Source organism: Macrococcus capreoli (assembly GCF_025628935.1).
Classification (GTDB): domain Bacteria; phylum Bacillota; class Bacilli; order Staphylococcales; family Staphylococcaceae; genus Macrococcoides; species Macrococcoides capreoli.
This window is the reverse complement of sequence record NZ_JAOTIS010000005.1, coordinates 1-57,671: the sequence shown is the minus strand read 5'-3', so window position 1 is coordinate 57,671 and position 57,671 is coordinate 1. Positions and strand designations below refer to the sequence as shown.

The 57,671-nt window shown below is 34.9% G+C and carries 58 protein-coding genes, 1 tRNA gene and 2 other annotated features (1 of these 61 running past the window's edge); of the genes, 3 read left to right on the top strand and 56 right to left on the bottom strand.

Features of this window, described 5'->3' with window-relative positions; genetic code table 11:
• The 14 genes from OCL94_RS05110 to OCL94_RS05045 all read right to left on the bottom strand — a co-directional run.
• Positions 1–1,834, bottom strand: the 5' portion of a protein-coding gene (locus tag OCL94_RS05110; RefSeq protein WP_262995391.1) for a valine--tRNA ligase. It extends 800 nt beyond the left edge of the window; only the first 1,834 of its 2,634 coding nucleotides appear in the window; the start codon lies at positions 1,832–1,834; its stop codon lies off the left edge, out of view.
• A gap of 57 nt (positions 1,835–1,891) precedes the next feature.
• Positions 1,892–2,097, bottom strand: a binding site (T-box leader).
• Positions 2,098–2,150: 53 nt separating this feature from the next.
• Complete coding sequence (locus tag OCL94_RS05105) at positions 2,151–3,200, bottom strand: AbrB family transcriptional regulator (protein WP_262995246.1); 1,050 nt, start codon at positions 3,198–3,200, stop codon at positions 2,151–2,153.
• Positions 3,201–3,445: 245 nt separating this feature from the next.
• A complete protein-coding gene (locus OCL94_RS05100; RefSeq protein WP_262995244.1) occupies positions 3,446–3,913 on the bottom strand; it encodes a hypothetical protein in 468 nt (155 codons plus the stop codon).
• A gap of 352 nt (positions 3,914–4,265) precedes the next feature.
• Positions 4,266–5,552 (bottom strand): glutamate-1-semialdehyde 2,1-aminomutase, encoded by a 1,287-nt coding sequence (hemL, locus tag OCL94_RS05095; RefSeq protein ID WP_262995242.1) that lies wholly within the window; start codon positions 5,550–5,552, stop codon positions 4,266–4,268.
• Position 5,553: 1 nt separating this feature from the next.
• Entirely contained in the window at positions 5,554–6,537 is a 984-nt protein-coding gene (gene hemB, locus OCL94_RS05090; RefSeq protein WP_262995240.1) for a porphobilinogen synthase, read from the bottom strand.
• On the bottom strand, positions 6,537–7,220 hold the full coding sequence (locus OCL94_RS05085; RefSeq protein ID WP_262995238.1) for a uroporphyrinogen-III synthase: 684 nt from the start codon (positions 7,218–7,220) through the stop codon (positions 6,537–6,539). The genes hemB and OCL94_RS05085 overlap by 1 nt, the downstream gene beginning before the upstream one ends.
• A 12-nt stretch (positions 7,221–7,232) precedes the next feature.
• Positions 7,233–8,165, bottom strand: coding sequence for a hydroxymethylbilane synthase (gene hemC / locus OCL94_RS05080; RefSeq protein WP_262995236.1), 933 nt, complete (start codon positions 8,163–8,165; stop codon positions 7,233–7,235).
• 15 nt (positions 8,166–8,180) lie between these two features.
• Positions 8,181–9,014, bottom strand: coding sequence for a cytochrome c biogenesis protein (locus OCL94_RS05075; RefSeq protein WP_262995234.1), 834 nt, complete (start codon positions 9,012–9,014; stop codon positions 8,181–8,183).
• Positions 9,015–9,022: 8 nt separating this feature from the next.
• A complete protein-coding gene (gene hemA, locus OCL94_RS05070) occupies positions 9,023–10,363 on the bottom strand; it encodes a glutamyl-tRNA reductase (protein ID WP_262995232.1) in 1,341 nt (446 codons plus the stop codon).
• 96 nt (positions 10,364–10,459) lie between these two features.
• Entirely contained in the window at positions 10,460–11,050 is a 591-nt protein-coding gene (gene yihA / locus OCL94_RS05065; protein ID WP_262995231.1) for a ribosome biogenesis GTP-binding protein YihA/YsxC, read from the bottom strand.
• A 106-nt stretch (positions 11,051–11,156) separates the two neighbouring features.
• Positions 11,157–12,413, bottom strand: a complete 1,257-nt coding sequence (gene clpX, locus OCL94_RS05060; protein ID WP_262995228.1) for an ATP-dependent Clp protease ATP-binding subunit ClpX — start codon at positions 12,411–12,413, stop codon at positions 11,157–11,159.
• Positions 12,414–12,634: 221 nt separating this feature from the next.
• The gene (gene tig / locus OCL94_RS05055; RefSeq protein ID WP_262995226.1) at positions 12,635–13,918 is read right to left on the bottom strand and encodes a trigger factor; all 1,284 of its coding nucleotides are present in this window, start codon (positions 13,916–13,918) and stop codon (positions 12,635–12,637) included.
• 132 nt (positions 13,919–14,050) lie between these two features.
• Complete coding sequence (locus tag OCL94_RS05050; RefSeq protein ID WP_262995224.1) at positions 14,051–15,013, bottom strand: hypothetical protein; 963 nt, start codon at positions 15,011–15,013, stop codon at positions 14,051–14,053.
• Position 15,014: 1 nt separating this feature from the next.
• The gene (locus tag OCL94_RS05045; RefSeq protein WP_262995222.1) at positions 15,015–15,635 is read right to left on the bottom strand and encodes an NUDIX domain-containing protein; all 621 of its coding nucleotides are present in this window, start codon (positions 15,633–15,635) and stop codon (positions 15,015–15,017) included.
• A gap of 283 nt (positions 15,636–15,918) precedes the next feature.
• Between OCL94_RS05045 and OCL94_RS05040 the strand changes: the two genes are divergently transcribed.
• A complete protein-coding gene (locus tag OCL94_RS05040; protein ID WP_262995220.1) occupies positions 15,919–16,656 on the top strand; it encodes an NAD-dependent protein deacylase in 738 nt (245 codons plus the stop codon).
• A 21-nt stretch (positions 16,657–16,677) separates the two neighbouring features.
• Here OCL94_RS05040 and OCL94_RS05035 read toward each other — a convergent pair.
• The 14 genes from OCL94_RS05035 to zapA all read right to left on the bottom strand — a co-directional run bounded on the left by OCL94_RS05035 (position 16,678) and on the right by zapA (position 30,468).
• Positions 16,678–16,751, bottom strand: a tRNA-Arg gene (locus OCL94_RS05035).
• Between the two features lie 280 nt (positions 16,752–17,031).
• A complete protein-coding gene (locus OCL94_RS05030; RefSeq protein WP_262995218.1) occupies positions 17,032–17,532 on the bottom strand; it encodes a metallophosphoesterase family protein in 501 nt (166 codons plus the stop codon).
• A 2-nt stretch (positions 17,533–17,534) separates the two neighbouring features.
• The gene (locus tag OCL94_RS05025; RefSeq protein WP_262995215.1) at positions 17,535–18,119 is read right to left on the bottom strand and encodes an XTP/dITP diphosphatase; all 585 of its coding nucleotides are present in this window, start codon (positions 18,117–18,119) and stop codon (positions 17,535–17,537) included.
• On the bottom strand, positions 18,116–18,922 hold the full coding sequence (gene racE / locus OCL94_RS05020) for a glutamate racemase (RefSeq protein WP_262995213.1): 807 nt from the start codon (positions 18,920–18,922) through the stop codon (positions 18,116–18,118). Before racE ends, OCL94_RS05025 begins: the two co-directional genes overlap by 4 nt.
• Positions 18,922–19,356 (bottom strand): MarR family winged helix-turn-helix transcriptional regulator, encoded by a 435-nt coding sequence (locus OCL94_RS05015; RefSeq protein WP_262995212.1) that lies wholly within the window; start codon positions 19,354–19,356, stop codon positions 18,922–18,924. Before OCL94_RS05015 ends, racE begins: the two co-directional genes overlap by 1 nt.
• A 363-nt stretch (positions 19,357–19,719) precedes the next feature.
• Entirely contained in the window at positions 19,720–20,484 is a 765-nt protein-coding gene (gene sdhB / locus OCL94_RS05010; protein ID WP_262995210.1) for a succinate dehydrogenase iron-sulfur subunit, read from the bottom strand.
• A gap of 2 nt (positions 20,485–20,486) precedes the next feature.
• A complete protein-coding gene (sdhA, locus tag OCL94_RS05005) occupies positions 20,487–22,253 on the bottom strand; it encodes a succinate dehydrogenase flavoprotein subunit (RefSeq protein WP_262995208.1) in 1,767 nt (588 codons plus the stop codon).
• Positions 22,254–22,282: 29 nt separating this feature from the next.
• Positions 22,283–22,894, bottom strand: coding sequence for a succinate dehydrogenase cytochrome b558 subunit (locus OCL94_RS05000; protein ID WP_262995206.1), 612 nt, complete (start codon positions 22,892–22,894; stop codon positions 22,283–22,285).
• A 220-nt stretch (positions 22,895–23,114) separates the two neighbouring features.
• The gene (uvrC, locus tag OCL94_RS04995) at positions 23,115–24,923 is read right to left on the bottom strand and encodes an excinuclease ABC subunit UvrC (RefSeq protein WP_262995204.1); all 1,809 of its coding nucleotides are present in this window, start codon (positions 24,921–24,923) and stop codon (positions 23,115–23,117) included.
• A gap of 103 nt (positions 24,924–25,026) precedes the next feature.
• Positions 25,027–25,341, bottom strand: a complete 315-nt coding sequence (trxA, locus tag OCL94_RS04990; protein WP_233680486.1) for a thioredoxin — start codon at positions 25,339–25,341, stop codon at positions 25,027–25,029.
• 213 nt (positions 25,342–25,554) lie between these two features.
• Positions 25,555–27,891 carry an endonuclease MutS2 gene (locus OCL94_RS04985; protein WP_262995201.1) on the bottom strand — a complete coding sequence of 779 codons (2,337 nt, stop codon included), beginning with the start codon at positions 27,889–27,891 and terminating at the stop codon, positions 25,555–25,557.
• A 4-nt stretch (positions 27,892–27,895) separates the two neighbouring features.
• Positions 27,896–29,602 (bottom strand): DNA polymerase/3'-5' exonuclease PolX, encoded by a 1,707-nt coding sequence (polX, locus tag OCL94_RS04980; RefSeq protein ID WP_262995199.1) that lies wholly within the window; start codon positions 29,600–29,602, stop codon positions 27,896–27,898.
• A gap of 46 nt (positions 29,603–29,648) precedes the next feature.
• Complete coding sequence (locus OCL94_RS04975; protein ID WP_262995197.1) at positions 29,649–30,200, bottom strand: CvpA family protein; 552 nt, start codon at positions 30,198–30,200, stop codon at positions 29,649–29,651.
• Positions 30,193–30,468 carry a cell division protein ZapA gene (zapA, locus tag OCL94_RS04970; RefSeq protein ID WP_262995195.1) on the bottom strand — a complete coding sequence of 92 codons (276 nt, stop codon included), beginning with the start codon at positions 30,466–30,468 and terminating at the stop codon, positions 30,193–30,195. Before zapA ends, OCL94_RS04975 begins: the two co-directional genes overlap by 8 nt.
• Positions 30,469–30,574: 106 nt before the next feature.
• On the opposite strand from zapA, the gene rnhC reads away from it, so the two are divergent.
• Positions 30,575–31,510 carry a ribonuclease HIII gene (rnhC, locus tag OCL94_RS04965; protein WP_262995193.1) on the top strand — a complete coding sequence of 312 codons (936 nt, stop codon included), beginning with the start codon at positions 30,575–30,577 and terminating at the stop codon, positions 31,508–31,510.
• A gap of 189 nt (positions 31,511–31,699) precedes the next feature.
• Here the strand turns inward: rnhC and OCL94_RS04960 are convergent, their stop codons facing one another.
• The 8 genes from OCL94_RS04960 to OCL94_RS04925 form a co-directional block, all read right to left on the bottom strand.
• Positions 31,700–32,077 carry a hypothetical protein gene (locus OCL94_RS04960; RefSeq protein ID WP_262995191.1) on the bottom strand — a complete coding sequence of 126 codons (378 nt, stop codon included), beginning with the start codon at positions 32,075–32,077 and terminating at the stop codon, positions 31,700–31,702.
• A 308-nt stretch (positions 32,078–32,385) separates the two neighbouring features.
• Positions 32,386–32,931, bottom strand: a complete 546-nt coding sequence (locus tag OCL94_RS04955) for a hypothetical protein (RefSeq protein WP_262995189.1) — start codon at positions 32,929–32,931, stop codon at positions 32,386–32,388.
• Positions 32,928–33,335 (bottom strand): nuclease-related domain-containing protein, encoded by a 408-nt coding sequence (locus tag OCL94_RS04950; RefSeq protein ID WP_262995187.1) that lies wholly within the window; start codon positions 33,333–33,335, stop codon positions 32,928–32,930. Before OCL94_RS04950 ends, OCL94_RS04955 begins: the two co-directional genes overlap by 4 nt.
• 107 nt (positions 33,336–33,442) lie before the next feature.
• Entirely contained in the window at positions 33,443–35,845 is a 2,403-nt protein-coding gene (pheT, locus tag OCL94_RS04945) for a phenylalanine--tRNA ligase subunit beta (protein WP_262995185.1), read from the bottom strand.
• Positions 35,832–36,902 carry a phenylalanine--tRNA ligase subunit alpha gene (gene pheS / locus OCL94_RS04940; RefSeq protein WP_262995389.1) on the bottom strand — a complete coding sequence of 357 codons (1,071 nt, stop codon included), beginning with the start codon at positions 36,900–36,902 and terminating at the stop codon, positions 35,832–35,834. The genes pheT and pheS overlap by 14 nt, the downstream gene beginning before the upstream one ends.
• A 52-nt stretch (positions 36,903–36,954) precedes the next feature.
• Positions 36,955–37,148: a binding site (T-box leader), on the bottom strand.
• Positions 37,149–37,204: 56 nt separating this feature from the next.
• A complete protein-coding gene (locus tag OCL94_RS04935; RefSeq protein WP_262995182.1) occupies positions 37,205–37,711 on the bottom strand; it encodes a hypothetical protein in 507 nt (168 codons plus the stop codon).
• Positions 37,712–37,813: 102 nt separating this feature from the next.
• Positions 37,814–38,554 (bottom strand): TrmH family RNA methyltransferase, encoded by a 741-nt coding sequence (locus OCL94_RS04930; RefSeq protein WP_262995181.1) that lies wholly within the window; start codon positions 38,552–38,554, stop codon positions 37,814–37,816.
• 30 nt (positions 38,555–38,584) lie between these two features.
• Positions 38,585–39,031, bottom strand: coding sequence for a MarR family winged helix-turn-helix transcriptional regulator (locus OCL94_RS04925; protein WP_411268479.1), 447 nt, complete (start codon positions 39,029–39,031; stop codon positions 38,585–38,587).
• A gap of 134 nt (positions 39,032–39,165) precedes the next feature.
• Here OCL94_RS04925 and OCL94_RS04920 point away from each other — a divergent pair, with 134 nt between their 5' ends.
• Entirely contained in the window at positions 39,166–40,812 is a 1,647-nt protein-coding gene (locus OCL94_RS04920) for an alpha-keto acid decarboxylase family protein (RefSeq protein ID WP_262995177.1), read from the top strand.
• Positions 40,813–41,039: 227 nt separating this feature from the next.
• Here OCL94_RS04920 and OCL94_RS04915 read toward each other — a convergent pair whose 3' ends face one another.
• The 20 genes from OCL94_RS04915 to OCL94_RS04820 all read right to left on the bottom strand — a co-directional run bounded on the left by OCL94_RS04915 (position 41,040) and on the right by OCL94_RS04820 (position 56,963).
• Positions 41,040–41,579 carry a histidine phosphatase family protein gene (locus tag OCL94_RS04915; RefSeq protein ID WP_262995175.1) on the bottom strand — a complete coding sequence of 180 codons (540 nt, stop codon included), beginning with the start codon at positions 41,577–41,579 and terminating at the stop codon, positions 41,040–41,042.
• Between the two features lie 4 nt (positions 41,580–41,583).
• The gene (locus OCL94_RS04910) at positions 41,584–42,027 is read right to left on the bottom strand and encodes a hypothetical protein (protein ID WP_262995173.1); all 444 of its coding nucleotides are present in this window, start codon (positions 42,025–42,027) and stop codon (positions 41,584–41,586) included.
• Between the two features lie 26 nt (positions 42,028–42,053).
• Positions 42,054–42,515, bottom strand: coding sequence for a hypothetical protein (locus OCL94_RS04905; protein WP_262995171.1), 462 nt, complete (start codon positions 42,513–42,515; stop codon positions 42,054–42,056).
• Entirely contained in the window at positions 42,515–43,288 is a 774-nt protein-coding gene (locus OCL94_RS04900; protein WP_262995169.1) for a hypothetical protein, read from the bottom strand. Before OCL94_RS04900 ends, OCL94_RS04905 begins: the two co-directional genes overlap by 1 nt.
• Positions 43,278–43,616 carry a PadR family transcriptional regulator gene (locus OCL94_RS04895; RefSeq protein ID WP_262995168.1) on the bottom strand — a complete coding sequence of 113 codons (339 nt, stop codon included), beginning with the start codon at positions 43,614–43,616 and terminating at the stop codon, positions 43,278–43,280. The genes OCL94_RS04900 and OCL94_RS04895 overlap by 11 nt, the downstream gene beginning before the upstream one ends.
• Before the next feature lie 108 nt (positions 43,617–43,724).
• Positions 43,725–44,279: a nucleotidyltransferase domain-containing protein gene (locus OCL94_RS04890; protein ID WP_262995167.1), complete on the bottom strand. Its 555-nt coding sequence runs from the start codon at positions 44,277–44,279 to the stop codon at positions 43,725–43,727.
• A 9-nt stretch (positions 44,280–44,288) separates the two neighbouring features.
• Entirely contained in the window at positions 44,289–44,693 is a 405-nt protein-coding gene (locus OCL94_RS04885) for a hypothetical protein (RefSeq protein WP_262995165.1), read from the bottom strand.
• 40 nt (positions 44,694–44,733) lie between these two features.
• Positions 44,734–44,937 carry a hypothetical protein gene (locus tag OCL94_RS04880; protein ID WP_262995163.1) on the bottom strand — a complete coding sequence of 68 codons (204 nt, stop codon included), beginning with the start codon at positions 44,935–44,937 and terminating at the stop codon, positions 44,734–44,736.
• Positions 44,938–44,995: 58 nt separating this feature from the next.
• A complete protein-coding gene (locus OCL94_RS04875; protein ID WP_262995161.1) occupies positions 44,996–46,063 on the bottom strand; it encodes a M42 family metallopeptidase in 1,068 nt (355 codons plus the stop codon).
• 40 nt (positions 46,064–46,103) lie between these two features.
• Entirely contained in the window at positions 46,104–47,309 is a 1,206-nt protein-coding gene (locus OCL94_RS04870; protein WP_262995159.1) for a DUF819 family protein, read from the bottom strand.
• 71 nt (positions 47,310–47,380) lie between these two features.
• Positions 47,381–48,016, bottom strand: a complete 636-nt coding sequence (locus OCL94_RS04865; RefSeq protein ID WP_262995157.1) for an MOSC domain-containing protein — start codon at positions 48,014–48,016, stop codon at positions 47,381–47,383.
• A 230-nt stretch (positions 48,017–48,246) separates the two neighbouring features.
• Positions 48,247–49,047: a hypothetical protein gene (locus tag OCL94_RS04860; protein ID WP_262995156.1), complete on the bottom strand. Its 801-nt coding sequence runs from the start codon at positions 49,045–49,047 to the stop codon at positions 48,247–48,249.
• Entirely contained in the window at positions 49,034–49,924 is an 891-nt protein-coding gene (locus tag OCL94_RS04855; protein WP_262995154.1) for an ABC transporter ATP-binding protein, read from the bottom strand. The genes OCL94_RS04860 and OCL94_RS04855 overlap by 14 nt, the downstream gene beginning before the upstream one ends.
• A gap of 3 nt (positions 49,925–49,927) precedes the next feature.
• Entirely contained in the window at positions 49,928–50,554 is a 627-nt protein-coding gene (locus tag OCL94_RS04850; RefSeq protein ID WP_262995152.1) for a TetR/AcrR family transcriptional regulator, read from the bottom strand.
• 119 nt (positions 50,555–50,673) lie between these two features.
• Positions 50,674–52,038, bottom strand: a complete 1,365-nt coding sequence (locus OCL94_RS04845) for a hypothetical protein (protein WP_262995150.1) — start codon at positions 52,036–52,038, stop codon at positions 50,674–50,676.
• A 30-nt stretch (positions 52,039–52,068) separates the two neighbouring features.
• Positions 52,069–53,091: a uroporphyrinogen-III C-methyltransferase gene (gene cobA / locus OCL94_RS04840; protein ID WP_262995148.1), complete on the bottom strand. Its 1,023-nt coding sequence runs from the start codon at positions 53,089–53,091 to the stop codon at positions 52,069–52,071.
• Positions 53,079–53,393, bottom strand: a complete 315-nt coding sequence (locus OCL94_RS04835; protein WP_262995147.1) for a nitrite reductase (NAD(P)H) small subunit — start codon at positions 53,391–53,393, stop codon at positions 53,079–53,081. The genes cobA and OCL94_RS04835 overlap by 13 nt, the downstream gene beginning before the upstream one ends.
• Before the next feature lie 2 nt (positions 53,394–53,395).
• Complete coding sequence (nirB, locus tag OCL94_RS04830; protein WP_262995145.1) at positions 53,396–55,792, bottom strand: nitrite reductase large subunit NirB; 2,397 nt, start codon at positions 55,790–55,792, stop codon at positions 53,396–53,398.
• A gap of 30 nt (positions 55,793–55,822) precedes the next feature.
• On the bottom strand, positions 55,823–56,248 hold the full coding sequence (locus OCL94_RS04825) for a precorrin-2 dehydrogenase/sirohydrochlorin ferrochelatase family protein (RefSeq protein WP_262995143.1): 426 nt from the start codon (positions 56,246–56,248) through the stop codon (positions 55,823–55,825).
• Positions 56,229–56,963 carry a sirohydrochlorin chelatase gene (locus OCL94_RS04820; protein WP_262995141.1) on the bottom strand — a complete coding sequence of 245 codons (735 nt, stop codon included), beginning with the start codon at positions 56,961–56,963 and terminating at the stop codon, positions 56,229–56,231. Before OCL94_RS04820 ends, OCL94_RS04825 begins: the two co-directional genes overlap by 20 nt.
• Between the last annotated feature and the right edge of the window lie 708 nt (positions 56,964–57,671).

Below are 57,671 nucleotides of genomic sequence, written 5' to 3'. Positions count from 1 at the left end.
TAAGTCGCGTTAAGATCCACTCATCTGCTAATGATTTGTTACCTTCTAAGTTAATATCACTAGCTGTAAAGTTTTCACCGATATTCATTAAACTGAAACGTGATGCGTTCCAAATCTTATTAATGAAATTCCAGGTTGCCTCGATCTTCTCTGTTGAATAACGTAAGTCCTGACCTGGGGTAGAGCCTGTCGCTAAGAAGTAACGTAAGCTATCTGCACCATATTGTTCGATAACATCCATTGGATCAACACCGTTACCTAATGATTTACTCATTTTACGACCATCTTCTGCACGCACTAATCCGTGGATCAATACTTCATTAAATGGTTTCATTCCAGTAAACTCAATCCCCTGGAAGATCATACGTGCAACCCAGAAGAAAATAATATCATAACCCGTTACAAGTACATTGGTTGGATAGAAGCGTTTAAAGTCTTCTGCATCAACATTTGGCCATCCTAACGTAGAGAAAGGCCATAACGCACTTGAGAACCATGTATCTAACACATCTTCGTCTTGTGTCCAGTTTTCGATATCTGCAGGTGCATCTTTACCAACATAAAGTTCACCTGTTTCATTATGATACCATGCAGGAATTTGATGTCCCCACCATAATTGACGTGAAATACACCAGTCATGAATGCCTTTCATCCAGCGATTGAACGTCCCTTCAAAACGTGGGGGTACGAATTCAATTTTATCATCTGTCTTCTGGAAATCTAATGCTTGTTCCGCAAGCGGTGCCATCTTCACAAACCATTGTTTAGAAAGATATGGTTCAACAATTGCGCCACTACGTTCACTGTGTCCAACCTGGTGCATATGTTTCTCAATCTTTATCATGAATCCTGCTGCTTCTAAATCAGCAACAAGTGCTTTACGACATTCAAAACGATCCAAACCAGCATATTTACCGGCTAAGTCATTCATCGTTCCATCTTCATTCATTACGTTAATACGTTCTAGGTTATGTCTGTTCCCAATCTCAAAGTCATTCGGATCATGAGCTGGTGTTACTTTCATTGCACCACTACCGAAGTCCATTTCAACGTAGTCATCACCTAAAATTGGTAACTCACGCTCAACAATCGGTAAGATAACTTTCTTTCCAATCACTGCTTTATAACGCTCATCTTCAGGATGTACAACGACAGCTGTATCACCTAATAAAGTTTCAGGTCGCGTTGTTGCGATTTCAATAAAGCCGTCTCCCTCTGCATAAGGATATTTAATATGATAGAACGCACCTTCAACTTCTTCATGAATTACTTCGATATCGCTCAGTGCCGTACGTGCTGCAGGATCCCAGTTAATGATACGTTCACCACGGTAAATTAATCCTTTTTCGTACATCTTAACAAATACTTCTTTTACCGCTTCACTTAACCCTTCATCTAATGTGAATCGTTCACGTGAGTAATCTAAACCTAATCCAAGTTTTGCCCACTGGCTACGAATGAAACCAGCATATTCTTCTTTCCATTCCATCGTATGTTCTAAAAATTTTGCACGACCAATATCATGACGAGAAATACCTTCCTCACGTAACTTCGCTTCAACTTTTGCCTGAGTTGCAATACCTGCATGATCCATACCAGGTAAATATAGCGTATTATAACCTTGCATACGTTTCATACGTGTAATGATATCTTGTAATGTTGTATCCCATGCATGACCGATATGTAATTTACCCGTCACGTTCGGTGGTGGAATTACAATTGTAAATGGCTTTTTATTATCATCTTCTGTCGCTTTAAATAAACCTTTATCTAACCATTCCTGGTAACGTCCTTGTTCTACTTGTTGCGGATTATATTTAGTATCCATTTCAATGCCTCCAAATTAAATAAATTTCCTTAATCATTCCTACAAAAAAATCCCGTCCTATAACAATAGGACGGGATGACCGTGGTACCACCTAAATTCAGCTGACGCTGCACTCATGTCGATTATCGCTCGAAACACGTGTATATCTACTTAAGTAAATGTTCAATATACATTTTAAGTCAGGCTACCTTCGTTTAATTTCAATGTGCATTCTCACCAACCATGCACTCTCTTATATATCCATTAAATTACTCTTCCTGTAAGAATATTGAGTTACCGTTATTGTATAAGAATTTAAATGGACTGTCAATGTACATTACTTTTATAATGTTTGATTACGCCACTTCAAATATAAAGACATCAACGGTGTGACTGCAAGTAAAATAAAGAAAATTCTAAAGATATGATAACTTGAAATCATTGCGACATTTGCACCGGTCTCTAAAGCGACAATTACGATTTGAGCCATACCTCCTGGTGCTGCACTTAAAAATACGTCATTAAATGGGTGATGCGTCATTACTGTAACAATAATCGACATCAAAATTGCACACATTATCAATAAAAAATTTTGTACAAAAATACCGATGAATAACTTTCTATTGATTTGACTGGATAAATCATACATTTGTAATCCAATTCTAATACCAAACAGTATTTGCGCAATATTGATTAAAGGCATCGGAACAGTAAAATTTTGTCCTGTTGATAAATTCCATATCACAATTACAAATATTGGCCCCAGCATATCAGGTACAGGTAAATGAATGATTTTAAAACAATAAATACTAACAGCAATAAATACAATGAGCATCATCATTTGATAGATATTTAATACATCATATATCGCCTTCGCCTGAGTAAGTTCAATAGGATGAATGTTGTGTGATGATAAACGTGAAATAAACGGTACAAACATAATCACAAATAATAAACGCGATGTTTGCGTTAAAGTAACGATTAATAAGCTTGCATTTTTATTTTCTTCAGCCATGACAATCATCTGGTTTAATGCACCAGGAATTGAAGAAAGGAGTGCAGTCTCTGTCGAACAACCGACAATTTTTTTAAATAATAATGAAATTACAATTGCACAAACTACAATCAAAACGCTTAATAATACAATGGATAAAAAATCATGCGCAATATCCCCTAATATTTCTTTCGTAAAAGAGACACCAATTTGTGCGCCTAAAATATATAATCCAATATCACTGATTCCTTTTGGCCAATAATACTGTACACGCGAATATTTTTTTAATGCGATTGCTGCACTGATCGGCCCAAAAAGCCACGGTAATATCATGCCGATAGACTGAAAGAACCATCCGAATATAAAACTCACGATAAACAAAATTAAATAAGGCATCATTTACACTTCCATTAATGTTGTTACTTTATACTATACAAAATATTGTACTGATGTTCCTGAGAAGCGCTCAAAAAATAGAATGAGACCTATTGCTTTGTCCTCTGACGATTTATAGCTTAAACGGCGGAACAGAATTTGCCACTGCGAAAAAAACCGAAAGAAAACTATAAATCAAAGAGCGATTTATGAGTTTCTTTCGGTTTTTTTACGAGCAGAACATTTCAGTCTCTGCCTCTTCGTACTATTTATGATGCTAAATCAAAATTTGTAATAACCGCTAAATCAAATGTTTTGATTGAAGCTTCTGTTGTTGCAGCTTCAGTCGTTGCTTTTTCTTCTGTAGTCGCTTTTTCAGTTGTTGCTTTTTCTTCTGTCGTTGCTTCTTCTGTTGTCGCTTTTTCGTTTGCATCATCTTTCTTATTGCAGAAACTTAAAGCAAGTACAGCTAATAAAGCAAGTAATAATAACGGTAATAACCATGCCCAAGGGCTTTTCTTTTTAGGTGTTCTTTCGATATGATCATGACCTACACGATCACGTTCTTCAACAACTACTTTTTCATGATGTTCACCTTCGCGTACTTTGCGACCATCTTTATATGTATCGCCATCCGCTTGATGTGTTACATGTGTGTTGTTACGATCTGTTTCAGAATTATAAATTACATCTCTGTCTTGATTATCTCTGATGTTATCATTTCTTTTGTTTGTCATAATAAATACCTCCCAAAATGAATTTGTGTAATCGAAAATTAATTACATAAATACGATAACCTCAAATGACCGATGATAAACATAATTTATGCAAATATATTTCTTAACGCTTTCAAAACGCTGTTATTACACTATTTTTTTATATAATTTTTTCTATATCTGTGTTAAAGACAGCCAACAATCGACCTAAAATTTCGCCAATATAACTATTTATTATGTTTTGAAAATAGATTGATGTAAATATAATTCAACACAATTTACAAGAAAAAAAACACCAAAAACTGTAATATCGTTTTTGGTGTTTGCATTATGTGTTTATACTTTTTTATTTTAAACTTTCCCTATTATTTTATTATTTTTTTAACTTTGCTAATGATAAATCAAAAGCATTTAACGTATTCGCAATATCCTCTTCAGTATGTTTCGTAGACATAAACATACCTTCAAATTGTGATGGTGGTAGGAAGACACCGTTATTCGCCATTTCTTTATACATCGCTGCAAATAATTTTAAATCTGATTTTGAAGCAATTTCAAAGTTAGTTACCTTTTCTTCGTTTAAGAAATATCCAATCATACTTCCTGCACGATTCACTGTAATCGGCACATTATGTTTACCAAATACATCATATAATCCTTTTTCTAACAAATCACCTAAATGATTAAAGTGATCATAACTTTCTTTCGTTAACTGGCTTAACGTGTAATATCCACCTGTCATTGCAAGTGGGTTACCGCTTAAAGTACCTGCTTGATAAATACTTCCTGCCGGTGCGATTTGCTCCATAATTTCTCGTTTACCACCGAATGCACCGACTGGTAAGCCTCCACCGATTACTTTTCCTAAACAAGTTAAGTCTGGTGTTACCCCGAAGTATCCTTGCGCACAGTTATAATCTACACGGAAACCTGTCATGACTTCATCAAAGATAAGTAACGCACCGTATTCAGTTGTAATGTCACGTAATCCTTGTAAGAAGCCTTCTACAGGTGGAACAACCCCCATATTTCCTGCTACAGGTTCAACAATGATACAAGCGATATCATCACCATATTTTTCAAACGCAAGTTGAACTGAATCTAAATCATTGTAGTGCACTGTAATTGTATTTTCAGCAGTGCCTTTCGGTACCCCAGGAGAATCCGGTAAACCTAAAGTTGCAACACCTGATCCTGCTTTAATTAATAATGAATCACTATGTCCATGGTAGCAACCGATAAATTTTAAGATTTTGTTTTTACCTGTATATCCTCGCGCTAAACGTAATGCAGCTAACGTTGCCTCAGTACCACTTGATACCATACGCACCATTTCCACAGAAGGTACACGGTCGATTACAAGCTTCGCCATTTCATTTTCTAACGTAGTTGGTGCACCGAAACTACTACCTTTTAAGATTGCTTTTTGAAGTTCGCCCGTCACTTTATCATCAGCATGACCTAAAATTAATGGTCCCCAGCTTAATACGTAATCAATATATTCATTGCCATCGATATCGTAAATTTTAGAACCTTTTCCGTGATCCATGAAGATTGGATCCATATCTACACTTTTAAATGCACGTACCGGACTATTAACGCCGCCAGGCATTAAATTAACTGCTTCGTTAAAAGCTGCTTGAGATTTAGAATAGTTCATTTTAATAGTCTCCTTTATCTAGGTAGTTACAAATATCTTTCGCGAAGTACGTAATAATCATATCTGCACCTGCACGTTTCATAGAAATCATCTGTTCCATCACAACACGTTCTTCGTCAATCCAGCCATTTGCAGCTGCCGCTTTCGTCATTGAGAACTCACCACTGACGTTATAAGCGACGATTGGTAAATTACTGTTGTTACGTACATCACGAATAATATCTAAGTAACTTAAAGCAGGTTTTACAATCATCATGTCGCAACCTTCTTTTTCGTCACTTTCAAGTTCACGTAACGCTTCTAAACGGTTCGCAGGATCCATTTGATACGTCTTACGGTCACCATGACTCGGTGCACTTTCAGCAGCATCACGGAAAGGTCCATAGAATGCTGAAGCATATTTAATACCATAACTCATAATCGGTACATTTAAGAAACCTGCTTCATCTAATCCTTTACGAATTTCAGCGACGAAACCATCCATCATATTACTTGGCGCTATAATATCTGCGCCTGCCTTCGCTTGTGATACCGCAGTCTTCACAAGTAATGGTAATGTTTCATCATTAATTACGTCATGCGTATGATCATCTAATACACCACAATGACCATGGTCAGTATATTCACAAAGACACGTGTCCGCTAAAATTAATAAATCTGGATATAATGATTTCGCTAAGCGTGTTGCTTTCTGAATGACACCATCATCATCAAATGCACCTGTACCACATGCATCTTTATGATTAGGAATACCGAAGAACATAATCGCACGAATGCCTAAATCATAAGCATTTTTAATTTCTTCTTCGACTATATTTAAACTCCATTGGTAAATACCTGGCATTGAAGGGATTTCTTTTTTTACGTCATCTTTTTCAACAACGAAGATCGGATAAATTAAATCTCGCTTCGCTACACTCGTTTCACGTACCATGTTTCTCATATTAATTGAAGAACGCAGTCTTCTATGACGATCAAAATTCATTAACATTCACCTTTTCTTTCATTTTCTATTTTAAGAATCGTATCAATCATGCTCTCTTTCGTTTCATACGCACTGACATAATGTGCAATACCGATACTTTCTAAAGCTTGACTCGTTACTGAACCAATGGCCATTACTGAAACAGCTTCAAACCACGCATGATTCTCGTATGCCAGTACGCTTGATGGTGACATAAACGTCACCCAATTCACTTTATTTTCTATGATTAAAGTTTCTGCTTTTAATAAATTGACTTTATTTTCTATCGGCATGTATAAATCAATTTTATCGACATTCGCACAACTTTTCAATGCATTGTACATTTTAGGCCTTGCTTTACTCGATACTGGTAAACACACATTTAATCCATCAAACCGATTATTCATTTCTTCAATAAAACATTCCTGATGAAATGCTGTTGGTACAAAGTCTACTGAATACCCATTTTGTTCGAGATAGGCTTTTGTTTTACTGCCAATTGCCGCAATTTTATCAAACTGTGTTGACTGATAGTTGTTAAAGAATATGTCTACTGCATTCTTACTCGTAAAAATAAGCCAATCATAATGAGGACGAATAGTCTGTATCGGTAAGGCCTGAATCCCAATCAACGGGAGATGTATTATCTCTACGCGTTCGTCCTTATACGGTTTACTATCTGTCATCAATACAATTGGCTTCATATTAACCATCCTCTAGTTTGATTGTGGTGTATTGTTTAAAGTTTCAATAATCTTTTGGGCGCCACTTTGTTGCATACTTTCAGCTACTTTCGCACCTAACTGAATCGGGTCAATACCGCGCTCAGTGATTTTATGTTTTTCTTTACCGTCTGGTGACATAATGAGTCCTGTGAACTCAATTTCATCTTCTTTCATATTCGCGTGACCGGCAATCGGTACTTGGCAACTCCCATCCATCAATCTTAAAAACTCACGTTCTGCTTGTGTACAAATTTCTGTTTCACTATTATGCACTGTAGCAAGCAATGATAACGTATCTAAATCGTCGATACGACATTCAATGCCTAATGCACCTTGTCCAATCGCTGGCAACATCGTTTCCGGGTCTAAATACTCAGTTACGACATCTGCACTCCAGCCCATACGATTTAATCCTGCTGCCGCTAAAATAATCGCATCAAAGTTTTCAGTTTCAAGCTTTTTTAGACGTGTATCGATATTACCACGAATCCATTCAATTTTTAGATGTGGATATTGATTTAACAGTTGTGCACCACGACGTAAAGAGCTTGTCCCAATGATCGCGCCTTCTTTTAAGTCTGCTAATTTGATATGTCCTTTTGAAATAAAAGCATCTCTTGGATCTTCACGATCTGGTATACATCCTAATGTTAAACCTTCCGGCAATTCACTCGGTACATCTTTTAAAGAATGTATCGCGAAATCTATTTCTTTATTGTAAAGTGCAGCTTCAATTTCTTTTACAAATAATCCTTTGCCGCCTACTTTTGAAAGTTGAACATCAACAATTTTGTCACCTTTCGTCACGATTTCTTTTATTTCTATTTCAACACCTGGATTTTTTGCTTTTAATAGATCGATAAATTGTTTACTTTGTGTCAATGCTAATTGACTGCGTCGTGAACCGACGATAAATTTTTTCATAATAGCCTCCAAAGTTTAATAGAATAGTTGATGAAATCCTGAAAAACGAGAAATAATTAAAAAGTTAATTAGCATAAACAAAAACAGCATTATATTAATATCCATTAGCCTATGCATCATTAATTTATGTTTCTGATGTAAATAAATATAACTACCATATCCGATAACGAGAAGAATTGAACTTAAAACTTTAGAATCAGTCCAGATTGAATTCCCTTCAAATGTAATCCCCCAGTAAATCCCTAATATCAATGAGATTAAGAGCATTACACAACCGATGATCGAGAACTTTTGTACCAATTGATTTAAACTTTCTAAGTCACTAATTCTAAAAAATTTATGGTTAAATTTCTTGCGTTTCAATTGATATACTTGAAATAAGTATAACACCGCATGTAATGCTGCTATTAAAAACATAACATATGATACGATGGCAAGTGTGACGTGAATCCATAATAATTCATTCATCATATGTGATACAGTAGTCCCAGTTGATAAATCAAGGGGTTGAAACGTATGGATCATCATAAAGATGAATCCAATTAAATTCATTAAAAAAATGAAAAATTCTGTTTGAATGACTTTTGACAATATTAATGATAACAGAATAATCAGCCACGTAAAAAAATAAAACCCTTCGTAAATTGTTTCAATGGGAATACGACCTACCATAACAATAAATAAAATAATCGCAATAGACTGCATTACAAACACACAACGTAATAATAAAAATCCATAGCGCTTTGAACGTGGTGATTTTTGAACAAAGTCAAAGAAATAACAAGCAATACTTATCATATAGAGAATAAGTATTGCTTCGTGTAAACGCATTAATAAAAGTTCATTCATATGATCACCTAATGTTTAGGACTTAAAGTGAAACTCTCTTCTGTACGATGAACCATCGGTACTTGTTTATTGATACTTTCTACTTCATTTGAAATATTAAAAATATCCTGGAAAAACTGCAGTTCTGCTTCTCGATTTTCAGACCCACTAATTTCTTTCGCCTGAGAAATCGGATCTTTTAACAACTGATTAATAATACTCTTCATATGCTTTGAAATGACTTTACGTTCACGCTCTGATAAATCAGGCATTTTACGGTCAATACTTTCCATCGTCGTTTCCTGAATACGTAATGCCTTCTCACGTAACGCTGTAATCACAGGGACAACACCGAGCATGTTAATCCAGTTGATAAACTCTTCGATTTGTATATCAATCATTGTTTCGATTGTTTGTGCTGCTTTTTGACGTTCTGCTAAATTTGCATCAACTAAACCTTTCAAATCATCGACATCATAATTGAAGATTAAATCTAAGTCGTTCACCGCCGGATCAATATCACGTGGCACTGCAATATCAATTAAGATAATCGAACGATTGTTGCGTAGTTTGATTAAATCCTGCATCATTGGTTTCGTAATAATAAAGTCTTGTGCACTTGTTGAAGAAATAACGATATCATTTTCAATTAATGCACATTGTAGTTCTTCCATTGATTTTTGACGACCACCATATTTATCAGCAAGTGACATCGCTTTTTCTGCAGTACGGTTAATTACAGTGATTTCAGCTGCACCAGAACCTACTAAATTCTCTAATGCGAGTTCTGCCATTTCACCTGCACCGATGATTAATATTTTTTTATTTTCAAGTGAGCCGAGCACTTTTTTAGATAATTCGACAGCTGCATATGATACAGATACAGCTTTTGAAGAAATATCTGTTTCAGCATGCGCACGTTTTGCAAGCGTGATTGCATCTTTAAATAATTTATTAAAAATAGTACCCGTTGTACCTTCCGATTGTGCCATTAAAAAGCTATCTCTAATTTGCCCTAATATTTGTGTTTCACCTAATACGATTGAATCCAATCCGGTAATCACTTTAAATAAATGATAAATTGCCGAATTTCCTACTTTTACGTCTGTAACAGATTTTACTGTATCAATATCTACATTAAACCATTCTGATAAGAAAGACTTAATATAATATCTTCCTGTATGTACCTGGTCAACTACAGCATAAATTTCAGTTCTATTACACGTAGATAGGATAACACCTTCCAGTACAGATTTTTGATTAATTAACGCACTATGTGCGCGTTCAATCATATCATCTGAGAATGTAAGCTTCTCCCTTAAACTCACATCCGCTGTTTTGTGATTTACACTCACAACAACAATATGCATGTATTCCGCCCCCAAAATTTTGCCATTACTTTTATATTAACATTTTATGAGATTATTATTTACAATAACTTAAAATACGTCACAAAATATTCATAATTAGTCGAGATATTTTGAAATTGCTTCTAATATAAGTCCGTTCTTTGCGTTGCTTAATGATGAATAACTGATTAATGTATCTTCAGCATCCATATCTAAATCTTGTTTAATGATTTTTAAATGCTTTTGAACTTTTCCTTTAGGAATTTTATCTTCTTTTGTCGCAATGACAATGACCGGGATTTCATAATGCTTTAAGAAATCATACATCAATCGATCATCCTGACTCGGATTATGTCGAATATCAACAAGTTGAATGACAACAGCTAACGATTCACGTGTCGTCAAATACGTTTCAATCATTTTTCCCCAGCGTTCACGTTCAGTTTTGGAAACTTTCGCATAACCATAACCTGGTACATCTACAAACACAAGTTGATCATCAATTTTAAAGAAATTGAGCGTTTGTGTTTTACCTGGTTTAGAAGAAATGCGTGCCATACTTTTTCGACCAATCATCGTATTGATAAATGAAGATTTCCCGACGTTTGAGCGTCCTGCTAAAGCGACCTCTGGTAAACCTGTATCCGGATACTGTTCTGGTTTCACAGCACTGATTAATATTTCTACATTGTTTGGATTAATATTCATGTCTTTCTCCTGTCCTTAATTTACATCTTACTATTATACACGATTTCAATAAAAAATAATGCCAATTGATTTGAAAAATAAAAAACCCGCCAAAAAGGCAGGTTGATTATGCAGATGTTACGACATCGTTGATTAAATTGTTATCAGCATCATACATTTCTGGTGCTGCATTATCTTTAATCGCTTTCGCTGTAATAACAACGCGTTTCACATTGTCAAGTGAAGGAATATCAAACATGATATCCAGCATTGATTCTTCGATGATTGAACGTAAACCACGCGCACCCGTTTTACGTTCGATGGCCAGCTCACTAATCGCTGTTAAAGCTTCTTCAGTAAATTCTAATTCAACTTCATCCAGCGCTAACATTTTTGTATATTGTTTAACTAAAGCATTTTTGGGTTGCGTTAAGATGCTTTTAAGCGCTTCAACATCCAGTTGTTCTAAGTTTGCTACTACTGGAATACGACCGATAAACTCAGGAATTAATCCATAACTTTGTAAATCTTCAGGTTTGATCTGAGATAATAAAGTCGCATCATCAAAATCCTTTTCTTTAATACCAGTAAAGCCAATGACCTTTTCACCTAGACGGCGTTTAATCACTTCATCGATGCCATCAAATGCACCACCTAAAATAAAGAGAATATTCGTAGTATCAATTTGTATGAATTCCTGGTTTGGATGCTTTCTTCCACCTTGTGGCGGAACACTTGCAACCGTACCTTCTAATATTTTAAGTAATGCTTGTTGCACACCTTCACCACTTACGTCACGTGTAATCGATGTATTTTCTGATTTACGGGCAATTTTATCGATTTCATCGACATAAATAATTCCTTTTTCAGCACGCTCAATATCAAAGTCAGCTGCCTGAATTAAACGCAGTAAAATATTCTCAACATCCTCACCAACATAACCCGCTTCTGTTAAGCTTGTTGCATCTGCAATCGCGAACGGCACATTTAAAGAGCGCGCTAACGTTTGCGCAAGTAACGTTTTCCCAGAACCTGTCGGACCAATTAATGCGATATTACTTTTTTGTAATTCAACATCTTCTTCCGCCATCGGTTTGAAAATACGTTTGTAATGATTATACACTGCAACAGACAACGCTTTTTTCGCTTTCGTCTGACCAATAACATATTCATCTAATAGTGCTAACATTTCGTGTGGTTTAGGGATTTCCGTAATTTCTTCATGTTCAACCGTTTTTAATTCTTCAGCAACGATTTCTGAACATAATTCAATACATTCATTACATATATATACGCCACTACCGGCAACAAGTTTCTTCACTTGATCTTGATCCTTACCACAGAATGAGCATTTCAAGTTTTCTTCTTCATTAAATTTAGACACACTTAACACCCCTATCTTTAAAAGAATATACTAAAGTTTACAACGGTTTGCAAACTTTTAAATCTTACGCGATGATTCGGCATATACACATTATCAATATAAAAAATCATACAAGCGCTATTAAAACAAAACCGAACAAACACGAGAAAATCAAAAGCGATTTTACGGTTTGTTCGGATTCTACTTATACTAAAAATTAAATTTTAGAACGTATCAATTAATTATTTAGTTTTAGATTCAGAAACTAAAACGTCAATTGCTTTTTGGATGCGTAAATCATCTTTTAAGATTGCGCCATTTCCTAATGCAGCTTTAATATCTTCAACTGACATTCCGAATTGTTCGCTCATTTTTGTTAACTCAGCATCAACATCAGCATCGCTCACTTCGATGTTTTCAGCGTTTGCAATCGCTGCTAAAGTTAAGTTTGTTTTTACGCGTTGTTCAGCATCAGCTTTCATGCTTTCTTTTAATTGTTCTTCAGTTTGACCTGAGAACTGGAAGTATAATTCTAAGTTTAAACCTTGTTGTGCAATACGTTGTTCGAATTCTTGCATCATGCGATCTAATTCAGTGTTGATCATCGCTTCAGGGATATCAACTTTAGCATTTTCAACAGCTTGCATTACTAAGCTTTCTTTCGTATCGTTTTCAGCTTGTAATTTCTTTTGCTCTTCTAAATCCGCTTTGTATTTCGCTTTATATGCATCAACTGAATCAACTGACTCATCTAATTCTTTAGCCATTTCGTCATCTAATTCAGGCACTTCTTTAGATTTGATTTCGTTAATTTTTACTTTGAATACTGCGTCTTTACCCGCTAATTCTTCAGCGTGGTACTCTTCAGGGAATTTAACGTTAACGTCTTTTTCTTCTCCGACTTTCGTACCCACTAATTGCTCTTCAAATCCTGGAATGAATTGACCAGAACCAATTTCTAAATCGTATCCTTCAGCTTTTCCGCCTTCGAATGCTTCTTCGTTCACATAGCCATCAAAGTCTAAGTTTACAACGTCGCCTTCAACAACTTCCCCATCTTCTTTAACTACTAATTCAGCTTTACGCGCTAAATCAGCATTGATTGCTTCGTTTAATTCTTCTTCAGTTACTTCAGTTTCGAATTTTTCAACTTCTAATCCTTTGTAGTCACCTAATTCAACTTCAGGTTCTACTGTAACTTTAGCAGTAAAGATTAATGCTTTACCTTTTTCCATTTGCTCTACATCGATTTCAGGACGGTCTACTGGATTGATCCCAGCTTCTTCAACAGCTTTAGCATATGCATCTGGTAAGATGAAATCTAATGCATCCTGGAATAATGATTCTACACCGAAACGTTGTTCAAACATTTGACGTGGCATTTTCCCTTTACGGAAACCTGGTACGTTTACTTGTTTAACTACTTTTGCAAATGCTTTATCTAATCCAGTTTTAACTTCCTCTTCAGGAACTGTTACTGTTAATAATCCTACGTTACCTTCTTGTTTTTCCCATTTTGCTGACATGTGTCATTCCTCCACGTTATTCTAAAATTTTTTCAACTCATTAATTATAGCATATAACACAATCGCTTCAACTAATTAAGCTGATATTCCAAACTATAATATCATATTTTGAATTAATCATTAAATATTTTTTTAATATTCATTCAAGATATTATATTTTTCTAATAATGCGATGATACGAATAGTATCAGATTGCGTATTATTACCCTTTTGGTCATGCACTTCATTCAAATGAAACAGCGCGTTAAAATATTGGATATAAGCTTCCTTTAACGACACGTTGGAACATTTAAACACTTCGGTCAACCGTATTGGATAAATAATCGTATTATGCTGACGTATCGTTTCAACAATTAATTGCACCATATCCGGACTATGATCTTCAAAATAATCTATTACAACAGGCATGATTTCCTGCATCAGTTCAGTTTGCACAAGCGATGATAATTCCGATACAAGGATTCTACAATCGTGAGAAAGTTTATTAAATTTCACTTCACCTTTATATCCTGACTGTAATAAGTATTCTAACATCATACTGCTGACCATAGGATGTAGCATATTGTGTTCTAACATCTGTACAAAGCTCATTTGAAACCTGTAATCTTCGGTCTGAATCAGTTCAAGAATTAATGATAGCTGTTTGTTCGCATCATTATCCTTGAAAGTGCGAATAAAGTTTATATGTGCTGCATTGCGTTTATTTAATTGATGATGTGCCTCATCGTAAAATGGCATGAGTGAGACAATAATTTTATGGTCAACATCCTCACTGCGTAAACTATCAATTAATTCAACAACTGTCTGATATTGCTTTAATTTAAGTAAACTTTCAATAAAGTACGGCACAATTTTGTCGTAAGCATAATGACCTTGATTGAGTAAAATACTGGATTCTTCACGTAATTCTAAAAAACTTTCCAGCTGATATAAACAATCTAGCTTTAATAAATGTTCATCTTCTGTTAATTCAAAATGTTTCTCATAATCATTGAATAAGTCATATGCTTGTTCATAATGATGCGCTGTCATTGCAGTATGAATCTGGTTCATTAAATTTCCTTTTAGTTTCGGAAAAATAATAATGTCAGACATATTAATGACCTACATTATAAATAGATTCAATAATAATACGAGACCATGATTCATATTCTGCATCTTTCATTAAAGTGTGTTCTGGCTTCCATTCAATCTTTAACGTATCCGTTTCGTTTACAAATACTTCATCCTGCTTCACGCGCAGTTTAAATACTAAACCGATATGAACGCGCCCCACTTCGTTATCATCGTCATTAATAAATCCGATTAAATTTAAACTTTGCGGGTTCACATCTTTAACGCCGACCTCTTCTTCAAGTTCACGTGCAGCGTTCTCCAGTAATACACCTTCAATTTGCGTGTCGTCTAACTGATTCATGTGACCACCAATACCGATTGAGCTTAATCCATGTAAACGTGATTCTCCACCGCCTGTTAGACGCTCATAAACTAAGATTTCATCATTTTCATTCTCTAAAATACAATAAGAAATTAACTGTTTATATGAAGGATCCTCTTCCATATCTCCACGACGTTTCACTTCATACTTAGACAATGTTTCATAAATTTCCAGTGCTTTTTGATCTTCTATTGAAATAAAACCGTTGAAATGATTCTTCTCATGGCTAAAAATCGTTTCTCGATTGACCACAATGATTTGTTCATCAAATTTGTTCATATATTACTCCTTAAATCTGTCTTAATTAAATTTTAACTAAATTTCATAAGTAACTCAAATATAATTACACACTACTTATTTCTGTATTACACAATTATGCAATTCCTCGTAAATATTGATTATAAATGAATTATATAGATGTTGCAAAAATAGTTGCAATCATTGATGGTGGTATTGCGCAATGTTAAACTAATGATAGCTAATGCATAGATCTGAACAATAAAAAAATAATATCAAAAAGAAAGAGATAATAACAAAAATATAGATAGAAAGGATTTTATACATGTCGATTCAACAATTCAAAGACGCACTGCAAAACAGTAAAAGTATCGTATTCTTTGGTGGTGCTGGTGTATCAACTGAAAGTGGGATACCAGATTTCCGTTCAGCAAACGGAATCTTTATGCAGGAAACAAATACTGAATTTACACCGGAACAAATCATTTCGCATTCATTTTTTAAACGCTATCCAGAACAATATTTCGATTTCCATTTTGAAAAATTAGTATATCCAGATGCCCAACCTAATCTTGCACATACATTTCTTAAAACATTAGAAGATGAAGGTAAAGCCGTTACTGTTGTAACGCAAAATATAGACGGATTACATCAAGCAGCTGGATCTACTAATGTGCTTGAATTACATGGTACAGTGATCAACAACTATTGTGTTGAATGCAATACAAATTATAATCTAGATGAACTCATGCTAGACCATAATGGCATACCAAGATGCCCAAAAGACAATAGCATCGTTCGACCCGATATAGTAATGTACGAAGAAGCATTAGATGGTGCTACAATTGAAGCCGCGATACAAGCCATTACAAACGCAGACATGCTCATTGTTGCAGGTACTTCACTATCAGTTTATCCCGCAGCAGGATTTGTCGATCTGTTTCAAGGCCAACACTTAGTTGTTATTAATAAAACACCGTTGAGAGCAGTAAGACATGATGCGATAGTGTTTGAGGATAGTATTAGTAATGTATTTAAAAAAGTGCAAAAAGAAAACCGCTAAACAAATTTAGCGGTTTTTTAGCGTCCTGGGAGGGATTCGAACCCCCGACCGACGGCTTAGAAGGCCGTTGCTCTATCCAGCTGAGCTACCAGGACATCATTTTTAAGACAAGATTAATTATAATCAACTTTAGCCGATAAAGTCAACAACATTTAGTAAAGAAATTAATTAATAAGCATAATAAATAAAGTATATTTACACATTTTTCGTATATATAATATAAATTATTTGATACTTCAACATAAAAAATACCTATATAATACTGAAGTGAATCATAAATTATTCACCACAGCAGTATATAGGTACAATTTAGATATGTTCTAAACAAAAGTAGTTAGTTGTACATACCTTTAAACTTATAACATGACATTATTGCTAAAAAATTAATATCTCTTTCCCAACTATTTCATGATGCTGATTATAGAATGTCACCATCTTATCACTTTCATCAAAAGTTAAAACAGCATAAGTCTCCTCTTCATCACTTCTCGATTGAGCAATTGAACCAGGATTAATACAAACCACACCATCAATCACTTCAACACGTTTCACATGCAAATGCCCATACAATGCCAATTGACAATTCACATCACTCGCTGCATGTGCAAGACGAGCACGCCCATGACCAACTTGATATAAATGCCCATGCGTTAAAAATGCATTGATATCATTTTGTTGTAACTCATACGTATCATGAAAGTCTTTACTATAATCACAGTTCCCTCTAATCTTAATATAATCCTTTAATTCAACATCTCGATAATCAAACTCTGAATCACCTAAATGAATATACACATCTGCATCATCATGAATAGACACGATATCCGTCAAAATATTTTTCATCGAATGATTATCACTAACTACAACCCATTTCATAATTAAGCCTCCTCGATGATGCCTGAATCCAGCATTTTTTGAATCGCATGACCTCTATGCGAAATTTGCGCTTTTTCTGCACCAGTCATTTCAGCAGTCGTCTTACCATGACTTGCTACATAGAAGATAGGATCATAACCAAATCCATTCTCACCTCTTGGTTCATGTAACAAAGTTCCTGCAACTTCACCACGAAATGTTTGTGTAGGTTTACCAGGTATACTAACAGCAATCACACATATAAATCGCGCGTTTCTATCTTCTTTACCTTTCATGTTTTCTAACACGAGTTGTAAATTCTTCTCGTCAGTTGCACCTTCACCTGAATAGCGCGCTGAATATACACCCGGTGCATTATTTAAAGCATCAACTTCTAATCCTGAATCATCACTAATAACAATTTTATTTAATAATTTCATACCGTATTCAGATTTAATCGCTGCATTCTCTTCAAACGTCGTGCCCGTTTCTGCTACATCAAAATCTGGAATTAAACTTTTAATACCTATAACATTATAGTCTTTAAAAATATGTTTAAAGTCATTAATCTTACCTTGGTTACCTGTTGCAATTACGATATCTTTCATATGTCCTCCAAGTGTATTGAATGTATTTGTAAGTCTTCATCGTTTAACCATTCTTTTGCGATTCGTGCAAACTTCTCTGTTTCACCATTAACATAAAATTCATGCTGTGGTTTCTCATTATAATTCGCATGTTCCTGACTAAACGTCAGTAAAGCACTCACTTCTCGTGCTGTTTCTAACCCAGATGAAATCACTTTCTTTTCACCTTCGAAATATTTCTCTATATAACCTTGTAAAAGCGGATAATGGGTACATCCCAGTATTACTGTGTCACTTTTATCATGGCGCCAATTACGTAATGTTTGGTGGATAATAATATTCGAGATGGTAGGATCTTTGTACCTAATTTGCTCAACAAGCGGAACAAACCCGGGACAGCTAACACCGTTAACTTCAATTTTAGGATTAATCGTTTTTATTTTCTTACGATACGCTTCCGATTTTATTGTACCTTCCGTCCCTAACACGAGTACATGATTGTTATTCGTTGTCATAATAGCTGTTCTGGCACCAGGTTCAATGACGCCGACAACAGGAATTGACAACATCTTTTGTAAAGGTTCTAACGCGACAGCTGTCGCTGTGTTACAAGCAATTACAAGCATTTTTATATTTTTCGTAAGTAAAAATTCAGCAAGTTGAATTGTATAATCTCTAACCTGCTCAGGTGGACGTGGACCGTATGGACAACGACTAACGTCCCCTAAATAACAAATCGATTCGTTCGGTAACTGTCTCATAATTTCTTTCGCAACAGTTAATCCCCCGACACCTGAATCGATGACACCAATTGGAGCTGACACTACTTTCCACCTTCTTCTGTTGCACTATACAACGTATGTATAAGTTCTTGTAATGCGGGTAATGCTTCACTATTACTTTCATGTATTAAGTTATTTAAATAGTTTTGTCTTTTTAAGATCACTGCTTTGATAATCGCTGCACCTTTATCTGTTAACTGAATGCTCACTTTACGTCGATCATCTAAATTTTTAATACGTTCTGCAAACCCATGCGCACTTAACGTATCAACAAGCTCTGATGTCGATGAAACTGCTAAATTCATATGTTTTGCAAGCGTTCCAATATTTAATGGACCCGCTTCTTTAATCCATTGAATCGCAATAAACTGTGTATCCGTAATATTGTGTTTTTTAAGTTCGCTACGCCCTTCGTTCTTAATAATATCCGCTAAACGACGCAACTCAAATTCTAATGTAATAATCGTTTGATCCACTACTAGCACCTCAATTCACCTTTATAATTATCATATCAAATATTGGCAAAATAAAAAAAGATTTTGAGATAAATAAATACCTCAAAATCTTTTGCTTGGTTCTAAACGCATTTCAGATAACCTCTCCAAACGGCATCTCACTTGCAGCCCTCTCGACAAAAACAAAACTCAACCTAAATCAAAGAACGATTTACGGTTGAGTTTCTTTTTTTGCTTAGGGCTAAACGCAAGTTCGATAGCCTCTCCATACGGCATCTTCAATGCAGGACCTCGTCAAATTTCAGCCTCACCTTCGAAATCAAAGAGCGATTTCTTGGTGTGGCTTCCAATTTGTTCGGTCCTAAACGCATTTCAGATAGCCTCTTAATTCACCTGATGGTCTGATCCAAAGAACGATTTGAACATTTGGAACGTTGCTTCGCGGTTCATCGCAGCAATTGAAGTTGTTAAAGGAATGCCTTTCGGACAACTTCTTACACAGTTTTGTGAGTTACCACATTCAGCTAAGCCGCCTTCTTCCATTAACGCATGAATTCTTTCATCTTTATTCATACTTCCTGTTGGATGTAAGTTGAATAAACGTACTTGTGAAATTGGTTGTGCACCCATGAATTTAGAATTCGCATTAACGTTCGGACATACTTCTAAACACACACCACAAGTCATACACTTAGATAATTCATAAGCTGTTTGACGTTTCTTCTCTGGCATACGTGGTCCTGGCCCTAAATCATACGTACCATCAATTGGTACCCATGCTTTAACACGTTTTAAGTTATCGAACATTTTTGAACGGTCCACTTGTAAGTCACGAATGACAGGGAATGTTGCCATTGGCGCTAAACGAATGGGTTGTTCTAACGTATCAATGATTGTAGAACATGATTGACGTGCTTTACCATTCACGACCATAGAACATGCACCACAAACTTCTTCTAAACAGTTCATATCCCATGTAACAGGTGTTGTCTTTTCCCCTTTATCATTTACAGGGTTACGTTGAATTTCCATAAGCGCCGCAATGACGTTCATATTCGGACGGTAAGGAATAACGAATTTTTCTTCATATGGCTTAGAATTTTGATCTTTTTGACGTGTAATAATTAATTCAATCGTTTTTTCTGCCATATTTATTTACCCCCTTTAGTCGACTTCTTAGAGTAGTCACGTACACGAGGAGGAATTAAGCTAACATCAACTGGTTCATAGAAGAATTCAGGCGCTTCTTTCGCTCCTTTAAATTTCGCCATAGTTGTTTTTAACCATTCTTCATCGTTACGTTCCGGGAATTCAGGTTTATAATGTGCACCACGTGATTCATTACGGTTGTATGCACCAATCGTCATAACACGTGCTAACACTAACATGTTCCATAATTGACGTGTAAAGAATACTGCCTGGTTACTCCATAAAGCAGTGTCTTCCATATCGATATCATGATAACGTTCCATTAATTCAACAATCTTCTTATCTGTTTCTAATAATCGATCATTATGACGCACCACTGTAACGTTCGCTGTCATAATTTCACCAAGCTCTTTATGCAGTTTATATGCGTTTTCAGTACCTTTCATATTCAATAATGCATCAAAGCGTCGTTGTTCTTCTTCAACTTTACGTGAATAAATTTCTTCAGGTAAATCAGTATATGATTTCTCTAAACCTTTAATATATTTGATCGCATTTGGTCCGGCAACCATACCACCATAAATCGCAGATAATAATGAGTTCGCTCCTAAACGGTTACCACCGTGTTGAGAGTAGTCACATTCACCTGCTGCAAATAAACCTGGAATATTCGTCATTTGATCGTAGTCTACCCAAATTCCACCCATTGAGTAATGTACTGCCGGGAAGATTTTCATCGGTACTTTACGTGGGTCATCTCCAGTGAATTTTTCGTAAATTTCGATGATTCCACCAAGTTTTACGTCTAATTCATGTGCATCTTTATGACTTAAATCAAGGTATACCATGTTCTCACCATTGATACCTAACTTTTGGTTCACACATACATCAAAGATTTCACGTGTTGCGATATCACGCGGTACTAAGTTACCGTAGTCTGGGTATTTTTCCTCTAAGAAGTACCAAGGCTTACCGTCTTTATATGTCCAGACACGTCCACCTTCACCACGCGCTGATTCACTCATTAAACGTAATTTATCATCACCAGGAATTGCTGTCGGATGAATTTGAATGAACTCACCGTTAGCATAAATTGCACCTTGCTGATACACAACTGAAGCTGCAGATCCTGTGTTAATCATTGAGTTCGTTGATTTACCGAAGATAATACCAGGTCCACCTGTCGCCATAATGACAGCATCAGAACCGAACGATTTAATTTCAGATGTTGTTAAGTTTTGCGCAACGATACCGCGTGCAGCGCCTTCGTCATCAATTACCGCACCTAAGAACTCCCAGCCTTCGTACTTCGTCACTAAACCTTCCACTTCAAATTTACGTACTTGCTCATCTAAAGCGTATAGTAACTGTTGTCCAGTAGTCGCACCAGCGAATGCTGTACGGTGATATAACGTACCACCGAAACGACGGAAATCAAGTAAACCTTCAGGAGTTCTGTTAAACATAACGCCCATTCGGTCTAATAAATGAATAATGCCTGGCGCTGCTTCTGTCATTGCTTTCACTGGCGGTTGGTTCGCTAAGAAATCCCCACCATATACCGTATCATCAAAGTGAATTAATGGAGAATCTCCTTCACCTTTCGTATTAACGGCACCATTAATACCGCCTTGTGCACATACTGAGTGAGAACGTTTCACTGGTACTAAAGAGAATAAATCTACGCTTGTACCCGCTTCTGCTGCTTTAATTGTCGCCATAAGTCCGGCTAATCCACCGCCGACAACAATGATATTACTTTTTGCCATTATATTGTCACTCCCCTAAATTTCTAATCCTAAATAAATGCAAATAACGCACGTAATCCGATAAATGTAATCACAACAAATGCTGCTATTGATACACCCATCATTACTTTTTGTGATCTTTCAGATTGTGTAATACCCCAGCTTACAGCAAATGACCATAATCCATTTGAGAAGTGGAAGATAACACTTACAATACCAATCACATAACCAATTAAGTTAATTGGATTTGTAAAAATATCATGCATCATATCATAATTAATATGATGTCCTAAAGCTGCTTGTACACGTGTTTGCCATACGTGAATTGCGATAAAGATAAAAGCAATAATACCTGTCACACGTTGTAATAAGAACATCCAGTTTCTAAATGTTGAATAATGCGTGACATTATTTTTAGATGTGAAAGCAATATATACACCATAGATTGCATGGAATAAAATTGGTAAATAAATAACAACCGTTTCTAATACAATCTTAAATGGTAAGTTCCACATAAAGTCTGAAGCTTTATCGAATGCTTCCGGACTATTTACTGCGAAGTGGTTAATCACTAAATGCTGAATTAAAAACACACCTAATGGAATCACTCCAAGTAATGAATGTAACCTACGTAATGCAAATGATTTTTCTGAGCTTGCCAAGTGAAGTCCCCCCTACAATCTTATTAAGTAAATTCACAAATTCAATGATACGCTTGTTCAAACGGTAAATCAAGAAACCGATTACATTTAAGTATAAAAAAAAGTTTGTGAATTTAATTTTCATCATCATTGTACCACTCTTTAACGGGTTGTGGCATATGAAAATGATTCTCATTTAGTTTATTTCACAAACATTTTTCTGTTATATTTAATTTTTTAACTACTTATTTTTTGTTGGTTCGGTTTGAACCGCATTTAATACTGTGTGAATTTCAGTTGCCAGTTTAATAGGCACGCCCAATTGATTAATTTCGTCAATTGTCGCTTCTTTTATACGTTTCACAGATCCAAAGTGTTTCATTAACATCAGTTTACGTTTCGGTCCGATTCCTTCAATTGCATCTAACTGAGACGATAATCCTGTCTTACGGCGCGTGTTTCTGTGGAATGTAATCGCAAATCGGTGCACTTCATCCTGTATACGTTGTAGCAAATAAAAACTTTGACTTTTCTTATTTAATGGAATGATATCATAATTTTCACCGTACAATAATTCGGCTGTCATATGTTTATCATTCTTCTTTAAACCTGCGACTGGAATATCGAGATTCAGTTCATTTTCCAGCACATCGATTACACTACTCATATGCCCTTTCCCACCATCGACAACAATGAGGTCCGGTAATGGTAAGTTTTCTTTCAGTACACGCGTATATCTTCGACGCACAACTTCACGCATACTTTCGTAATCATCAGGCCCAGTTACGGTTTTTATTTTATATTTGCGGTAATCGCGTTTCGAAGGTTTCCCGTCCACGAAGCAAACCATCGCTGCTACTGGATCGACCCCTTGAATATTTGAATTATCAAATGCTTCGATTCTGACTGGTGTTTCAATACCCATGATATTGCCAAGCTCTTCAATGGCTTTCACCGTTCGTTCTTCATCACGTTCTATTATTTCAAATTTATTAGATAATGCGATACTTGCATTTTTAACAGCTAAATCTACCATTTCTTTTTTCTTACCGCGTTGTGGTTGAATCACCTTTGTATCTACCACAGATTTAATCATATCAATATCTAGTCCTGTCGGAATATGCACTTCTGCCGGTAATAAATTCTCAGCCAAACCGTAAAACTGTCCGATAAAGTTATAAAAATGGGATTTAGAATCGTCAATAAGTGGTATCATTGTTACTTTTCGTTCAATTAAGTTCCCTTGTCGAATGAAAAATACTTGAATACACATCCAGCCTTTATCAACTGAATAACCGAAGACGTCACGCGTTGTCATATCACTAGTCATCATTTTTTGTTTAAACATTAACGACTCTACATGTGCGATTAAATCACGATATTCTTTCGCTTCTTCAAATTGTAATTTCTCAGCGCGATCATTCATCTTTTCACGTAAATCATCAATAATTGCTGTATCATGTCCGTTTAAAAAGTCTGTTACGACTTGAATATAATGACGATATTGCTGTTCTTCGACATTATATACACAAGGCCCTAAACATTGACCGATATGATAGTACAAGCATAATTTATCAGGCAAGTTATTACACTTTCTCAGTGGTATAATGCGATCTAGCAATTTCTTCGTTTCATGTGCTGCGTATGCATTCGGATACGGTCCAAAATATTTCCCGCTATTCTTTTTTACAGTACGTGTTACGAGTAATCTCGGATGCTTCTCTTTCGTAATTTTAATAAAGGGGTAACTTTTATCATCTTTTAATAAAATATTGAATCTTGGATAATATTTCTTTATCAATGTGAGCTCTAAAAGCAACGACTCAATTTCAGTATTCGTCACGATAAATTCAAAGTCACGAATTTCCAATACGAGACGCGTCGTCTTTTCATCGTGTGCCCCCGTAAAATATGAACGTACGCGATTACGCAAATTCTTCGCTTTACCGACGTAAATCACTTGTCCATTCTTATCCTTCATCTGGTAACATCCCGGTTCATTCGGAAGGACGGCAAGCTTTCTTTTAATCTTTAATTCATAATCTTCCATTATTATCACCACTCTTTACTTATCATTAGTAAAACACATCAAAATAAAAAGAGCAAAATCAAAAGATTTCACTCTTAAAAAATATTATTTTTTTAGCTTCATCTTAGTAATGTTTTTCTAAAACAGCTTGTAATTGTTCTTTCGGTTGGAAACCAACAACTTTATCTACAGCTTGTCCGTCTTTAAATACGATTAACGTAGGGATACTCATTACTTCAAATTTAGCAGCTGTTTCCTGGTTTTCATCTACATCAACTTTAACGATGTTCGCTTTACCTTCAACGTCTTTCGCTAAATCTTCTAATACAGGTGCAATCATCTTACAAGGTCCACACCAAGGTGCCCAGAAGTCTACTAACGTAACGCCTTCTTTAATATTCTCTTCGAAATTTGTATCTGTTCCAGTAATAATAGCCATAATATATTTTCCTCCTAGTAATGCTTAATTAATATAAATGGAGTATAGCAAAATAACATGCATCGGTCACCCGTTTTGCTCACACTTCATTTCAAAATTTATAAAGCAACAAATAAATAGATAATCCCTGCGATTAACATAACAATAGAAACACCAATCAATACTTTCGCAAGCTTGTACATATCAAAGTTATCCATTGATACACCTTACTTTCTATTTTAATTCAACAACTGTCACACCAAATCCACCTTCAGATGGCATGCCACCTCTAAATGAATTGACTGCTTTAGATTTTCTTAAAAATTGCTGCACACCTTTTTGCAGCGCACCCGTTCCTTTACCATGTATAATCGTTACTTGACTATAGTTTGATAATATGGCCTGATCTAAATATTGTTCTACTTTATAAAGGGCATCTTCATAACGTTCTCCACGAATATCCAGTTCCATTTTTATCGTTTGACGATTGGCACGAGGTACAACGCGCACTTTATCTTGTTTCGGTGCCTTTTCTTTTTCAAGTTCATTTAATGGTAATTTCATTTTAATGATGCCCATCTGAACAACCGCTTCATCACCATCGACTTCTAAAATGACGCCTTTTTGACCGTAACTTAATACTTTAACATGATCGCCTTTGACGATAACTTCATTTTTTGTCGACTTTTTATTTTCTTTTATCTTTGTTTCGTGATACATACCCGATAATTTAGAACGTTGTTCGATAAGTTCATTTTCTTTAATATCAACATTCGATTTTAATGCTCTTAATTGTTTCAGTAATTCATCGGCTTCTTTTTCAGCTTTTTTCACGATGTCATTCGCTTGTTGTTTGGCATTTTCGATTAAATTGTCTTTCTGTTGTTCATAAGTAGTGAATGCTTTATTTAAATCTTTATGCAGATTTTGTGCTTCTAACTTTAATGTTTCTGTTAACACACGGTCATCTTCAATTTGCTTTGCGTTCTTCTCAAGTGAAGCAATCATATTATCGATTTCTTTATTATCCATATTGATCATTTGACGTGCTGACTTAATAATCGATAAATCTAGTCCTAGTTTTTTAGCGATATCAAACGCATTACTTTTCCCTGGTATCCCCATCAATAATCGATATGTCGGACTTAATGTTTCAACATCGAATTCTACACTCGCATTCATTACATTTTCCCTATTATAACTATAAGCTTTTAATTCCGGATAATGCGTCGTTGCCATCGTCATGACACCACGATTTAAGCAACGGTCCAATATACTCATCGCAAGTGCAGCACCTTCTGCAGGATCAGTTCCGGCACCCAATTCATCAAACATAACAAAGCTAGTTTCAGTCATGTGCTCTAATATTGAAACAATGTTTGTCATATGACTTGAGAATGTTGACAGTGACTGTTCAATTGATTGTTCATCACCAATATCACAGAATACTTCATCAAACACGCTGATCGTAGCACCCTCAAATGCTGGAATCATCATGCCACTTTGCGCCATTAAAATAATTAATCCGACCGTCTTTAATGTAACAGTTTTACCCCCGGTATTCGGACCAGTAATAATGACTGATTGTACGTCCGGATAAAAGACGATATTATTTTTAACGACCGTCTCACGAGGTAATAATGGATGCCACGCTTGTGGTAAATCGATTGTACGCTCTTCAGCAATATTCGGCATCACCATTTTATTACGGTTACCGTATTTCGCTTTCGCTAAATTAACATCAAATTCTGCAAGCACTTGTGTTGAATAAGTTAATGCATTGTCATACGCTGCAACTTCATTTGTGAGTTCATATAGAATTCGCTCTACTTCCTCTTGCTCGCGATGTGTCACACTGCTTAATTCCGTAGATAATTGTACGATACTATTCGGTTCAATATAGAATGTCTGTCCACTTGATGACGTATCATGCACAATACCCGGAAAGTCTTGTTTATATTCACTTCGCACAGGGATAACTTGTCTACCGTTACGTACAGTTACAATAGCGTCCGACAATTTTTTCTGGTTATTCGAACTTCTAACGATTTGTTCAAGCTTTTCTTTAATTTTACGGTTGATTCGATTCATTTCCTGACGTATTTGAGCCAGTTCTGAAGAAGCATTGTCATAAAGACTTGTTTCATCACACTTTGCTTGAATTGATTCTGCTAGTTCTGTCGTTGTCGGCAAGTTTTTGAGCTGGTTATAGATTAATGGAATTTCTACTTCACGCTCTTCATATTGATTGAAGATGTATGTTTTATAGCGATTAATGACTTTAATATTATTTTTTATTTTATTCAGTTCAACGACTGATAACACTGAACCGATAACTGCACGGCGTACAAGTCCATCAATATCAGAGAGCATGCTCATTCCTGGTTCGCTTTGTCCCATTTCAATCAGGCGTGCTTCTTCAAGATGTTCTATCATTTTATGAATTTCATTAATATCAGCCATTGGATGCATTGCCTGAAGCTTACGTGTAGATAATTCATTTTGTGCAAATGCAACAACACGTGCAATGATTTTATCATATTCTAATATATTTAATGCTTTTTTATTCATTTCGTTACTTCCCTTTTGTTACCCATTCTTTAAATGCAGCTCGATCCATCGTATTGATGACTTGATTCTTTTTCACACGACCTTTAATGGCTGTGCCTACACCGTAAGGCATTAAATCAAGCTGGTTCATCGCATGTGCATCTGTGTTAATGGTTAATTGTAAATCTGGATATTGTCTTAATATGTCTGCAGATAAATCGAGACGCATCGGATGTGCGTTTATTTCCAGTACAGTATTCGTATCTTGTGCGACTTGAATAAGTTGCTCAATATTTACTGCATAGCCTTGACGTTTGCCAATTAAGCGCCCCGTTGGATGCGCGATATGGCGTACATATGGATTGTGACAAGCATTGGTCAGGCGTTTCATAATATCTTCTTCAGGTTGTGTGAGTGACTGATGAATTGCTGCAATGACATAATCCAGTTCTTTTAAAATATCATCACTGTAATCCATGGAACCATCCGCTAAAATATCCATCTCAATACCTGAATAGATGTCAATTTCATTATATTGTTTATTGAATGACTTAATCAATGCATTTTGCTCAAGCAGGCGTTCTTCTGATAAACCATTTGCGACATATAAACTTTTTGAGTGATCGGTAATCGTTATGTATTCATAACCTTTCAGAATCGCTGCTTCAATCATTTGTTCTATTGAATGTGCACCGTCACTAAAAGTTGTATGCATATGAATATCACCTTTAATGTCTTGTAGCGTAATGATTTCATTCTGATTTTGTATTTCAAATTCAGTACCATCGATACGCATTTCAGGCGGAATATAGGCTACATTGAAATGCTCGTAAATTTCTTGTTCAGATTTGTATTGAATTAGCGTGCCATCTGATTGTATAATCCCGTATTCATTGATTTTTTCATTATTATCTTTAGCCAGTTGACGAATGCGAATATTATGTTCTTTACTCCCCGTAAAGTGTTGTAACATATGAGCATAACCTGCGCGATCTATGAATCTAAAGTCCGCTGTTGTGATTAAATCATCACGTTCCACTTGAACAGTAATCTTTTCGTTTCCTTGCAGTTCAACTGCTTTAATGAATGGTGCTTTGCTGATAAATTCAGCAGTTGCCTCGCGATTCGTTGTTTCAATGATGTAATCTATATCACCTGAAAATTCATTTTTACGTCTGAAACTACCTGTTGCATTGAATTGCTGAATATCTTCAGAAAGTGATAAATAATCATCAATCATCGATGTCATTTGATGCATTTGATAAATACTTAATCGCTCTGTCATCGTCAGCATTTCTTCAATACCTTTTAAAATGTTCTCTTCACTTTTCTTACCGAAACCCGGTAATGCACTTACTTTATGATCGATACATGCTTGTTTCAACGCATCGATGTCTTCAATACCAAGTGCATCGTTTATTTTAACAATTTTTTTAGCACCAAGATTTCGAATTTTTAACATTTGAATTAAACCTTGTGGCGTTGATGCTTTTAAAGTATGGAGTAAAGTAGCTTCCCCGTTTTGTTTAATGTCTTCTAATACTTCTGCTACTCCTTTACCTACACCTTTGATTTCAGTGAAATTCGAAAGTGTATTGATATCACCTTGGAATGTTTCGATATTCGCAGCTGCTTTTCTGTAAGCTGAAATCTTAAAGGGATTTTCTCCTGATAGTTCTAAATAAGTCGCAATCGTTTCGAGTTGCTTTATATAATCTTTTTTATTTAACATACATGTCCCTCCATAATAAAAGTCATAGACATCTTTGCCTATGACTTTAATTGAATATACTAATCACACCGACTGTTTCCCACCATGACTTAGCGATGCCACTCAATATAGGTGTATAGTTCACAATAATATTTGAGATAAAGCTTCCATTTAAATGTGCTTGTATCCAGCCGTTTGGCATCATTGAAAATAAAAATAATACGATAAATAATAATAAATAACATTCAACAAATCCAAGGACTGCACCGAGCATCGCATTCAATTGCTTTAATATCGGTAGTTGAGCTATATAATCAAACACCGTAGCAACCATTTGTAAGATAACTTTTGTGATAAAAAATAAAATAATAAAACTCACAACATTATAAAATGTCATTTCATTCGTCACCATATTTAAAAATGCTGATTTATAATTCCCCTCAGCAGAAGGAAATGGAATTATGAGTTCCATTTTTTGAGCTAAAGGTGCATAGTACATACGCGCAACAATAAATGCGCCTATCGTACCGATTAAATGCAGCGATTGTAAAATTAATCCTCTTCTTAACCCAATGACAGTGCCTAAGATTAAGAAAAATAATAATAATAAATTAATCATTGTGCTCGCCTGTTCTTTCTAAATTGATTAACTTTTGCTTTAATAATTCGTGTTCTTCTTGTAACTTCACATAATCATCCATTATATTTACTGCTGCCAGTACTGCTTTACGAGACGTGTCTAAACCAGCACTCATGCGCGCAATTGCTTTAATTCGGTCATCTACGAGACTTGCTACATGTCTAATATGACTTGGCTCATCTTCACCTAAAATTGTATAATGTTGGTCATATATCGTTACAGTGATACGATTTTTAAATTCTCCCATAAAATCACTCCAACATCGTCATTTATTACTGTTTATGTTACCATTTTTAGAGGAAGTTATACAATAAAAACGTACAGATGAACAAAAATAACGGAGTGATGTCGAAATGAGCTCAAATGTATATCAATTAGATGCGAAAACTGCTGATAAATTAATGCAATTTTTACCAGGCAGTGATAGTAATTTACCACCAGGTTCGAAATATAGGAAGAAAATCGAAGGACAAACGGTGACTGTTTATTCTTCAAATAAATTGATGGTGCAAGGCAGTGCAAGTGAGGCAGTTGCTTTGAAATTACTTCGCGATGCCGGGATTAAGGTTGCAGGTGAAAGTAGTGAGAAAAAGAAATCTACAAGTAGCAATTCAATCAGTTACGATGGATTTAATTGTATCGGTAGTGATGAGGCAGGTTCCGGAGATTACTTCGGGCCGATGACCGTTGTTGCGAGTTATGTTAATAAGAAGCATGCTGAAATATTAAAAGTACTTGGTGTGATGGATTCAAAAAATTTAAAAGATGATAAAATTATTGAATTAGCAGAACAAATCATTCCTATCATTCCGCATTCATTACTCGTGTTAGATAATCCTAAATATAATGAGCGTAAAGCACTTGGCTGGTCTCAAGTTAAAATGAAAGCAGTGTTACATAACCAAGCCATTACGAATGTATTGAAGAAAATGGATGGTGAGCCACTAGATTATATTGTCATTGATCAATTTGCAGTGCAAGGCGTTTATGAGAATTATGCATTGACTGCGATTCCGGAACGTGACAAAACACGCTTTGAAACAAAAGGTGAATCGAAATCAATAGCAATCGCAGCGAGTTCAATCATTGCACGATATGCATTTGTTAAGTATTACGATGAAATCATTCGTGAGACTGGTATCCATATAACAAAAGGTGCCGGTGCAAAAGTTGACTTTGAAGCTGCAAAGATTATCGAGAAAAAGGGCATTGCATATTTGGATAGTGTGACAAAAAAAGATTTTAAGAATCGTGCAAAAGCACTGGCTTTAGTGAATAAGAAAAAATAGGAGGTATTAATTATGATGGACTACCTTTATATGACTTTTGGTGTACTCATATTTGTATATTTGCTTTGGTATATTAAAGTAAACTTGATTGATCGACGTGGGAAGTGATTATAAAAAGTAACACCCAAATATGTTCACACATAAGTGTCAACATATTTGGGGGTGTATCAGGTAAAATATAGATTAAAATTACTTATTTATTTTAAGTAATTTTAATAGTTCGTCATATTCAGAAGTAGATAAATAATAAATTTTATTATCTGCTTTTATCAATTTATTTTTGATATCAATTTCTATATGATGCTTTGATAATGATTTTTTCTCAATTATCTGTCTAACTTGATAATCTTCTTTAAATTTGCTTGTAACATTTTCTTTTTTATCAAGACTATTAAAAAATTCTTCGTACTTCTTAATTGAATTTTTATCTTCAATCATTCTTTCTTCAGTAGCTGTATCTTCTTTGACTTTATAGACTACTAAATAATTATCGAATTTACTTAAACCGCATCCTTGCATGACAGCTAATAAGAGTATTACTGTAAAAATTGATAACATTTTATTCATAACCGATTTCTCCTTTTAGCTTACTTATTATTATCATTTCATCTTATATGTAATTATATAGCAATATTATAAATAACATACTTTTATAACAATAATAATAAGTACGCCATGAGTGACTATCTCTAAAATTGTACTATCCTCTTAACTTCATTTTGGGAAGCGATTGTATTTTGATAATACTAACGTTTACTCTTTTGATTTTCTTTATTTGTTTGTAGAAGCGATTGTATTTTGACAATACTAACGTTTACTCTTTTGATTTTCTTTATTTGTTTGTAGAAGCGATTGTATTTTGATAATACTAACGTTTACTTTTCCTTGTATTCATACAACGCTTGATCCTCATTAATATAATTTGAACCATCATCAAATTGAACATATTTACTGTCTTTAAATGTTCCAATTTTTTTATATTCTTTGACCAATACTTGTTGAACTATCGTCCTCCCCACGCCTGTGAACTCAACTACATCCCTTACTGTAACACCACTATTCTTCAATACGTAAATTGCATCAAATGCTAAACGAACAACTTCTTTTTTAGTATATTCGCAACCACATTGACATCTCACTTTTTTCGCATTCTTCTCAGCAATCGGTAGAAAATTACGACACTTTGGGCATTTCACGCCTTTTTTCATTTCTTCGAATGGATAATAATGAATGCGTGGATGCATTCCTTTATAATCATAGTGTTCAAGAAATGTTCGAGCAATCTCCATTTCTTCAGACGTAACTTCTCGGCGATTCAATCGATTTACAATTTTACAGATATCCTTATCAAACAATATTCTTTTATCGCCATTAAAACCACTCACATTAAATTGTTCACCGACAAAAATTATACAACTCACAACTTCATAACTAATACCATTTTATCAACAAACCGTTGTAATCGCATATGTTGCTTCGTTTGTAAAGCCAATGGATTATTTATGACGTAGCCATTCTCACTAACAAAGTTACCTTTCACGTAATTATATTGTCCTTCGTAATATTTCGTATCAAAATGCATAATCTTCCCATCTGCTACAATGATAAAATCATACTGTGATTGACCGTTCAACCTTAGGCGCATATCCCAAATCTTCGCACCACCAATACAATCTTTAATCCGTTCATAAAATAATTGCTCACCCAATAACCCTTTATCAGTCGTAAACAAATGATCTTTATCAAATTGATCCAGATCACATCGCCCTGCAGCTTCTAATATGTATCTTTCATATTGATTGAATTCACGTGTCTTTAAAAACAAAGCTTCCACCACATTTATCATATGTTAACACATATAAAATATACAACATTAACACTTAATAACACAACAAAAAAAAGACCATCTAAAAGATGGCCTCTAAAAAATAATTATCCTCTTAACTTCGCACCTGTTGCTGCTAAGTTTTCTAGTACTTTATCATATATTGGTTTAATATCTTCATCCGTTAACGTTTGTTCTGGGTTTAAGAATTCTAAGCGAATCGCAACTGATTTCTTATCATCAGCAATGTGTTCACCTTGGTAAACATCAAATACTTTCGCTGATTGTAATAATTTATGATCTGTTGCTTCAATCACTTTAATTAATTCACCCGTATCCATCGTACGGTCAACTTCTAATGCGATATCACGGCTTGTACCCGGGAATTTCGGAATCATGTTATAAAGAATTTGACCTTGAACATCATTTAATAACATTTTTAAATCTAATTCAAAAATGTACGTTTCGTTTAAGTCATTATCAGATTCAAATGAAGGATGTAATTGACCGATAATACCCACTTTTTCATCACCAACATAAATATCTGCACTACGCCCTGGATGTAATAAAGTCTCTTCCGAACGACGATACTCAAATTTAATACCTAAACGATCAGCAATCGCTTCAACTATCCCTTTAACATGGAAGAAATCAACTAATTCTTTCTTACCTTGATGATAACTTGGCGTTACTTCCCCAGTTATAATACCGGCAATATGTTCTTCTTCTGAAGGTAATTCAGCTCCTTCAACTTTAAAGAAAGTGTTCCCTACTTCATAAAATGCTACATTCTTCATTTGACGCGCATTATTGTAAACAACAACATCAACTAAATGTGGAATTAATGACTGGCGTAACTCCGCATGGTCTGCACTCATCGGCATCAATAACTGAACAGTATCCGCTTGTTTCAAAGCAAATTGCTTTGCTTTTTCTTTTGAAACTAACGCATACGTAATCGCCTGGTTTAATCCTAAACCTTGTAATAATGATTTCACAGCACGACGTTTCGCCTGGTAATCTGTTAATCCAACTTGTTTATTAGTCTTCGTCACAGGTAATGTTGCAGGTAATGCATCATAACCATAAATACGCGCAACTTCTTCAACTAAATCTTCTTTTATGGTAATGTCACCACGACGACTCGGTACGACAACACTAAATGCATCGCCATCAACTTTAGATTCAAAACCAAGACGTTCGAAGATGTTTTTAATTTCAGTGTTCGAAATTTCAAATCCGATTAAACGGTTAATATCTTCAGTTGTAATTTCAACGTTTGTCGTAAGTTCAGGTAATGTACCAGCAGCAACGATACCGCTTAACACTTCACCTTGTGCATTTTCTTGTAACAGATATGCTGCACGATTTAATGCATCTTCAACGAATTCAGCTGCAACACCTTTTTCGAAACGGCTTGATGATTCAGAACGTAAGTTTAATCTTCCTGCTGTTTTACGAATATTTAATGGCGCAAACATTGCTGATTCAATTAGCACGTTAACTGTATTATCCGTCACTTCAGAGAAATCTCCACCCATTACACCAGCAAGTGCGACTGGTTGTTCACCATTTGTAACTACGATATCAGATGCTAATAACTTACGCTCTTGATCATCTAACGTTGTCATCACTTCGCCGTCATTGGCATAACGTACGACAATTTCTTTAGAGCCAATCTTGTCGTAATCAAACATGTGTAATGGTTGACCGAACTCTAACATTACATAGTTTGAAACGTCTACTACGTTGTTGATTGGACGAACACCTGCTTTAATTAAACGGCTTTGAATGTATTCTGGCGATGGACCAATTTTTACATTTTTAACGACACGCGCAGCATAATATGGGCTTGCCTCGACGTCATCAATCTTTATTGCAATATAGTCACTTGCTTGTTCAGCAATTTCTTTAATTTCTGAAGTCGGTAATGATAAATCTTCTTCATATAATGCACTTGTTTCGTAAGCTGTACCGATCATTGACATACAGTCGCTTCGGTTCGGCGTTAAGCCTAATTCCATCACTTCATCATTTAAATCTAAAGCTTCTAACGCATCCTGACCTGGTTTAACGTCACCCGTGAATACATAGATACCAGTTGCGTACGCTTCAGGCACTAAATTAGATGCAATACCTAATTCACCTAAAGAACAGATCATACCGTTTGATTCAACGCCACGTAACTTCGCACGTTTAATTTTAATACCACCAGGTAAACGTCCACCCGGTAAACAAACGATAACGTGTTGACCCGCGTCAACGTTAGGTGCGCCACACACGATTTGTAACGTTTCTTCACCAACGTTTACTTGACACACATTTAATTTATCAGCATCAGGATGTTTTTCTTTAGATTCAACATATCCTACAACTAAATTTTTAATATCTTTTTTATAATTAATGATTTCTTCAATCTCAATACCACTACGCGTAATTTTCTCTGCTAATTCTTCAACAGGTAAATCAACTTTTACGTAATCGCTTAACCACTCTTTACTTACTAACATCTGCATTACCTCCATCTTCAGCACGTAAGAACTGTGTTACAAATCGTAAATCATTTGTATAGAAATGACGAATATCTTCAATACCGTATTTCAACATTGCGATACGGTCTGGACCCATACCAAATGCGAAACCAGAGTATTTCTTAGAGTCAAAACCAGCCATCTCTAATACGTTAGGATGTACCATACCTGCACCTAGAATTTCAATCCAGCCTGTTCCTTTACAAACATTACAACCTTTACCTTTACATTTGAAGCAGGAAATATCTACTTCTACAGAAGGCTCAGTGAATGGGAAGAAACTTGGACGGAGACGGATTTCACGATCTTCTCCAAACATTTTTTTCGCGAAATATTCTAATGTCCCTTTTAAGTCACTCATTTTAATATTTTCATCAACGACTAAACCTTCAATTTGTGTAAATTGATGTGAATGTGTTGCATCATCAGAGTCCCTACGATAAACTTTACCTGGACAAATAATCTTAACCGGTCCTTGTCCTTTGCGTGATTCTAACGTACGCGCTTGCACTGGAGACGTATGTGTACGCATTAATACTTCTTCAGAAATATAGAAACTATCCTGCATATCTCGTGCCGGATGAGATTTCGGTAAGTTTAACGCTTCAAAGTTATAATAGTCACTTTCAACTTCATAGCCTTCAACGACCTCATAACCTAAACCTACAAATAAATCTTCAATATCTTCTACAATTCGATTTAATGGATGACTTGCACCACTTACAAGTTCCTTACCAGGCAATGTAATATCAACAGTTTCACTTGCAAGCTTTCGATTAATCAATTCACGTTGAATCTTCTCTTCAGCTTCAGCGATCGCCTTTTCTACCGTTTGACGTGCATCATTTACAAGTTGACCAAACATCGGTTTCTCTTCGTTTGGTAAAGACTTCATCTCTTTCATTAAACCAGTGATAACACCTTTTTTACCTAAGTAAGACACTTTTATATCTTGTAATTCTTTTTTCTCAGCAATCGCTTGTACTTTTTGGACAGCCTCTTCCTTCAACGCTTGTAATTTATCCTTTAATTCCATCATGATGCCTCCTTAAATTTTTAGAAACAAAAAAAATTCCTTCCATCCCTGATGTAGGGACGAAAAGAATTCCGCGGTACCACCCAAATTTGCAATTATGCACACTTGTTGATGGTAACGGTATCTACCGGCTTAACTTCTTATTAAGCAACCAAAAAGATGAAAAAACATGCTTCATTGACTACCTCTCACCTAACAGTAGCTCTCTGAACAAATCCACACATTACGTCTTTTTATCGGTCATTTATTTCATTAGTTCTTATTATAATCAATTAAAAAATTATATTCAAGCTATATTAGTGTTAAACTTCCTGCTTTGCAGATAACTTTTCTTCGTCGGTCGTTGCATACGGGTTACCCCCAAATACAAAATTAGATAAAAGCAGCAGTAATAATGTTGCCTGCAGGTTACCAGGTTTTTGTTGGACATAAAAATATGCAACTAGTACGATATAAAAAATAAAAAATGCTCCAATTATCCATAGTCTTATACGCCAATTCTTATTTAACATGTTCGCACGATGTATTTCATTCGGTAAATTAATGACATGAACCAACAGCATTAAACAGTAAAATATCACTGCAAATCTTAAAGTATCTTTTAATTCATAGGCAAGTTGTGCCTTTTCCGACATCTCAAAATAAGCATCTGAATAACTAAAGTCATCCCACATTAACAAAACACCTAACAATATAATTGGTACGGTCATTAAAAACGCAATCCAACGTTGTTTCTTATATCTTTCAATCCCGACTCTAACGTCCGTTCTCAAAAAATTCTCTTTGAAAAATAAAAATTCTTCTTTCATACGGTTCAACTCCTTCATCCAATTATAACATTTAATGGTATTCGCACAAACCATTTCATTTATAAAAAAATAATGACCAAAACGACTGTTTTGGCCATTACATTACTTAATTAAATGATACATCAATATCCCGGCACACACTGCAACGTTCAAACTTTCTGCTTTACCGTGAATCGGTACATATAAATTCTCATCTGTTTGTGCAAGTATCGCTTCATCAACACCTTGTCCTTCATTACCTAATACAAGCATAAATTGCTCATTTGCTTCGATTGATTTGTAATCAACAGCGTTGTCTAAACTTGTACCATATACTTTTCCTTTTACTAAATCCTTTGCTTCAGCAAAGTCCATCTCAACAACTGGAATATGGAACACACTTCCTTGAGAAGCACGTAACACTTTGTCGTTATAAATATCAACCGTACCTTTCGCAATAATCACCGCGTCCATCCCAGCTGCATCTGCCGTTCGAATAATTGTTCCGACATTCCCCGGATCTTGTATACGGTCTAAATAAAGCACTTTATTCATTTCAATATTACTAACTTCCGGCATGTTACACACTGCATAAATCCCTTGTGGAGCTTCTGTTTGTGATAATTTTTCAGCAATTTTAAAAGTGATTTCGAACTGCTCTTTGCTGTTTTCTACTATAACTTCATTAAGTTTTTCAGGATTAACCGTTAAGATCATTTCAATATCAATATTACTTTTCGCCGCTTCTTCAACTAAATGAAACCCTTCAATCAAGAATTGATTCGATTTCTTACGTTCTTTTCTCGTATGTAATTTAGCAATTTGCTTTATTTTTAAATTGTTTACTGATTCAATGCGTTCCATGTTGTACCTCACCTTTAATTAATACTCTTATTATGACTCATGTTCATTCATAATGATACTATATCCATCACGTTTTTCCGATAATCCTTGCATCACTGCACGCCAGTCGTGACCATATTGTGCAAACATGTCATCCATTAAATCGCGTTGCGCCTGGTTTAATACGTCAATTAGCGCATACCCCGCTTCAGTTGGATACAATTCTTTTAACCGTTTATCCGTCGCAGCTTGTTGTTCTGTAATCAATGCTTTTTCCTTTAATACTTTCAAAGTATTGTGTGATCCTTGTTTTGAAATTTCAAGCACTTGTAATAATTCTTTTTGTGTTATTCCTGGTTTCTTACAAATAAAGAAAAGGAACCGATGATGCTGGCGTTGCATCCCATACTGTTCAATAATCTTGTCCGCCGTTGTAATAAACGTTTTATAAGCGAAATAAAATAAAATATGCTCATTATCACTTGAAGTCGTCATAATTTTCTCCTCATTGTAAGCTTACTTTTATTATACGCACTCTTTTCATTTTTTCAATTAATAGGTCAATAATATTGACTTAATTATTTGTAAATATTATATTAAATAAGTAAACATTAAATAAAGGGGAGAAAATAATGAAACAAAGAATCGGACAATTATTATTAGATACTTTAGCTGTCAACGGGGTCGATAAAGTATTTGGCGTACCTGGTGATTTCACATTAGCCTTTTTAGATGATATTATAAGCCACGATAAATTAGAATGGATCGGTAACACAAACGAATTAAACGCAGCATATGCAGCGGATGGTTACGCACGTGTGAAAGGATTAGCAGCAGTAAGTACGACATTTGGTGTAGGAGAACTCAGTGCAGTGAATGGCATTGCCGGTAGTTATGCTGAACGTGTACCTGTAGTAAAAATCGCAGGTGGTCCATCAAGTGTTGCACAACAAGAAGGTCGCTACGTTCACCACTCTTTAGGTGAAGGAGTATTTGATTCATACTCAAAAATGTACGAACATATCACATGTGCGACAACGACTTTAACAGTTGAAAATGCACAAACTGAAATTCCGCGTGTGATTAATACAGCGATTCGTGAACGTCGACCTGTGCACATTCATTTACCGATTGACGTTGCACTCACTGAAATTGAAGTTACTGATGCACCTGTTGCATATCAGCACGCGGCAAAAGATGTAAGCCAATATATCGCGGCAGTTCAAGAAAGATTAGCACAAGCGAAACAACCTGTACTCATCGTAGGACATGAAATTAATTCATTTGATTTACATGAGAAATTAGAACAATTTGCGGATGCTACAAATATCCCTGTTGCTCAATTATCTTTAGGGAAATCAGCATTCAATGAAGAAAGTGATAAATATTTAGGCATTTTTGATGGAAAAATTGCTGAAGAAAATGTACGTCTCTATGTAAATAACTCAGACTGTATTATTAATTTAGGAGCAAAATTAACGGACTCAGCAACTGCAGGATTTAGTTATGAATTCGATATTAATGAAGTCATCTTTATGAACCAAAATGATTTCAAAGCAGGTGCGATTGTATCTGATGACGTATCCATCATTGACTTAGTAGATGGATTACTGACACTCGACTATAAAAATACAGCAGACTATCCAACATTCAAACGCTCTGCAATGGATTATGAATTAAACGATGAACCGTTAACACAGGAGAATTACTTTAAGTTAGTTAATGCATTCTTAGAACAAGACGATATTCTGTTAGCGGAGCAAGGCACATCATTCTTCGGTGCATATGACTTATCATTTTATAAAGGCAATCAATATATCGGACAACCATTATGGGGATCAATCGGGTATACATTCCCAGCGCTATTAGGAAGTCAACATGCTGATGTAAATCGCAGAAACATACTACTTATTGGTGATGGATCATTACAATTAACAGTTCAAGCATTATCTACAATGATTCGCACAGGCATTAAACCAATTATCTTTGTAATTAATAACGACGGATATACAGTAGAACGCTTAATCCACGGCATGGAAGAACCATATAACGATATTAAAATGTGGAACTATAAAATGTTACCAGAAGCATTTGGCGCAAAAGATGAAGTTGTTGTGCATGACGCGAAAACTTCAAATGAGTTAAAAACAGTAATGGATAAAATCAACGCTGACAAAGATCACTTACACTTCGTTGAAATCCATATGGCAGTTGAAGACGCACCGAAGAAGTTAATCGATATCTCTAAAGCATTCGCAGAAGCAAATAAGAAGAAATAATTTGAGAAACCCCGCCATGCACAAGTTTGTGATGGCAGGGTGTTTTTGTGGGCTATTTAGGATTGTGAGGTTGTGGTTTCATTTTTACGATTCTTTCTTTCACTTTAGGTTCCGAGTAGGCAGAATCTTACCTTTAATAGATATTCTTGCGCGAAGCTCTCGTAGTTAGGGCAGATTTTCAATATAATGGAATTTCTTGCCCTAACTTAAATTACTTCGGGTAAGATTTACAAATATTTTACTATTACTTTTTCACCTACGATATATTCAAACACATCTGGCATATTCATTTCAAGAAATTCATCGTATCCAAATACCCCATTCGTCAAATGATTGAATAATACTGAAAATGATGTCCCATGACCACAGATGATAATATCACCTTCACTATTCTCAACCAACTTTTCAAATGCAGGTACAATTCTTATCTTTACCTCTTTAAGAGATTCACCATTTTCTAATTTATAATCAAAGTCGCTCCACTGTTGTTCAGCAAATGCCGAGAAATTATCAATCCAATCCCCAACTGTTCTCTCATAAAAGTCATGTACAATTTCAACATTTATCGATTTATCAATCGCAATAGGTTGCACCGTATCAATCGCACGTTTAAAAGGACTAGAAAAAATCCTCATAATTTCTTTATCTTTAAATACCTCAACTAATCCATTAGCTAATAATATACCTTCCTCAGTCAATGGTGCACTTTCATCATGTTTAAAACGAATATCACGAATAGAGTGTCTAATAAAATAAATTTTACGCATATCTTCACCTCGCAAATTTCTCTACTTTTAACCCCATCTGTTTTAATTCACCAGCGAGCTGATTATCTATTACTCTAACTTCATATTCATGAGCGATAGAATATAAGACACTTTTACCATGCTTTAAAAAAGCGATATCTATATCTAATTCTATTGGCGAGTAATCCTGAATAGATTCTTTATAAAAACAATTAAATAACTTTATCTCATTAACCACACGCTCGTTATAATGAAAATAATACAGATTTCCTTGATGATTCCCTTGAGTACCTGGCCATTTCCTTCGTACTTTCATTTCGATAAATTCAGGTAATAGATTTTGATAAATAATCGTTTGAGTAAAATCTTCACCCAATGTAGTCGTTATTAATATCGTATCAGCATAGTCCAATAACTTTCGAATCACTTTACGATATGATTCTTTATCATTTGATATTAAGAATTGCATTAAATCCACTCCTTGTATTTGCCACTCTACTCCAATATTTCGTAGTTCGGAAAGTGTTTTAATAATTCATCCATTACGGTTACTTCATCTATTAGAACGATTGTTTCTGAACTATCCATAGCTACAATTTCAAAAATAGCTTTACTTTCAATATGAGATAACCCATCTTTCCAAATATCGAGATCTTCAGTAACATCATATATTACAGCATCTCTTTCGATCTCTTCCCAACTCAATTCATTCGGAAAACCTGATAGTACACCCCATACCCATTGAACATCTGAGTATTCTTTTAAAGTTCTTAATAACATCTCACCATCCATTAATTGATGACTTGGATGATCAAACTGAAAGTCATCATCTAGTACTTCGTGTGCATTGATTTTCCACTTTAATGATTTCACATATGGCTCAATATGCTTTAGAACTTCATAAGGAAATGTTACATAGCCATCTTCATTTAAGAGTATACTATTGATTTTCATCATTATTTCACCTTATCTTTCTTTTCTACTCTTCTAAAATAAATAATTGCTAAAGTACCAATAATCACATTCATTACTGTATAAGTAATCAACGAAATATTAATGTAGTTTTCACTCTCAGGATTCCCATCTGTGAGTAGCATACCTAATAAATCTGGTAATAGAAGATAAACCATAACACCTACAAAGAACCAATGCTTTAAAATAATACATATAACAATAAAAACAATGGCAATAAAAATTCCTATAAAGAAACTGTATTTATCATCTAGACTTGCTAAGCTTGGACTTTTGTACTTTCTCATAAATAATTCTCCTAAAATCATAAACGCAAGCATTGCCATTGACATAGCTATTACTAAAAAATATGTTTTTTTTGTATCACCATATTTTATTAGTAAATTTTTCATTATCCACAATTCTAGTGGTGCAATTACAAAGATTAATAAGCTATAATAAACCACTTTGTATACAGAGACATCAAAATCTCCTTGAATTAAATTAGGAACTGTAAAAAATATGATTGCTGAAAGTATCATCAAGAATATAAAACTAAATATCCCTTTATCAAATGGTAGTTCATTTGAAATTGACTTTATATAATCTTTTACCGATCCCCCTGTTACGCTTTCTACACTTTCACCACGTAATTCTGCTTCGTACAAATGATCACGTAATTCTGCTTCAATTGCATATATATCTTCGTCTTTCTTACCTTTTGATGCCAACTCTAATCTTAATTGTAATAAAAAATGTTCCGCTTCATTACTTAACATCATCAACACTCCTCATCAAATTATTAATGCCTGTATTCAATAAATCCCATTTTTGTTTAAATACAATTAACTCTTCCATTCCATCATCCGTAATGGAATAATATTTTCTTTTCGGACCACCGGTATCAGATTTTATCATTCGTGTACTGACGTATCCTTTCTTATCAAGCCGTAACAATACAGGATAAATACTACCATCACTAATTTCAGGAAATTCGTTTTCTTTTAATTTTTCTAATATCTCATATCCATATGTCTCACCTTGTGAAATTAGACCTAAAATCGCTCCATCTAGCAACCCTTTCATCATTTGATTATGTACTGACATTTGAAACCTCCTTACTCAAGATAGCTATCTTATAATATAAGATAGTCTAGAAAATAAAAAAAGTCAACTATCTTATAATAAAAGATAGTTGAATCTTAAAAATTTATTCTACTTAACAAATCTGTCCAACCATTCTCTTTGATCATCACTTAATTTTGTATACACTGCTTCATAGTCTACTAAATCTTTATCACGAACATTGCTGCTATTCATCTTGTATAGCAATTGAATTTCGGGTTGTATTACTTTAATACCATTTGAAATAAAATAACTATAATCAATAGATCGACGAATATCTCTATTTCTCTTATAAATCCATTCGCCATTATCTGACTCAAAAAACAGTACTTCAAGGAAAAATGGTGATACTTCATCCTCAGCAACCCATAATGAATCAGTTAGTAATATATCAACTCCATCAACGTCAATTAACTTACCATTTCTGGCGATATAAATTTGATAATCTTTAAAATAGTCTAGTACTTCATCGACATTTTTAATATCAATCAATATATCTATATCTTCATGTTCACGGATTCTAAATTTTAAAAATTCATCAAGAGCATGTCCACCTGCTAATAACCAATCAAAAGATGCATCTTTCATGAGTAAAGTTAATTCAAAAACTCTAAACTTCTTCCAGTTATTAAGATCATTCCGCATAATTCACCTCTAAATTTTAGCAATCCAAATTACTTCATCATCTTTTATTTTTTCAAATGTTACTTCTAAATTTCTCTCTAGATTTTTTATTAGATTACTTTTGTTATGTTTCTGATCTAATACTAAATTATCCCTGTACATATCTTGTTGAATGATTAAGTGAGAATTCATTGGATATGTTTCATTGATATAAATTGATCTTTTAAAATCAAAAATACTATTTTTGACTTTACTAATCATTGCTTTATAGATTCGATAAAATACCTTATCATTTTTGTACGATTCATTTACATATAAAAATTGCGGTATATAAATACTATTATAGCCATGAATATCTATTTGATTATGGTCAATTACCGATTGTTTAATCTTTCTAAAAATACGTTTCTTACCCCTTATCTTTTTCTTCCTCAATGTAATCCTCCCCACAAAAATACCCACTTCACAGTGGGTATTAGCTTGCTTTCGTTTCAAATATGTAATCATTTGTTAATTCATTTGTAATCGTTAACTCATAGTCTAATCCACGTGCGTTAGCACCTTCTACAAGTGCATTAATTTCTTGCCAATTAAAGTAACTTTCTGCTGCGACTAACACACTTGCTACAACTAAAATCATCACTGCTACTATTGCGAATCGCATTAAATTCTTCTTCATATTGGCCTCCTTAGTTGATTCGTTTCTATTTTACCACAATCAACCAATTCACTCAACACTAGTAAGTTTGACTGGTGATCTGCTCCACAACCGTATCATCTAATCCTTCAACAACTGCAGTCATTAATTTCACAGCATTTGCGTAATCTTCTCTATGCATCATCGACACATTACTATGAATATAACGCGTCGGCACTGCGATTGTTACAGCAGGTACACCAGTATTACTTTGCGCCACATGCCCTGCATCAGTATAACCTCCTGTTAAGTGGTCAAACTGAATATTGATACCTTGATCTTTTGCAACATCCATAATATATTGCTTGAAACATACATGCGCGATGTTCCATGCATCCGACAATACAATCACAGGTCCTTCACCCATCTTCGCATTGCCCTCATTCTCCATACCAGGCGTTAATGAACAGAAACATACATCCATCGCAATCGCTAAACTTGGTTTCACTAAATTAGCTGCTGTCTTAGATCCACGTGACATCGTCTCTTCTTGTGTTACTGCACCTGAATATAGATTTATCTTTGGATTTGTCACATTTTTAGCTACTTCATATGCTAACGCACACCCAAATCGATTATCGAAAGCTTTCGCTAATAAATATTTTGGATTCTCCATCACTTCAAATTCTGAATATGGTGTAATGCAATCTCCAACTTTAATACCTGATGCAATCGTTTCCTCATAAGATGCAGTTCCAATATCAATAAACATGTTATCTAAACTTACTTTATTACGGTCTTCAGCACTTAAAACATGGGGTGGCTTTCCACCTATTACACCTCGAATATCTCTGTCTTTCGTATGAATCGTCACTTTTTGACTCGTCATGACGATGGGTGACCAATAGCCAAGGTTCGTAAATTTAATAAATCCTTGTTTCGTAATTTCAGTAACCATAAATCCTATTTCATCTAAGTGGCCGAGTAACATAATTGAGTGCTTACTATCTGCCTTACGAACTCCAAAAATACTACCCGTATTATCACGAATACTTTCAATATTTAGTCCATCAAATAAATCTTTCATTAAGTTTGTCATTGGTAATTCAAATCCTGCTGGTGCATTTGTATCTGTCATCTTCTTAAGTAATGTTAATTGTTCATCCATGCTTACAACCCCTTAAAATATCAGTTAAAATTATTATACACTACACATAATTACTTAAGAAGATACCGATTGCCGTACCAATATAATTCCCAATAATATAGCCTAACGTACCGACTACTAAAATTGGTCCAATTAATTTATGCCAACCTTTTGCAATCGCTAAAGCTGCTGCAGTTGTTGGTCCTCCAATATTTGCGTTACTTGCTAATAATATTTCTTCTAAATCTGCACCGATTAGTTTACCACCGATTAAACTAATGATTAAATTCGTCATCGCAATGCTAAATACGAATACGAGTAACAATGGCGCTGTTTGAATGATGAGTGGAATTGAAGCTGGAATTCCTAAAACAAAGAAGAATAAGTATATTAAGAATGTACCAAATTCACTACTACCATTGAGTTGTTTAAAGAATTTCGGGAATAATAACAGCAAAATAAAAGTAAATGTAGTTAAGATTAAATATTTATCCGTCACTAGTCCTGTAAACATTTCGTATAGAATGTTACCCTCTGGTTTAGGTAAAATATTCGTCATAAGTTCTGATAATTTAAATGAAATTGCTACGATAAAAAATGCTGCACCAAAATTAAGTGCGATATCTAATAATGAGATTTCTTTTCGGCTAAAGTAATCATCATGACTTGCATTATGTGTCCCTTCTACTTCGTCAATATGCGGTGTTCTAAATTTATTTCTAAAAAATTGAATCGTTGGAATCGCCATTAATGTCAGAATAAATATCGCTGTCATTAAATTATCAGCTACAACTGCAGCTGAAATCACATCTTTTGGTGGATCAAACTTTAACGCCATTGCAGCAAAGTTTACACCACCTCCAATATAACTCGCACTCATCATCGCACTTAATTTATCTAGATAAGAAATATGATTCTTCAGTAAGAAGAATGCTATAAAAGTCCCAACTACCGTACCTATAGAACTTAATAAGAAAATACCAAGTAATCTTCCACTCTCTTTCCAAATTGCTTTAATATCAATTTGAAATAATAAAAGTGGTAATGCTAAAGGTATAATAAACCCCCATACTTGATCATAAACGATAGACTCTGTTGGTATGATTTTAATATTTGATAAGACTAACGCAAAAATTAACGCGAGAATTGCGCCTGAAATTTTAGCAGCCCATTTGAATTTCAATTCTAAATAAATACTTAAACTACTAAAAATAACGATAATCGCCCATAAAGACATCACATCATCTGCTGCAATAAAAGTCTTCATAAATAACCCCCTCAATTTTATACTCTAACAATAATTTATCAGAATATTCAATAAAATTGAAGGGGATTCATTTATTTTATAAACTTTCTAAACTTTTCTTTCTTTTCTTCAGGCAATGCATCAACGGTTAATGCCTTATTTATCAATACTTGATTATCTCTGTCACCGTACATTAATTCATTATATTCATTTAAAGTAAAGCCATTATTATCTTTCACCATTAACTCCAACTGACTGTTTGGTGCAACCATACCTTCTACAAGCACTCTAAAATAACAACCTGTTGCACGACTCACACACATCATCTTCACAATATCAGGAACATTATGAACTTGCGCTATCGTATTACATGGACCACGTCCTTCAGTCACTTGAATGACCGCTTCACCGAGTCTAAATGTATCTCCAATACAAATTGTATCTTTATCTAATCCGACAGTGGTAATATTCTCACCCATTAACGTAAATTCCGTATCAGTGTTCATATAATCTTGCCATAAAGCATAGTCGTTAAAGTCATATAAACATACAGCTTTATTCACGCCACCATGCGCTTTATACACTTGATGATCCCCTACAAATCCTGTTGCTGTCAATAATGTCGGCATTTTAATCGGATATTTATAGTACGCTGTCTCTGTTTCTTTGCCATTAAACGTCTTCTTTTCAATTTGCCCAATACAGATTCTTTTCACTTCGTATTGCATATACTCACCCCGCTCTTTTTTATCAGTTTACCCAAACTCAACTGACAAGTAAAATAAGAAAAGCCACTCATTTGAGTGACTTACTTAAACGCATATCAGACAGCCTCCTAAACGGCGTCTTATATGCAGGACCTCGTAAATTTCACCAACCCCTTCGAAATCAAAGAGCGATTCCTTGGTGTTGCTTCCAATTTGTTCGGTCCTAAACGCATATCAGACAGCCTCCCCTTTTATAAACTTAAATTTTTTTTATTAAACAACACTAAATTCACAATAAAGAGTAATACAATAATACCGATGCTTATGCCATAATTCAGCATTAAATCAGCATCTCCACTTGATACTTTTGCGCTGTCATATAAACTAAAAATCGTAAAGTTTTTCATCCATTCTACATCTTCACTCAGTTTAGATCCGATTGATAATCCATACATTAATAATGCCATTCCACTTGCAGCGAGCAAGCCATGTTTCGCTTCATTAAAGATAAGCATACATGTTAATGTAAACAAACAGATTATCAAGAATACTACTGTCCCCAGTATGTTCAAATGGAATAGATTCCAAAAGTCATATTCAGGGTTCTCAACAATCCAGTTAATCAATCCTACACATGCAAATGCCATCAATACACCAAATACCACATGTGCGATAATTGCTGCAATTTGTATTTGACTCATAATTGAAATTCTTGAGAATGGCAAGTTTAATATATTTGCGAGTGATTTATTCTCAATCCATTTACCATATAAATTATTCGCAAGCATAATTGAGAAACACAACATTAAAATAATAAAGATCATGCCGTAATATTCCATCGCAATAAATTGGTTAATATCTTGTAATCCCGCACTCATATTAAATATTGCATTAAGTTCTTTCGGCATTTGTTTCATCATTTCTTCTAAGCCATCCATCTTTTCAATCGTTGGATAGATATAAACAATCATAAGTAAATACATGAATGCACCAATTAAGAATGACATCATAAAGGTTAAGGCTTGTTTCATATAATAATTAAACAGTGTCATGTTGCTCACCTCTATCATAGAAATGTAAGAAGATTTCTTCTAAAGTTTCATTTTCAATATTAATATGTTCTATTTCGAATTTGCTTAAATTTTGAATTACATCATTTGTTTGTCCTTTAATATTTAATTTCACATTCACACCGTCCATGCTACTTTCAGGATATATGGCTTTAAATACTTTCGCTTGTTCTGCTGATTTAAATTGAATGATGTAATGCTGACGAGCATTTGCTTGAATTTGATCAATATTATCTAAATCTACGATGCGTCCATCTTTAATGATACAAATCGTATCACACGTACGTGATACTTCAGTAAAGCTATGAGAACTCATTAAGATGGTAGTCCCTTTTTCTTTCTCTTCATTGATCAGTTCTAAAAATATTTGCTGAACTAATGGATCGAGTCCTGAAGTCGGTTCGTCTAGAATTAATATACTCGGTTCATGCATTAAGCTTTGGATAATAGCAACTTTCTGCTTCATTCCTTTACTCATTTTGCCAATCTTCACTTTTTCATCGAGTTGTAGGCGCTTAATGAGTTCATCTTTTCTGTTTGTATTATTAATACCTCGGGCTTTCAACATAAAATTCAAATAATCTTTCCCACTCATGTCATTGAGTAAACTTATCTCACCAGAAATATAACCTACTGACTTTTGAATCTTTTCTCGCGATTTAAACGCATCAAGTCCATTAATTGTGACCGCTCCAGATGTCGGTTGCATAAATCCCATCATCATTCGAATCGTAGTTGATTTCCCAGCCCCATTTGGCCCTAAAAATCCAAAAACCGTACCCGGTTCAATATTGAAATTTAAATCAAATACGCCTTTGTTATGCCCAAACTTTTTTGTTAAATTTTTCACTTCAATCATCGTTTACACCCCTTTGTAATAAACTTTTCGTAAGTTTTCAATATATGCTTCAAATTCGTCAAACAACACACTATAATCATTGTTCTGAATCATTTCATCAGTGATTTGTGGCATTAATCGTTGTTCATACCCAACAATTGAATCTTGAATCATCATCATCACCGTCTGTCGGTCAATATCATCACGAAAAAGTGAGAAATCTATACCTTTATATATTGAGCTAAATGCTTCAGTCTTAATCTTTTCATAACGATAAATTTCTTTTTCATTGAGTAAATCAATTTCTTGCGTAAATACCCGAGTTAAAAATCGTGTCATATCAGGATAGTGTTGCATTAACTCTGCCTTTTGTTTCGTATATTTAGAAATTCTCGTAATAAAATCGGGATCACTTATCTCCTGTTCATAAAACTTTTCTTCTGAAAAATCCATCGATAATTGTATTAACGTATGGAACAGCTCTTTTTTACTTTTGAAGTAATAAAACAACATCCCCTTACTAATCCCAGCTGCGGCAATGATTTCATTTGTCGATGTGCGTTTATAACCATGTTCAGAAAATATTTTAAAACAAGTGTTTAATATCATTTGTTGTTTTTCTTCTTCTAATTTTAAGAATGCTTCATTCATGTTCCCACTCCTTTGACCACTTTGGTCAACTTCATTATAATACCATTGACCAGTTCGGTCAATCTTTATTCAAAAAAATAAAAGCCACTCTAATGAGTAGCTTCTACTTCAATGATTCGCTATTTTTTCTTCTTTTTCTTTTTGCTTTTCTTAGACACAACCTGAATCTTGCTTCGTTTAAATTCAGGCATTTCACTGACCTTCTTACCTCCTAAACGCCATAAACGCACTTCTGTATAGACGTCTTTCAACAGTCGCGTTAATTGTTCAGTCGGTACAATACTGATCATATTCTTCGCCCCTAAATCTGCGATGAATTCAAATGATGTTTCAAAGCTATCTGTCACACGGAACGTTTCAATAATTTCTGAATAAAGCGACTCCACTTGTTGATTATAAATAACTTCACCTTTCATATTGCGCTTTAACTCCAGTTTCAGTTCACGTGTATTCTTGCTCGGTTCAACATAAGCGTTTTGTACGAATTTATAGACCGCTTCTTTCGTTTGAGGGATATAATATTCCATATTACTAAACATCCCGTCTAATTCAAGTTGCTGATGTGAATACAATTCATGCTTAATCCAGTTCCCTTTCATATTCGGTACTAAATTCGGGAAGAACGTTTGAATATCTTTCAATATCATTTCACGTGTTAATTCTTCTTGATATAGTTTACGATACACTTGTTGCATAACATCAATGCGTGTAAACCCGTAAATATTGAATATACCTCGATAAAATTTAATCTTCTCTATATCTGCATTTAAGTAGCCTTTTTGCTTTTGATATTTTTTAATATGTTTTGCAACATCATTTGGCAGGAAAAGTATTTCATTGAACGTATGGGCATACAAAAAGATTTCTCGCGTTGCACCTTTCATATATGTAAAGTTATCATAGTCGAATTGTAATGCGTTCTCGATATTAAGTAGCAACTCGTAATCCATATACTTCAGCATTTTATCGAGCATCTTGTAATCTTTGAAAAATGCTACATTAATAATTTCGATTTGCGTTTGTTTATCGTCTACTATATCTAATTGATAAAACATTGCAATTGCTTTTAAATCTTCTATGGCAACATGCTGTAAATGTTCTTTTAAAGGTTGATTACCGTGCGTTTGAATCATATTATCAATCTGTTCTTCCATTGCCATTTGCTCGATATACCCTGAAATATTAGTATCAAATGCTTCTTGCTCATACTTGATTTCATCTTCTGTTGGTGGCTTTATTTCTGGAAATTCATTATTTAATACATGCTTATTGTAAATATTAATCATTTCAATTGGCATAAAGAAAATGGCGCCATGTGTCGCTTCAATAATGCCCGCTTCAACTAAATTCGGTAATATCACTTCTGTTTGAATACTATCTCGGTTAATATTTAAGCCACGTTCTGCTAATATACTTAAATAGACTTGTTCCGTATTATTTAATTTCGGTAATACATCAATCATACTTTGTTCATTCAGCGTCATAAGCGTCCCCTTGATTTAAAAAAGCTTGAACTATTTGTCCAAGCTTTCATTTATTTTTATTTTTGATGGATGATTCTTTATCTTAAATCTTGTTTCAAGTTTTGCAATAGTTTCAAGTGAATCCGTAATCACTTCATCGAAACCATGAATCGATAAGATTTCTTCATGAATGGCTTTATATTTATTTTGAATCGTTTCGTCATCTAAACAATCGATGGCATAATAAAATCCACCTTGATCATACATTTCAAATATACTTTCTTTATCTAATTGTGCACTTGAAATAATAAGTTTACGTTGACCGAATTCTGGTAACTTTTCATACCATGATAGTCCGTCACGTACCTTCACCACATCACCGATAATAATCATCGCAGGATGACTCACTTTATGTTCAATAACTAAATCATTAATCGTTGATAAGTCACCAATCACAGTTTTTTGATAGCCATAGCTAGCATTACCAATGACTGCAACTTTTAGTGATGCTTCCATATTTTTCGATAGCACTGAAACGATTTCAGGCAAAGCTTTCATACCCATGTATAAAGCGAGTGTGCCACCTTTCGCAAGTGCCTGAAAATCAATTTCTTTCAAGCTGTCTTTCTGCAAGTGTCCAGTAGAGAATGTCACGTGAGGTGCATGTGCTCTATCTGTCAACGGGAAGCCAGAATAAAGTGCAGCAGCACTTGCACTCGTAATACCTGGAATGACTTCAAATGGATATTGACCATTTAAGCTGTCGACTTCTTCAGATAATCGACCGAAAATACCAGGATCGCCACCTTTTAAACGGGCAACAGTTAAGCCTAAAGCAACTTTTTCGTTAATAATACGATTAATTTCATCTTGTGCTTTATATTTCACATCTGGATTTTTACCGACATATATTAATTCACATTCCGGTTTAGAAAGTTGTAATAATATCGGGTTAACTAATCGGTCATATATGATAACATCCGCTGTCTTGATTCTTCTGATTGCTTTATAAGAAACAAGACCAGGGTCACCTGGTCCAGCGCCTATAAATATAACTTTACCTAGTCCATCCATATAAATAACTCACCGTTATCTACTTCTACTTTATACGTTGAAACGCATCCATCCGCCTCATCTGGTGCTTGTACTTGACCGTCATTTAAGTCAATCTTTCTATCGTGTAATGGACAAAATACGTAATGTTCACTGACAGTCCCTTCAGATAAAGGGCCATTTTTATGCGGACAACGGTTGCCGATTGCTTTAATTTCTCCAGATTCAAGTAAGAAAATGCCGATTTCTTCGTCTTTGACAAATACTTTTTTACCGATTTGAGGTTCTAATTCAGATACATTGAATAATTTTATTTTTTCCATAATTATACGCGCTCCACTTCATACATTTTTTTGTCATTTTCACGCATTTGTTTCCAAGGTTCTTCCTGGCGTGCTTTGTTTGCATCTAATAACGTATCATATAATTTTTTTTGACGGACTGGATTTAGTAATACTTCTTTCACATTATCAAAGCCCATACGTTCTAACCAAGGTGCAGTACGCTCAGCGTAAATACCTGTTTCACGGTAGTATTGCATCATCGCACCACATAATTGAACTACTTCATCTTCAGTGGCAACAGTAGTCAGTAACGTTGCTGCTTTCACTTCAGTACCACCGTTACCGCCGATAAAGATCTGGAAGCCATTTTCTACTGCGATAACACCAAAGTCTTTAACACCTGATTCTACACAGCTTCGTGGACAACCTGAAACCCCAATTTTAAATTTATGTGGCGTATCAATATATTCAAATGTTGACTCTAAACGTATTGCGAGTTTTGTCGTATATTGTGTACCAAATCGACAGAATTCTTTACCGACACATGACTTGACTGAACGTAATTTCTTACCATAAGCAGAAGCTGAACGCATGCCTAAATCTTCCCACACTTGTGGCAATTCTTCTTTTTTAATACCGTATAAACCGATACGTTGTGCACCTGTAATTTTTACTAAAGGTACATCATATTTCTTCGCAACTTCACCTAATTTAATTAACTGATCAGGATTTGTTACCCCACCTTGCATTTGAGGAATGACAGAGAACGTACCGTCATTTTGAATGTTGGCATGGAAACGTTCATTCGCATAACGAGAATCTTTTTCGTCTTCATGTTCATGTGGCCAGCACATATTTAAGTAGTAGTTCACTGCTGGACGACATTTTGGACAGCCACCTAAGTTTTTAAAGCCTAATACGTGACGGACTTCTTTAGATGTTTTTAATCCTTTAGCGCGAATTTGAGTAACAATCTGGTCACGTGAAAGATCAGTACATCCACAAATACCAGTAGGTCCTCCTGCCTGGAATTTATCACCTAACGTATGCACTAAAAGATCTGCGATTTGACCTTTACATTTACCACAAGATCCACCCGCTTTCGTGTGTGCTGTTACTTCTGCAACTGTTGTTAAACCTTTTTCACGTACTGCCTGAACGATTTGACCTTTAGAAATACCGTTACAGCCACAAATTGTTTCATCGTCATCCATTGTCGCAACACTGATCGCATCAACTTCACCAGCTTTATGCAGTAAAGATACTAAAGTAAATTCTTCAATTGAGTCATTTTTCTTCATCATATTGTAGAAACGGTTACCTTCTTCCGTATCCCCATAAAGTACTGCACCAACAACTTTACCTTGTTCTACAAATACTTTCTTATAAATATTATCCAGACCATTGAATACTTCTATTCCACGCGTGTTCTCACCTTCATAAATCTTACCGGCACTGAACAAGTCACAACCTGATACTTTTAATGATGTAAATGTTGTAGAACCGTGATATCCATCTGTTTCACGACCTGTAATATGATCTGCTAATACTTTACCTTGTTCGTAAAGGGGGGCAACTAAACCATATACTTTAGAATTATGCTCTGCACATTCACCCACAGCATATATATCTGGATCGCTCGTTTGCATGAAATCGTTAACGACGATACCACGACCGATTTCAAGTTCAGCTGCACGTGCTTGTTTCGTTACCGGACGAATACCTACAGCCATCACGACTAAATCCGTTTCAATTACAGAACCATCACTTAAGCGAATCGCTTCAACGCGATCTTTACCGATAATTTCTTGTGTATTGCCTTGTAATTTAAACTTCATGCCTTGCTTTTCTAAGTCCGCTTTTAACATTTCTCCTGCTTTACGGTCTAACTGCATTTCCATTAACCATTCGCCTAAATGTACTACCGTAACATCCATGCCTTGATCGAGTAATCCACGCGCACATTCTAAACCAAGTAATCCACCACCGATTACGACAGCTTTCTTGAAATGACGCGCTTGTTCAATAATGTATTCTGTATCTTTAATCGTTCTCCAGCCTACCACACCTTCGAGTTTAACCCCATCAATCGGCAACATAAATGCAGTTGAACCTGTTGCAATAATTAATTTATCATAAGAAACTGTGATCCCTTTTTTAGTCGTCACTGCTTTTGTTGTACGATCAATTTTTTCAGCTTTGTCATCATTGATAAGGGTAATCCCATGTTCTTTATACCATTCGTAATCATTTAATATTGTTTCCTGAACATTCATCTTCTTTTGAAGAATATTTGATAACATAATACGGTTATAGTTTGGATATGGTTCTTCACCGATTACTGTAATTTCAAATAGATCTGGATTACGATCTAAAATTTCTTCAATCGTACGAATACCTGCCATACCATTACCGATCATAACTAATTTTTGTTTCATATTATTATCTCCTTTGCTACTATTAGCAATTTATTTTAGTAAATCTATAAGCTTTTGTTTTAAGTTTTTACTCTTTTCAGGGCTCGCACCATCACTTGAAATCATAATGCGCATATCATCATGTTTGAATGAAGCGACGTTAAAGAAATTTGAATTTGTTTTGTTAGAACAATCATTTACGAGTTGATGTTCATGAATACAAGACATTACTTCCTGATTCACACGTTCATTATTCGTAGCGATAAAGACAATATCATATTGACTGATATCCTGTTTCGTAAATGGATACGGAATACAGTTCACATCCATCGATTCAATCGCTGCATCAATTTCAGGTGCCATCACAGTAATGCGTGCACCTTCACCTTGCAAACCTGTGACTTTACGTTTCGCTATGCGTCCCCCACCGACTATCAAGACATTTTTATCTTGGAGATTAAGCATGACTGGATACATAAGTTTGCTCCTCAAGTTCAGAAATTTTATTTAATACTCCTTCAGCCATACCGAAATCTAAATCAAGCGTGTCTGTAAATGTAATATCATATCCTGCTTCGATAAAAGGCTTACTTAACCGCTTAATTTTACGTACTAAATGCCCATCGAATAAGAAATACGGCATAATAACAATCTTCTTACTTTTATCCATTTGTTTAAGCTTTTCTTCAAAACTTAACGCACCGTATAACATTGCCGGTACTAGGTCTTGACCTGTCTCTTCTTTCATACGCGTTACCATGTCCGTTAAACGCACATCAGGTTCTGCAAAACGTTTATTTCCGTGCGCTGTTATTAATATCGATTCATCATTTTTAAATCGTGCTATGATACGTTCACATATACGATATACGGAAGGCTCATCGCCGAAACAATCTGCGATACGATATGAAATATGCGGATAATCAACTAGCACTTCATCAAGCTGTGCTGGAATATCCTCTCTTGCGTGCATTGCCGGGAATAATAACATTGGCATGACCAAAAAATCAGTAACTCCTAAATCAATCATGCGTCGAGTAATAATCGGAACGTTCTCATCGTCTTTTTCTAAAAATGCGAGATGTTGAACTTTTTCACGTCTACTTTGCATGATATGATTAACAAATTCTCGGAATAACTGGTTTTTATCCGGCATTTTTGAACCATGTGCTATGTAAATAATGCCACGCATAACCATCCCCCTCTCTTCACAATACTCTTTTATTATAGCTCATTTCAATGTGAATATGTTCACATTGACGTATGTTTAGGGATATCCCTATATAAATAATATTGCAAGCAATTTAGTAAGAAGTTTTGCAAATATTATTAATGATAAGGCAGTTTATTATCGTATATTTGGTACTTGAGCTAGCGATATTGACTATTTGTCGCTAGCTCATTGGCATTTTCATCGATTTTATTTGTCGAGCTAGCGATATTCCCTATTTGTCGCTAGCTCATAGACATTTTCATCGATTTTATTTGTCGAGCTAGCGATATTCCCTATTTGTCGCTAGCTCATAGACATTTTCATCGATTTTATTTGCCGAGCTAGCGATATTGACTATTTGTCGCTAGCTCATAGACATTTTCATCGATTTTATTTGTCGAGCTAGCGATATTCTCTATTTATCGCTAGCTCATAGGCATTTTTATCGAATTTATTTGTCGAGCTAGCGATATTCTCTATTTGTCGCTAGCTCATAGGCATTTTCATCGATTTTATTTGTCGAGCTAGCGATATTCTCTATTTGTCGCTAGCTCATAGGCATTTTCATCGATTTTATTTGTCGAGCTAGCGATATTCTCTTTTTGTCGCTAGCTCGAAATCGATAATTAGTTTCTAATTTTTATTTAGGGCACTCTCCATTACAAATTCTAAATTTAAACAAAAAAA

Coding starts and splice junctions, on each gene's coding strand:
- OCL94_RS04930 (WP_262995181.1), bottom strand. CDS start 38,554: ATGGAACGCATTGAATCAGTAAACAATTTAAAAATAAAGCAAATTGCT.
- hemL (WP_262995242.1), bottom strand. CDS start 5,552: ATGAACTATTCTAAATCTCAAGCAGCTTTTAACGAAGCAGTTAATTTA.
- OCL94_RS05040 (WP_262995220.1), top strand. CDS start 15,919: ATGTCGATTCAACAATTCAAAGACGCACTGCAAAACAGTAAAAGTATC.
- OCL94_RS04905 (WP_262995171.1), bottom strand. CDS start 42,515: ATGATGAAAATCAATAGTATACTCTTAAATGAAGATGGCTATGTAACA.
- hemB (WP_262995240.1), bottom strand. CDS start 6,537: ATGAATTTTGATCGTCATAGAAGACTGCGTTCTTCAATTAATATGAGA.
- hemA (WP_262995232.1), bottom strand. CDS start 10,363: ATGCATATTGTTGTTGTGAGTGTAAATCACAAAACAGCGGATGTGAGT.
- OCL94_RS04825 (WP_262995143.1), bottom strand. CDS start 56,248: ATGTATCCAGTCATGCTTAATCTCCAAGATAAAAATGTCTTGATAGTC.
- OCL94_RS04960 (WP_262995191.1), bottom strand. CDS start 32,077: ATGAATAAAATGTTATCAATTTTTACAGTAATACTCTTATTAGCTGTC.
- OCL94_RS05105 (WP_262995246.1), bottom strand. CDS start 3,200: ATGATGCCTTATTTAATTTTGTTTATCGTGAGTTTTATATTCGGATGG.
- OCL94_RS05045 (WP_262995222.1), bottom strand. CDS start 15,635: ATGAACAAATTTGATGAACAAATCATTGTGGTCAATCGAGAAACGATT.
- OCL94_RS04915 (WP_262995175.1), bottom strand. CDS start 41,579: ATGCGTAAAATTTATTTTATTAGACACTCTATTCGTGATATTCGTTTT.
- sdhA (WP_262995208.1), bottom strand. CDS start 22,253: ATGGCAAAAAGTAATATCATTGTTGTCGGCGGTGGATTAGCCGGACTT.
- OCL94_RS04900 (WP_262995169.1), bottom strand. CDS start 43,288: ATGTTAAGTAATGAAGCGGAACATTTTTTATTACAATTAAGATTAGAG.
- OCL94_RS04850 (WP_262995152.1), bottom strand. CDS start 50,554: ATGAATGAAGCATTCTTAAAATTAGAAGAAGAAAAACAACAAATGATA.
- OCL94_RS04910 (WP_262995173.1), bottom strand. CDS start 42,027: ATGCAATTCTTAATATCAAATGATAAAGAATCATATCGTAAAGTGATT.
- OCL94_RS04860 (WP_262995156.1), bottom strand. CDS start 49,047: ATGACACTGTTTAATTATTATATGAAACAAGCCTTAACCTTTATGATG.
- nirB (WP_262995145.1), bottom strand. CDS start 55,792: ATGAAACAAAAATTAGTTATGATCGGTAATGGTATGGCAGGTATTCGT.
- OCL94_RS04875 (WP_262995161.1), bottom strand. CDS start 46,063: ATGGATGAACAATTAACATTACTTAAGAAGATGACAGATACAAATGCA.
- OCL94_RS04975 (WP_262995197.1), bottom strand. CDS start 30,200: ATGATTAATTTATTATTATTATTTTTCTTAATCTTAGGCACTGTCATT.
- OCL94_RS04895 (WP_262995168.1), bottom strand. CDS start 43,616: ATGTCAGTACATAATCAAATGATGAAAGGGTTGCTAGATGGAGCGATT.
- OCL94_RS04935 (WP_262995182.1), bottom strand. CDS start 37,711: ATGAAAGAAGAATTTTTATTTTTCAAAGAGAATTTTTTGAGAACGGAC.
- hemC (WP_262995236.1), bottom strand. CDS start 8,165: ATGAAAAAATTTATCGTCGGTTCACGACGCAGTCAATTAGCATTGACA.
- zapA (WP_262995195.1), bottom strand. CDS start 30,468: ATGGGAGAATTTAAAAATCGTATCACTGTAACGATATATGACCAACAT.
- OCL94_RS05075 (WP_262995234.1), bottom strand. CDS start 9,014: ATGAATGAACTTTTATTAATGCGTTTACACGAAGCAATACTTATTCTC.
- OCL94_RS04880 (WP_262995163.1), bottom strand. CDS start 44,937: ATGAAGAAGAATTTAATGCGATTCGCAATAGTAGCAGTGATGATTTTA.
- OCL94_RS04870 (WP_262995159.1), bottom strand. CDS start 47,309: ATGAAGACTTTTATTGCAGCAGATGATGTGATGTCTTTATGGGCGATT.
- OCL94_RS04985 (WP_262995201.1), bottom strand. CDS start 27,891: ATGAATAAAAAAGCATTAAATATATTAGAATATGATAAAATCATTGCA.
- rnhC (WP_262995193.1), top strand. CDS start 30,575: ATGAGCTCAAATGTATATCAATTAGATGCGAAAACTGCTGATAAATTA.
- OCL94_RS04845 (WP_262995150.1), bottom strand. CDS start 52,038: ATGACGCTGAATGAACAAAGTATGATTGATGTATTACCGAAATTAAAT.
- OCL94_RS05050 (WP_262995224.1), bottom strand. CDS start 15,013: ATGTCTGACATTATTATTTTTCCGAAACTAAAAGGAAATTTAATGAAC.
- tig (WP_262995226.1), bottom strand. CDS start 13,918: ATGTCAGCAAAATGGGAAAAACAAGAAGGTAACGTAGGATTATTAACA.
- cobA (WP_262995148.1), bottom strand. CDS start 53,091: ATGGATGGACTAGGTAAAGTTATATTTATAGGCGCTGGACCAGGTGAC.
- sdhB (WP_262995210.1), bottom strand. CDS start 20,484: ATGGCAGAAAAAACGATTGAATTAATTATTACACGTCAAAAAGATCAA.
- OCL94_RS04820 (WP_262995141.1), bottom strand. CDS start 56,963: ATGCGTGGCATTATTTACATAGCACATGGTTCAAAAATGCCGGATAAA.
- OCL94_RS04855 (WP_262995154.1), bottom strand. CDS start 49,924: ATGATTGAAGTGAAAAATTTAACAAAAAAGTTTGGGCATAACAAAGGC.
- polX (WP_262995199.1), bottom strand. CDS start 29,602: ATGTTAAATAAAAAAGATTATATAAAGCAACTCGAAACGATTGCGACT.
- OCL94_RS04890 (WP_262995167.1), bottom strand. CDS start 44,279: ATGCGGAATGATCTTAATAACTGGAAGAAGTTTAGAGTTTTTGAATTA.
- OCL94_RS05085 (WP_262995238.1), bottom strand. CDS start 7,220: ATGAAGCCAATTGTATTGATGACAGATAGTAAACCGTATAAGGACGAA.
- OCL94_RS05025 (WP_262995215.1), bottom strand. CDS start 18,119: ATGAAAGATATCGTAATTGCAACAGGTAACCAAGGTAAGATTAATGAC.
- pheT (WP_262995185.1), bottom strand. CDS start 35,845: ATGTTAGTAAGTAAAGAGTGGTTAAGCGATTACGTAAAAGTTGATTTA.
- OCL94_RS05030 (WP_262995218.1), bottom strand. CDS start 17,532: ATGAAATGGGTTGTAGTTAGTGATAATCATTCGATGAAAAATATTTTG.
- OCL94_RS05100 (WP_262995244.1), bottom strand. CDS start 3,913: ATGACAAACAAAAGAAATGATAACATCAGAGATAATCAAGACAGAGAT.
- pheS (WP_262995389.1), bottom strand. CDS start 36,902: ATGGAATTAAAGGATAAATTACAAGCGTTGAAGGAAGAGGCTGTCCAA.
- OCL94_RS04920 (WP_262995177.1), top strand. CDS start 39,166: ATGAAACAAAGAATCGGACAATTATTATTAGATACTTTAGCTGTCAAC.
- OCL94_RS04865 (WP_262995157.1), bottom strand. CDS start 48,016: ATGCAATACGAAGTGAAAAGAATCTGTATTGGGCAAATTGAAAAGAAG.
- OCL94_RS04835 (WP_262995147.1), bottom strand. CDS start 53,393: ATGGAAAAAATAAAATTATTCAATGTATCTGAATTAGAACCTCAAATC.
- trxA (WP_233680486.1), bottom strand. CDS start 25,341: ATGGCTATTATTACTGGAACAGATACAAATTTCGAAGAGAATATTAAA.
- yihA (WP_262995231.1), bottom strand. CDS start 11,050: ATGAATATTAATCCAAACAATGTAGAAATATTAATCAGTGCTGTGAAA.
- uvrC (WP_262995204.1), bottom strand. CDS start 24,923: ATGGAAGATTATGAATTAAAGATTAAAAGAAAGCTTGCCGTCCTTCCG.